Source organism: Foetidibacter luteolus, assembly GCF_009650435.1.
Lineage (GTDB): Bacteria > Bacteroidota > Bacteroidia > Chitinophagales > Chitinophagaceae > Foetidibacter > Foetidibacter luteolus.
This window is the reverse complement of sequence record NZ_VVIP01000090.1, coordinates 1-56,882: the sequence shown is the minus strand read 5'-3', so window position 1 is coordinate 56,882 and position 56,882 is coordinate 1. Positions and strand designations below refer to the sequence as shown.

The following is a 56,882-nucleotide window of genomic DNA, read 5'->3' as shown; positions in this document are numbered from 1 at the left end:
TGATGATGGCTGGAAAGCCCTGGTGCTTTTTCCAAAAATGCCCCATGCATGGAGGCTGGGGCTGATGGCCCATATTCAGGGCAATCAGTGCATGGTTACAATGAATGGCTACTTTGGTGACCATGCACCTGTTGACGATGCTGGTTTTTTGGCTTTTGCCCGGTCATTGCCGAAACCTGACATTTATAATTACATAAAAGACAAAGTACCGCTTGGCAAAACCAAAGTATATAAAATACCTAAAGTTTACAGAAGATATTATGAAAAACTCCCCCGTTTTCCGGAAGGGCTTATTGTAACCGGTGATGCCAATTGCGTATTCAATCCCATCTTCGGCCAGGGCATTACGCTGGCTGCTTTTTACGCCAAAGCTTTACAGCAATCTTTAAATAAGCAATCATCAAAGCCAGGAAACAGCATCATTGGACTTTCTAAAAAGTTCCAGTACCAGGCATCCAGGCATTTAAACCTGCCCTGGTTTTTAACCACAGCCATAGATCTCAGCTATGCGCAAACTAAAGGCAGCAGGCCACCGGCTATGCCGGTTATCTCCTGGTTTTTGCGGTACGCCATTGAGGTGACTTCTAAAGACAAAAAACTCTATCAAACATTCATCAATGTTATGCACATGCAGGCAGGCCTATCTGCATTGCTGGCTCCATCTTTTCTGTTGCCGGTGTTTTGGTACATAATTAAAAGCGCTTTTGTGCCTATTAACAAAAGGGCCCACACGGCGGGGTTTCCGCAACCTGTTTAACCTTTTGTTACCGGCCGCAGGTGTTGCGACGAGATGGTCATAATCCTTTTATTGCTCTGCTCTTTCAGCAACATTCTACCGCTGCGTTATATTTGAGTTCCATAAAAGTATAAACAGGTTGGCCATGAAGAAAAAAACAGCGTCTGTTAAAGTCGCCACCACTATAGGGTCAGTTACGGCAGAATACATTCTTCCGGAGAAAGCCAAATGCCTTTTAACGCTGGCCCATGGCGCCGGTGCCGGTATGAACCATGCTTTTTTAGTAACCCTTGCCGGTGCCTTAGCCAATGCGGGTATTGCTACGGTGCGGTTTAACTTTCCGTTTATGGAAAACAAAAAGGGAAGGCCAGATACCCCTGCTGTTGCACACCAAACCATTCAGGCGGTCACTGCCCATGCTAAAAAAACTTCGCCGGCGCTGCCGCTGTTTGTATCAGGTAAATCATTCGGTGGCAGAATGAGTTCGCAGTTGCTGGCGGCTCATCCACCGGCTGCTGTAAAAGGCATTATTTTTTATGGTTTTCCGCTGCACCCGGCCGGTAAACCTTCCGTGGAAAGGGCTGAACACTTAAAAGAAATTTTAGTGCCCATGCTGTTTTTGCAAGGCACCAAGGATACACTGGCAACATGGGAGTTGATAGAAGAAGTTTGCGCCGCCTTGCCCGCTGCTCAACTGGAAAAAATTGACGGAGCCGACCATTCTTTCAAAGCGGGTAAACGGGATGTTATTTCAGAGCTTGCCAGCATAACCAATGATTGGATAGATAAGATATTACAGCATTAGCGCATAGGCCATTCAATTATCACCAGAAGCTTTGGCCAGTTGTTTTATGTCAGTTATTTCCAGTATTTGTTTAGGATAGCCTCTAATAACCGCGTTAATCATGGCCCGCCCTACCTCTTGCATGGTTAGCACACTGCCCGGTGCAAAAACACGAATAACCTTTGCGATAAATTTGTAGACACTTTTCCAATTTTGCTGGCCCGCGAAAGGCAGCATTATACCCGGCCTGAAATTGTACTCCGCTTTAAATGGCAGTTTGGCCAGTTGGTTTTCAGTTTTCCCTTTTACCCTTGCCCACATTACCCTGCCTTTTTCCGTGCTGTCTGTATGGCTGCCTGATACATACGTAAACACCATATTGTTGTTTGCGGCCAGCAACGCTTTTGCAAATGCCATGGTGGTATCGTAGGTAATGCGGGTGTATTTGTCTTCCTTCATGCCTACTGAGCTTATGCCGGCGCAGAAAAAGCAGGCATCGTAGCCGGTAACATGTTCTGAAAACTTTTCTATGTCAAAAAAATCCGGAACAATCAGCTCTTTCAGTTTTGTATGCTGCCGTTCATAATGCCTGCGGTTAATCATTAGTACTTCGCCAACATTTTTGTTTTCGAGGCATTCAAACAGTACACCTTCACCCACCATGCCCGTAGCGCCGGTAATGATAACTTTCAGATTAGCCATCTTTAATCATGTTTACCCGGTGAAGATCGGCAGAAAATGGTATTTCAGACATACACATCGTACATCCCACATCAAACATATCGCAAGTACTTTGTACTTCACTTTTCGTACTTGCTTTTGGGGGTGTCCCCAAGCTGCGCAAGGGGCCGGGCTTTCCGCTCATACTCCGGCACAGGGCCCTGCTGCAAAGGCCTCACCGGGGTATCCGCTTCAATCCCTCACCCGATGGTGCAGCACGCTGCTTTTTATGTGGAGTGGTCTGTATGCCAAATAATAACCCACATATATACCGGTATTATCATCTTGTCGCCCCCAGGTTCTCCCTTATTTTTGCCTCATGTATTCAAGGCAGCAGGCTACGCAGTTAAAGCAGGAATTCTGGACGGCGTTCGGGCAGTATATGGCGCCTATACTTTCGGCTGATGGGGAACGGGTAAACTGGATGAATTACAAAACCAGTGAAAAAGATATTTACTTCAGGATGAATGCTGATAATAAGAAAGCTTCTATCGCCATCACGCTTACCCATAAAGATACCGGTTTGCAGGCCTTGTACTTTGAGCAGTTTGAACAGTTAAAACACCTGTTGCACAACGCCCTGGACGAAGAGTGGACATGGCTGTTGCATACACATGATGAACATGGAAAAATAATCAGCACCATTTACAAGCAGGCAGAAGGGGTAAATATTTTTAACCAGGCAGACTGGCCGGAAATTATCACGTTTTTTAAACCACGGATAATTGCATTGGATGCGTTTTGGGCTACCGCCAGGTATGCATTCGAAGCGCTAAGATAACAGGCCGGAGGCGGCAATTACATTTTCTAACCTGCGGGAAAAGCTGCGTAGCGGAACTGAACGCACAAGAGTGCGACGCAACGATGTTCAATAATAATTCCGTCGCCGGGCCACAAAAAAATTCTGGATTTGAACGCGGGAGAGACAAAAGTGATGTGCTTATTATAATATTACTTTAACACAGATAGTAAAAACGCTGAAGTAATTTTACGCTCAGAAAAATATCACTCAAAAATATTTTCTCATAAGCAGTTAGTTTTGGTTGCGGCCCCTGTTTTTACAGGGGCCAGCTTTTTTTGGTATCGTTTACTGGTTAGCTTAGCAGTTTGTTGTGGAAGCGGCTTCGATGTGTGTACTGTCTAAGTCAATACAGGAGACCTTTCCGCTGCATACAACTATAACTTTTTTTTAAAATTTTTTAAAGTTGCACCTGCCACCAGTTAAATGAGCACTAATCTGCTAATGATTTATAATAGCCGGCAAAACTTGCGGCAAATTCCTCCAGTTTAGTTTTTCCCTGTTGCAACGGTTTGTTACGCCAATAATCTTCCTGCGCCCTGCCTTCGCGTAAAGCCCGGCCCATTGCTGTGTAATTTTCTGCCATCGTAGGCTTTAGCCCAGCCTGCAGCATGCCATGTTCTGCCTGCTCGTCTGTAAACGTAACCCAGGCAAGGTTGTCTTTACCAATGGCTTTGCCAAGTACAGCGGCAATCTCCTGCGGGTGCCTTTCATCGCTTGAAATGTATTCAATGGTGTGCCCGGTAAAATCTGGGTTCAGCAATATGCTTGTTACTTTTTCCGCAATATCCTGGTCGTGTACCAGCACCAGTTTTTCATCGGTACTGCCAAAGTTGGAACCTGCAATGCCGGCGTGCTTTATTAAACCGGCCATGGTAAACAGGTTATAATAAAAATAAGATGGGCGCAGCAACTTAAGGTTAAGGTTATCCAGCTTTTCCAGTTCGCCTTCCAGGTATCCCAATGCGTCAATAGGGCCGGCCCCTTTGCGTAAATGGGCGCCAATGCTGCTCAGCAGTACAACATGGGTTATCTTGCTGTTCTTTATGGCCGCTACATAATTATCTGCCACAATTTTTTGATAAGCCGGGAAATCATCTGCCTGGAAATTTGGGGGGATCATCAGGTAAACAATATCCGCATCCTGAAAAACTGTGGTTACAAAATCCCTGTCGGCTACAGAGCCAATGGCCGCTGCAGCGCCTGCTTTCTCTATTTCTGGTTTGCGGCTTTCGCTGCTTGAAACTACGGTAACCTGTTTTCCGTTCTTAACCAGCGCTTCCGTTACGGGTTTGCTAATGTGGCCTAAACCACCTGTAATAACATATTTCATTTTCTTGTTCATTTTTATGAGAAACAAAGTTAGCTTTGTACTTACTTTTATACAAGTACTTACCAAAAAGTATGTATATGGCTAAGATAAAAGAAAGTTCCACACAGCAAAGCAATAAACGCCAGGCCACACTGGAGTGCCCTGTATCGTATGTAATCAACAAAATTGGCGGCCGGTGGAAACCATTAATAATCTATCACCTGCTGGCTGGCCCCAGGAGGTACAACGAGTTGAAAAAAGCTATTCCGCCGATAACGGAAAAAATGCTGATACAGCATTTAAAAGAGCTGGAAACAGATAAGCTAATAACCCGTGAGGCAAAGCAGGTGGTTCCGCCGGTGGTTGTGTACAGCCTTACAGTTTCTGGTAAAGCGTTGATGCCTGTAATACAGGCCATGGGTAAATGGGCGGCTTTGGAAAGTAATGCCACACCGGTAGATACTTATGGACTTTTTTCTTAAGGTAGAGAGTGTTAAGTCTTACACTTGCTGCATAAGGCTGCGAAGTCCGGAGACTTTGCAAGCGGACTGCGATATTCCTGGGTGGCAGGCGACATATTTTTATGGGATCATCGTTGCGTCGTCCCGAAACTTCGGGATTCATCGTACGGTTCATTGGGCGTCTTTTCAGACCCCTAACTAAAAGTTCCACTGAGCTACAATTTGTACAGGGCAAACAAGTGAAATTTCTACTCGTTACTGTTCCATATATCATGCGTGGTTTTCCATTCGCCACCTGGCTGCTTTTTAAGAATATTCAGGTATTTGGCGGTGGATACAACAGGTGCGCCACCCTTTTTAGGTATAAGTGTTACTTTGGCATAACCTCTTCCATAAGCCAGGTTGCCGGATACATTCACTTCATCATAATGACTTTCCAGTTGGGTAGTTTACTCATCAAAAATTAACTGGTAGTAAGCTTTTACCGCTTCCCTGCCTTGGGCAGCAGGTTTACCCGGCGCCATCAATAACGCGTCATCGGTAAAGTGTATGGCTATGCCTTCGGCATCGCCATCATTAAAGGCTTTTGCCCTTGCCGCGCTTACTGCTGTAATGGATTGCGTATCTTTTTCGTTCGAAACATCATGCTTATTTGTGCAGCCCCAAAGCAGCAGCAACACGGGTAAGACTTTCCATTGTGTTTTTCTATGGCTTGTTTTAAAAATCACGATGAATGTTTTAGTAAAACAAGTTACAGAAACCTAACGCATTATGCATGTGTTTGCGTAAAGGCAGCTTGCCGCAAATAACTTTAACGGCCATAGTAAATAAATAAGTGTACCTTACCCACTTTACCGGCAAGATGCACACATTAAATACTGTTATCAAGTTTATTGAGCTCTATGGTATGTCCATTCCTGATTTTGAACTAAAGGCGCATCTTGTAAAGGGAACAATCAATAAACACAAGTATGAACAAAAAGAACTTTCCGGCCGGGATGTAAGTAAGATTATATCCAGGTTTGGCGGAGAGCTTGTTGATACCGGATTTTATATTACGTCGTTAAAGTTTTGGCAGGAAGGCAATAAAAGGTATTCCATTTGTGAAAGTGATTTGACCTATCTTTTTTTCGGTGGCCGCGACCAGTAATGTTTTTTAGAACCATTTAATCATCATTATCATGCAACACAGGTTACGATACCAGAGACAAAATATGGATGAACAACATGGATATGAATGGCTGGGTGATGCTGGTAATACTTTAGCACCAACGCTGCATGAACCAGACAGGCGTAGGTTTCACCGTCAAAATGGCGACCAGGTGCTTAATATGATCAACTACCTTATGGAAGTTACAGACCGCAGTTCTGTAAATTATGGAACTTATGCGGAAAAGCTTATTGGCGATCAACTGCCGCTTGGTATTACCAGCGAATTGTCTGTTTTCCGCTGGTTGCTTGCCCATGCTACTATGGCCAACTAAGTTGCTGTTGCTTTCCTTTATTACGCTTATTACTTTTTTTCTATCATGGCCGTTTAAGTGCAGTGTCTTTACATACTGCTGATGGGGCCTTCATTTCTTAAAAAATATATGGCACAAACAATACTCGACATTGCAGGCTTAGACCGTTTTCTTACCAATGTTACCAAAGGGCTAAAGGCAACAACGCTCGGCGATACTTTAAATGAAAGAGGACCATTTACACTATTTGCCCCGGTTAACCTGGCTTTTGAAAGCATAGGTAAAGACAGTTACGACAGCCTGTTAAAACCTGGCAATGCCCGTAAATTACTGGATATACTCTCATTTCATATTCTTGAAAGCAAAAAGTTGCTAAAGGACTTTAGAAATGGAGAAAAGTTGCGCACTATTAACGGGAAAACCCTTACGGTAGCAATTAAAGACGGCCAGGTATTTATCAATGGGTCAAAAGTGCTGTCGCGTGACAGGCAGGCATCTAACGGAGTTATTCACTCCCTTAATTCTGTAAACCTGCCGGAAGGCGAGTAGTATTTGCAAATAACACTCTCTATACATTCAACCATAGGATAATGACCGGTACCTACGATACATTTATCATACACTATTTATGCAAACCTGTAGAAGTTAGCGTCTATTACATTTCCGGCGCCGCAGGGTTTACCATATCGGTTAAAGGTGCCCCGGGTTTTTCCATTCAGCGAAAGCTAATGCCCGGTGGCCGTAAAACCTGGGTAGGGCCGGCGAATATTAACAGCGAAACTGTACTGAACATAGGTGCTCTTATTGATAAGCATTTGAAAACAATGTCGAAACCGGTTAGAAAATAATATAAGCGGGTTTGTTTTTAGTAACGAAACCTGGCGGTTGCAAAGCGTGGCTGATAGATTGAGGAAGTGAAAGATGTTGGTGTTTATAGTGCCCCTGTGATGGTGAGAAAAGCTGCATAGCGAATCAGGCAGTAGAAGAGTGCGATCCCGAATCGTTCCTCTCGGGACATACGCAAGTAAAGCCTTATGACAGGTACTTTTGCCGGGCTCCAAAAAAATTGGTTTCCATTATGCCGGCTGAAATAATATACGATGCAGGCTATTGTATTTGCTTATGGTTGTTGCGATGAGGGCCGAATATACTTTTTGATGAATTGTTGTTTCGCATCCCGGCAGGATGTAACGGCACCCAACCATTTAAGCGCTTTGATGTAATACCAGGCTAAGTCTATTTGCCACGGCAAAAAACCTGACCTTGCGCTTGATGGATACAGGTGATGGTTATTGTGCCACTCCCCGGCTACAATGCCCGGCCACCATTGGTTAACAGACATGTCAGCATTATTGAAATCGGTACCCTCAACCTGTTTATTCTTGCCTTTACCATGCCCCTCATAATTAAATGTTCTTACACCCATGCCCCATACAAAGGCGCCTGCAAATACCGCCAAGGCAAGGTACAGGCCACCTGCAAAATAAAAAACAGCCAGCCAGAAAGCCCAGTTGGCAAGAGTGCCCGCAATTACAGTAAACGGCTTTGAAACTGTGCCCCACTTTTTATAGGCGGCATAGCTATTGGCTGTAATGCCTGTATGGCGCAACATTTTAGCTGTGCGTTCATAATCTGCCCCACTAAGATTTTTTGAGATCTGCTGATGGTTTACATCAGCCAGGAAACAATATAAAAATCCGCCCCTTGCGTTGTATGGGTCGCCCGGCTTATCAGACAAGGCATGGTGTACATGGTGAGATATTACATACACTTCTTCAGGTATAAGCTTAAGTACAAGGTTGGCTGTAATAAAGCGCCAGAATTTGTTCTTGAAAGTATATGAGTGATGTGTACAGTAACGGTGGTACCAGATAGTGCCGTGGGTGCCCATCATTATCATGCCGTAAACAAAAGCAATGAGTATATACATAATGCTGAAATGTTGTACCTGCATTGTTATAAACATTACAAGGAAAGGGGCCAGCAACAGCATGCAAAACCAGGAAAAAAAAGACAGCCAGTTTTTGCGGTTGGCAAAAACATTCAGCTTTTTTCTGAACTCGGCAAACAACTGGCTGGCAGAGGGTTTGGATAAACTGCCGTTAAGGTTCTTCCATCCATAAGATGGCACATCAAGAACCGTTTCAATAAATGACATGACGATATTCCTTGAGATTTATAGCAACTTGAAAAAGAAACGGGCCTGCAGCTACAGGCCCGTTGTTATTTACCATTTTCTTGCTCTGGCTGCAGGTGAAAAAGAGCGGTCTCCGCTGCTTTCTTTATCCCTTGCTACCGTAACAGAAAGATATCTTCCTTCAATTTCTTTGTTGTTAAGTTGCGTTATTGCAACCCCGGCTTCTTCACTGGATGGCATTTCAATAAAACCAAAGCCCCGTGGCTTGCCGGTAAATTTATCTGTTATCAGTTTAACAGATTCAACATTGCCAAACTGGCTAAACAAATCTTTAAGATCTGATTCTGAGGTGTGAAAACTCACATTGGAAACATAAATGTTCATACAAATAATTGTCTGATTAAAAAAAATGAGCGGAGCAAAAAGGATGAGAAGAATAGTTGTTACTGTTGCGAGTAAGAATAATAATTCTGATGCAGAAGGCTCTTTTTCAAATGTTAAGGTGCTAAATATATGTCCTAATTGCGAGATGCGCCTGTTAAAGTTTTCCCCTAAGCCATCCTGAACAGCTTTATCCCAATTAAAAAGTATAGCGGGCTTCCGCTTTTCAATACTTGTTTAATCTGTTCTCCCGTCAAAACTTCCTGCGCGGGTTATAGAAATGATAAGTCAGAGACGCATTAATTAATGCCTGTAACCATTAATTTTACCCGATGTTAAGCATAGAATTAAAGCAATTGCGCTTTCATGCCAACCATGGCCTTTATAAAGAAGAAAGGGTATTGGGCGCTGAATTTGAAGTAGATGTTACCGTACACCATTACCCCGCATCTGTGCCAGTGTTGCACCTTGGCGATACCATTGACTATACGGTTGTTTACGAAATAGTAAAACGCCACATGGGCCGGCCAACAGAATTGCTGGAAACCTTGGCTACGCACATAGCGCAGGAAATATTTTCAAAATTTTCACATGTGGAAGAAGTGAGCGTTAGCGTACGCAAACTCAATCCTCCTATTATTGCATTTCGTGGCGGGCTTGGTGTACGCTATGTTTTAACCAAAGAGAATTATATTGCCTTATCAAAACCGTGATTATTCTATGAAGAGGTTGCTGTTAACCCACATAATGGTAGTGTTTGCTGTTTGCGCTTTTGCACAGGATGTGAATGTGCTGCTGAAAGAAGCGGAAAACCTGGAGAAGCAATTAAAAGAATCTGCCGCGCTTGACAAATACAAACAGGCCGCACTTGTTGACCCTACCAATATTAAAGCACTTGTTAAGTGCGCCGAACTGAATGCCGCTATTGGTATGCGGCAAACCGATAAGAACAGCCGTAACCTGTATTACCTTAACTGCAGTGATTATGCACAAAAAGCGCTTGCGGCAGACAGCAACAGCGCCGATGCCAACTATGCCATGGCTATGGCCTGCGGTAAAATGACGGAAGTGGAAACCGATAAAAGAAAAATGGTGGATTTTGTACGCCGCATAAAACAATACTCCGATAAGGCGCTGCAGCTAAACCCCAACCATGCAAAGGCCAACTACACTGCCGGAAAATGGCACCTGGAAGTGCTGGACCTTTCCTGGTTTAAAAAAGCCGCCATCAAAACCATGTACGGCGGGCTTGCCAAACCTGATATTGATACAGCCATTGCCTACATGGAAAAATGCCGCAGCCTGGATATGTACTTCGCGGCCAACTATCTTGACCTTGCCAAAGCTTACAAAATAAAAAACCGGCCCACGCCTATGTTTGAAGTTTTAAACAAGCTGGTTAAACTGCCCACACGTACAGAAAATGATGTGGCCATAAAAGAAGAAGGTAAGAAAATGCTGGCTGAAGAGCAGTAATAAGGCTTACTTTACAGCCGTTGCTTTAACAATTCCATCTCCTGTTTTATTTTAACAATGGTTGCTTTTAACTCATCAATCATTACCTGCTGTTCCTGTATGGCTTTAAGGGCAATAACAGATAATGCCTGGTAGTTAAGGCTAAGCAAAGAATCATTATTCCGGTAACAGCCCGCTTTAACCAGTTCAGGAAAAACGCTTGCTACCTGCTGTGCTATAAAACCGATGGAGGCGGAAGTGTCGGGGTTGTTTTTGAAATGATAGCGGTACGGCTTCAATAACATTACGTTCGATAATACTTCGGGATACGGCTGCAGGTTTTCTTTTAACCTGATGTCTGAGACTCCGTGATAGCTGCCATCCCCGGAAGCAAACATACCCATGTATAAGTTGTTGCGGTATAACTCCAGGCTATGGCCTTTCTGTATGTAATCGGGTATCAAAAAACTCCAGTTATACACACCGCTTGGCGATTCCAGTGTTAGTGTAGCCATCTCTGTACCATTTATTTTTCGCCCTCTTACCTGCAAAGATGCATCGCTGAAATTAGCGCTGCCAGGGTTCTTCGCAATTCCAACATTACCGGAAATTGTATTCATTATAATGCCCCAGCCGGCAACACTGCCATATAAACCTATGGCGTTATCTTGCTGTGGTACACCAACAAATGCTATCGCATTAGTATTGGTACGATCATTAAACCAAAGGCCGGCCGCGGCGCCGCTCTTGGTTTCGCTGCGCAGCCTTATCCTCCCTGCTACATCAAGTTTAAAGCTGGGGGAAGCGGTTCCAATCCCAACATTTCCGTTGGATTGCAACGTTAGCTGTGCGGCACCGCCGGCTGTATAAAAATGCAGTGGGTGGTTGGATAATGTGCCCAGCCAGCCCCCATAACCAGAACCCTGAAAATCGCCGATCCAACTGCCAACTATACCATCGCCATCTGTATGCACAAAGCCATATTGTTTCAATCCTGTTCTTATGGTTAGTTTGTATGGCGGTGTACTTGTTCCAATGCCAACATTACCACTGTAACGGTTGTAACTGTTAAAGCCATTGCTTTGCCACTGGTCGCTCAACTGTACCCATGCGTCTTTAAAAACATAGAACCCCGGATTATTATTTGTTTGATAAACCAATAATCCTGTAGCCGGGTCTTTGATGGCGTTTCTCTGTGCCAGCGTCATGCGTGGCGGTAAAAAACCTTTGGTGGTGCTTGCAACATCCAGCAAGGCGCTTGCATGTGGCGGGCTGTTGTCGTTGTTAAGGCCAATGCTTTGCGGCAACGCTTGCCGGCAGCAAAGCAAACAAAGTATGGCAGTTAATGCTATTGGTTTAATCATACATGTTTTATGAATGCCTTGCGGCATGAATATTTTTATGGGCCCGGCAGCAGGATTACTATGAGGCGTCCCTTGCGTCGCACTCTTGTACTGCTGTAATTCTATTCAGCAACTGAAGCAATAACCTGGCCCGGGGCTACAATAAGAGTGGTTCTGTACTTTACTGGACAATTTGCACCGGCACCCTGTAATATTTTCGGTATTGTGCAATATCCAAACCTGCTGATAACTTTGAAGCATTGGCGAAGTAAGGAAATTCATGGCCCGTCATGCCCGGACAACGAGCTAACTTTTCCGCAATGATCATTCAATAGATATGTTTGTTGCTTGCCGTGCCACAAGCGTCCACGAGCTACCCTTTTGCCTCCAGATATTTGTAAAGCGCCTTTTAACGGTTTTGCCTACATTAGGAGCAAGCCCAACTGGTATTACTGTCTCCTGCCCCATTACAATGCCCACATCTCCGTAAAACATTATTTTTTCTATTTTCTTCTCATAGTAAGAGTAATGTATAAACCCATTTCTGAGAGCATACATTCCTCCTGCCTTATCCACTACATTGTTGGTTGGTGAGTTTACTACTAAATCTGTGTCCCACAATTTTTCCATTGTGGCCGTGTCTTGCCACAATATTGCTTCTTTTTCCTGTTGCTCCAGTCCGATAATTTCTGCTTCTTTCGGGGGTTGAGCGGCCAATGTGAGTGCAGTGCCCGCTAAGACACCTGCGAGGATTAAGTTCTTAAAGAATTTCATACTGCTGCTTTTTTAGTAATAGGAAAGAGTAATCAGATAATCAAAATATAAAGGCTCTTCAAACGTGGCTGCTAACTTTCTGGTATTTGCGAAGGAAGTGGGAAGATGAATTGTTCAGCCCTTTCGTTATGTGGCCTTGCTTTGAACCTTGATACACCTATGTTTTCAACCCGTATTTCTGAAGCAAAGGCGGGTATTGATCAAAGAAAATTTCCACTCCGAATTTTTGGTTCAGGTCATTAATTATTTTTTCTCCTTCGGAAGAGTTAATACCCAGCCCTTTGCTTTTGAGGTTGTTGCCAGTGCGGGCAAACTCTTCAAAATAGCTGATGAAGTCCTGGTTTAGGTACATGTCAATAAACCGCACAGGCACGTCTTCTGAATTCCAAAATGTGTGAACAATACCGTGGGGGCGTAAGTGATAGTCACCGGCACGCACCTCTGTAACTGTATCGCCAACCATTACCTGTGCAGTCCCTTCAATAACATACATAATTTCATCAAGCTCTTTATGCAAATGAGGGGGAGGACCCGCGAATTTAGGTTGCACTGTAACTTCCTGGCAACAAAATTGTCCATTTGTAAATTCACTCCTGATTTTTGGGGCGCCTGCAACAATTCCGTCAGCCGCCGGAGAAATAGTCCCTGCCGGAACATGACGCGATTGCAGTGGTTTACCGGAAACAACCCCTGAATTCTTTGCGCTTTTACAACTGTTTAATAAAACGCTTCCTCCCATTGTAAATAACAGCATTTGCCTGAGCGCTAATCTTCTGCCGGAACTTTTCATACTTGGTGAAGTTTTAAAATTAGTAAGTAGCATAATGGTAGGCATTGCTAAAGCAACACCCCTGAATATGCGTAGCATTCATGTTAAATAAGTAAGAGACCTGATTTTTTATGCGTGGCATATTCGTTAAGTAAAATTTTGATTAAAAAGCTGCATCCGCAATCCCCTCTTTGGGTGAAATAGGGAGGTTGATAAAAACTGAATGTTACAGGAGGCGCAGGATGCTGCGGGACAATGTCATTAAGTTAAGCTCTGAATGTCAGGTTGAGCTTGTCGAAACCGGGTTATGCAAGTTGCTTTTTCACGAATCCGCCTTCGACAAGCTCAGGCTGACAACCTTGACTTAATGACATTGTGCTGCTCGATGCGGCGTTTGTTGTTGCATAAAGCGGTACAGTACAAGAGTGCGACGCAAGGGACGCTCTATAGTAGTCCTGCTGCCGGGCCCATAAAAAATTTGTAAGCACAACGAAGTTGTGGTTGGTTGACTGTATGGCTTTCTTTTAAGGTGCCGCACTTACAGTATCCTTTCGCTTAGTACTTTGGCAATGGCTTCTTTGCCGCAGTTTACATGCAGTTTGGTATAGATGTTCTTGAGGTGGGAGCGTACGGTTTCAAAAGAAATGAATAATTTATCGGCGATTATTTTTGTGCTGTGGCCTTTTACCAGCAGTTGCAGTACTTCTGTTTCCCTTGCGGATAAATCATATTGCCGGGCCTGCTTTTTGGGGCTGAACGATTCCAGTACCCGGCGTGCAATGCTGGGGCTCATGGGCGCCCCGCCCGCTATCACTTCTTCAATGGCATCGAACAGCCGTGCCGGTGGGGTTTTCTTTAGCAGGTAACCATTGGCGCCGGCGCAAAGGCAGGCAAAAAGTTTTTCATCGTCTTCAAATACGGTGTACATAACAACGGCTGTTTGTGGCATGGCTTCTTTTATTTGTTTAACACCGTCTATGCCATTGCTAAGCGGCATATCAATATCCATTAAAACCACATCTGGCTTGTATACCCTTGCAATAGTTGCTGCCTCCCGGCAATTATTGTATTCGCCGGCCACTTCAAAGGCATTGTTGCTTTTTAGCAGGTAAACAAGCGATTCGCGAAGGCGGTCGTTGTCTTCAAATATGATGATGCGTACTGCCACAACACGAATTTAACTGATAAAGAGGGGAGTGGCCTATCACCTTTTTGAGTGATTTATTTGCCGGCCGGCAGCCGGATGGTTATTGCTGTTCCGCTGCCCGGGGCTGTATTGATGGTTATTGCACCATTCCATTTTGCTGTACGGTGTTGCATGTTTTTTAAGCCATTGCGGTGTGTTTCTGTTACCGTAAAGCCTTTACCGTTATCTGTTACCTGTAAAATGATAAACCCGTCTTTTTTCAGTAAAGCTATTTTTACAGAACTGGCAGCCGCATGTTTATAAATGTTGTTTAGCGCTTCCTTAAAAGACAGGTAGATATCCCGGCGCATTTCCATATTCAATTTAATAGCTGAAAGTGTTTCGTCAAACTGCAGTTCGTATTGTACCTGGCCGGCATCAAAGAGTTCGCCGGCATACCGGCGCATTCTTTTAACCAGTTCTTCAAAAGAGTCGTTGTGCATGTTAACGCTCCAGATAATATCATCCAGCGCCTGGCCGCTGTAGTTTACTTCTTCCGCTATACGGCCCAGGAATTTTTGTGCCTCCGCCGGCTGTTGCAGGTTTTGATTGCTAAGTTCAGAAAGTATGCTGATGTTGGTAAGCGTTGAGCCGATTTCATCGTGCAGGTCTGTTGCAATGCGGTTTCTGATAGATTGAAGTTTTAAAGCCTGCGAAAGGCGGTAACGATAAAAACTGTATACAGCAACAAGCACAGCCAGCGACACAGCGAGGAAAAACCACCAGGTTTTCCAGAAAGGCGGACGTACGTTAAAACTGTACGTGGCCGGCTTGCCCCAGTTGCCATCCCAACCCATAGACCTTACCTGGAACTGGTAGTCTCCGTTTTGCAGGTTGCCATAAGATATGGCGTGCCCTGTGGATGGACCGCTCCACGAAGTATCACTGCTGCCCAAAAGGCGATAGCTGTATAGTATTTGCTTTTCGTTAATGAAAGATGGAACCGCATATTCAAACTGGATGGCGCTGTGCTGGTACCCCAACGAAAGGTTGCTGTGCAGTTGTGTAAAGGATAGCTTATTTTTTGCACCGCCCGGGATAATAGCGGTAATTACCGTTGCATAACCTGCAACTGTATCAAGATGAAAATCCTTAACACGTATTAGCCCTTTTGAAGTGGCGCACCAGATGATATCATCCTGTAACGGCACAATGCCATAAATAACGGGGGAGAAATTGTTTATCCTTCCAAAATTGTATACACGGTATTTGCCCTTGTGGGGAATGATCTTATCCAGCCCCTGGTTGGTACCTACCCATATATTACCGTAGCTATCCTGCGCCATGCATTTTACCCAGTCTGAAGAAAGGCCATCTTTTTTGCTGAGCCATACAGTGTTCGCTTTGGCGGTATCGTACCCTTTGATGATGGCGAGCCCTTCATTCCGCAAGCCAACCCAAAAATTGCCATCGCGGTCTTCAAATGAACTGCGTATGCTTTTATCCGGCAACAGGTAAGAAACATCTTCCGTCATGTTTTTTTCTCCCTTTGTGGTAATACGGTACAGGCCATTGCTCCATGTGCCCGCCCATAGGGCCCCTTTATTGTCAAAATCAAGGGTGGTAATACGTGAGCCAACCAATGTGTCAGATATGGCGCTGTTGGCCCTGGCAAACAAAACACCATCATAAGCGCCATAATACATATCTCCATACCTGTTTTTAGCGGCACAGGCAAAAAGTGAAGAGGAGATATTGCTGGCAGCTATGTTGCCGGCAATACCCATGTTAGTAAAGAGCGGCGCAGCTTTTGCCGGTTGGTAATTAACCGGGGTGCCTTTGCCCGGAAAATATGCGCCATTACCGGTAATTACTTTGCCCTGCCAGGGGCTTACCTGCCATGTGGCAGTGTTTACTTTTTTCATGGAAGAACCTGTATAAACAAACAGTTCTTCTTCTGATTGTTTCCATAACTGCTGCCATCCATACATGCCGGTTTCCTGGCCTACTTCCAATATCTGTACATTGTTGACAGTAACAATTTTGCAAAGCCCTTCCCGTGTACCCACCCATATATTCTTTTCCCTGTCCTGCAGCAGGCAGTGAATAATGTTGGATGGCAACCCATCCTGCCTGGTAAACACTTGCTGTTGTTTGCCGGCCTGTATTTTTACCAGCCCGTTATTGGTGCCTATCCAGTAGTTTGCCTTATCATCCTGCAGCATACATTTAACGGCAGTATGGGTAAAAATTCCCGTGGTGAATATGGGAGGTGGCTTGCTTGTGGTAAAGGTATCTCCCTGCTGTTTTTTAAGTATCAGCAAGCCATTGCCGCTTCTTCCAACCCAGGTGGTGTTTTGAGGGTCTGTGTACAGCATGGTAAACCAATAATCAACCGGGGTTATTTTGCCTATTGGCTTTAAGGAATGCGTATTCAAAATGGTAACAGGCGCCCCCATTGCTGTAACTGCGAGGAAAGAATCGGAAAGCCTGCTTATTTCTGTGCTGATGAATTTTTCGCCATTTTTTTTCCAGGTATTGTTTTCGAAAACACAAAGACCTTCATAATCGGTTACAGCCAAAATTTTGTTAGCTCCTGCGCTGATTATTTTATTGATTACAACATTGCTGATGCGTTTGCTGCCGGCTATTTCACTGTGTTCAACAACATCGGTAACACCATTGTTTTCTGCAATCAAAAACCGGTTAGGCGCTATTTCGATTATATCGTTGATATAGTTAAATGCAAGACCGTTCATGGTAGAATAGTTGGTGAATTTATAACCATCGTATTTGCTTAAACCTTCACTGGTGCCAAACCACATGAAGCCTGCAGAATCCTGCATGATGCAGTTGATATGGTTGGCGGCAAGGCCATCCTGTATGCTGTAGTTTTGGAAGATTATTTTTTGCGCATGCAGGCACATTGTGCAGATGGACAACGCCAGCATGTTGGTTATAATCGTTGTTATCTTCAATACCAGAATTTATTTGCCGGGTAGAGCTGTTTTAATAGTTAGCGCTATGCTTTGCATGATGAACTACAAACTAAGTAAAAAAACTAAATTTTGCAACGGCTGCCAGGCAACCTCAATTGTTGGTGATGCCGCGGGATGCTGAACAAGTTGCTGCATAAAGATTAGAACGTACAAGAGTGCGACGCAACGAAGCCTCATAATAGTTCCTGCTGCCGGGCCCATAAAATGCTTTCTGTGGCCTGCTATGCAGGCACAGGAACCTACTGCCGCTGCAAAACAATAACTGCACCTGGCTGACAGGTTAGTGTGATAAAGCCATCTTCAGCAGTGTTTGCTGTTACCTTATTTTGTTGTGTAACCGTATATTGTTGAAATGGCAGTTTTAGCTTTGTTGTACCAGCCTTCTCCGCAATAATTTTTACCTCTTTTATTTGCCCGTTTGTTTTTTTAGCGCTTACCAGTAAAGCACCTTCTGCACGCAACTGGTTGAAGGAAACGTCTTTCCATTCTACCGGTATGGCCGGCATTATTTCAATAAAGCCTGCATAGCTCTGCAACAACATTTCCTGCAGGCCCGCGGCAAAAGCAAAATTCCCTTCCAGTGTAAAAGGGCGGTATTGAAAGGAAGAATAGCCAGACTTTGTCTGGTCTCCATTCAGGTGGAAACTGTTGGGTGAACAAAACGCTTTGGCGAATACCTGCAACGCGGTTAAAGCGCCCCGGCCATCTTTTGCACGTGCCTTAAGGTTGGCCAGCCACGCATACGAATAACCGCACCATGCCGACGGGCCTATGCTGTCCAGCAGGCGGATGGTATTGCTGATGATGGCTTGTGCCTGGGGCCCATCCTCCCACTTGATAAGGCCCAGCGGATGTATGGCCATAGCATGTGAAAAGTGCCGGTGCGATTGGTTGTAAGGAAGGGTAGGGGCAAACATTAACTGCTGTTGCGGGGTAACAGCAAAATCTGCAAACTGGCTTTCTGTCTTTTTCCAGTGTGCCGCCTCTTTGTTAAGCCCCAGTTCAATGGCCAGTTCTGCCGCGGCGTTGAAAACAAATTTCATCAGGGCAAGGTCGTAGTTGGTATTTTGAGTAAACCAGGCCTGCAGTGAGTTGTTGTTTATTTCGGGGCTTGAGCTAATGGGCAGTTGCCTGTAGCCATCAGCATTAAGCCTGGTGATGTTTTCTATAAAGCTGGCGGTTTCTTTAATCCACGGGTATGCCCGTTGTTGCAGGAAGCCGCGGTTCATACTATAGCGCCACTGAAGGTAAAAATGTTGTGCCAGCCAGCACGAGACTGTTGGTGATAAGGAGTATTGTATCCATCCGCCCATCTCTGTTCCATCAAGGGTAGTTACGCCTGGCACAGCCAGGCCGTTAACGCCAAAATATAGTTTTGTATAGCGCTTGTAATTGGCTTTGTTGCCATCAAGATGGTCTAGGTAAGCCATGCCTTCATCCAGGTGGTTGGCGCTGTACGATGGCCAGTAGCTAAGCTGGGTGTTAAGGTCGTGGTGATAGTCTCCCTTCCATGGCGGTATGCGGCCATTGTCGGCAGTCCACACAGCCTGCAGCGATATGGGTGGCGCCCCTTTGCGGGATGCCGAGCCAAACTTGTATTGCTCCAGGTACCATTGCTTTTCTATCGTGTCGTTGGGCACATGAATGGCGGATTTAGACCAGAAATTCTTCCACCAACTGCTATGCGATGTGTATGCATTGTTATAGCCCGTTACCAGGCTTTTTTGGGTAACTGCTGAGGCTGTTGCGGAAGCCTTGCCTGCAACATGGGAAGATATGCTCCATGTACCTTCAATTGTATGGCCGTTGTTTTTCCAGCGTACACTAATTTCATAGCTAAAGCCACTCCAGCCCTGTTGCCTGTATGTAATGCTGTTGGTCTGTTTAGTTAGAGTTCCATTGCTGTAGCCGAGGCGGCTAAGGTCGTCGCCGCCAACAGGGTCGCCGCTAACTGTAACAGCACCCTGGTATTTTGGTGGTACCAGTTGGGGAAGAAAGTTGCCCGTTACATTTTCAAACCTGAACCAGCCCGCCGGCCGGGTAGCATGCACAAAACTGGTAAGCAGTATCCCGCTGCTCCATTTAACGCGGCATAAAGCTGTTGCCAGGTGCAGTTCGGCAAATTGTACCTGCCCCGGGTTTTGCAGGTTAAATTCAAGCGCACTGCCCGGTATTTTGGTGGGGGCAGGCTCCCTGTCGTAAGGTGCGTCAAGATACTCCTGCACAGGCTTGTATTCTTTTTTGGCCACCTGTTGCTGCACCCATTGATAGCTGAATTCTTTGCGGTGCAGGCCCTTCATGGGGCGTTGGTCCCAAAGGTCTGAGCGGTCTAATGAGAAACGCACCCGGCCATCCTTTTGCCAAATTAAAACACCCAGTGTGGCGTTGCCAAGCGGGATGGCTTCATCCCAAGATGAGGCCAGCGAATCAAAGCGAAGATTGTGTTCAGGCTGCTGCGCCTGCGCATGTAATGCGAGCAACGTAAGCAATACATGCAGTAATTGTTTTTTCATACGTTATCAGCGTAAAATTATGCTTGCGCATAATTGGATTATTATGGGCCCGGCGGCAGTAACGCTTATTGAGCATCGTTGCGTCGCACTCTTGTACTGGTACCGCTTTACGCAGCAAACAAAATAGCAGCCCCTTAAACCTGCCGGGCATTTCGTCATATACTCCTGCACCAGCCTTACTTTTTTCCAGGTTGCGTAATGTACTCAATAAACCGGCACGTTAGTTAAAATGTGGGGCAATACCATTGCTTTGTTTTATCGTTGCGTAGCGACGCAACTACCGGCAAAAGCGCTGTGGTATTTTTTTGTTATTGTGCCATGAAAAATTATTTTTGTCATCCTGCGGGATGTAGCGCAGCCCGGTAGCGCGTTTCGTTCGGGACGAAGAGGCCGCTGGTTCGAATCCAGTCATCCCGACTTTTTGACTGTTCAATTCGTATCATTCCCTGTAAATTTTATTGATTTACAGGGATTTTTCTTTTAAGCCTAATCAGTTTTTTGTAAAAAATGTCAATTCTCCGGTGAGTGATTCGGTGAGACGATTTAGGCATAGCCTTTGTTACTCACCTATGTCTCTCAATTTGTTGATATTCAATGAGGTACAGCAATTTATTTGCATGTTTTTGACAGGATTCGAAAGTGGATTCGAAGCAGCGGACACCAGAAAAGAGAAGGACGATAACAATTTCAAATCATTTTAAAAAAACTTATGCAAGCAGTACAAACATTTGCTATCAATTTCATTATCCGAAGGCACAAATCCAATAAAGCAAAGGCGGATATATATGCACGCATTACTGTTGACGGTCAAAGGAAAGAAATATCCACTAAAGAGCAGATTGATATTAAAGATTGGGATACAGCCAGAGAATGTGTTAAGGGTAAAACAATGGAAGTTAAGAAGATTAATGAGCATATTGACAGTATAAGATTTCGTATTAGGCAGAAATACCGCATTCTTGACGATGAAGGGTCGCTTATAACAGCGGAGACAGTGCGCGGGGCATATCTGAAAGTACAGGCTGAATTAAAGGGTCACAAGCTGATAGAGTTGCTTGATTATTATAAAAAAATATGGGAACCAAAGCTAAAAAAAGGGGGCTTTAAAAACTACAAAACCACCATTGAGTACATTAAACTATTCGCCGCCTTTCGCTTTCCTTCAGCGGACACACATTTATCTCAACTTGACAATCAATTCGCAACTGAACTTGAACACTATATCAGAACAACACCCATTAAAGAACATGATCCCTGTAATGGCAACGGCGTTGGCAAACACATCCAGCGTTTCAAACGGATACTTAATTGGGCGGTCGAACTAAAATGGATAAAAAATAATCCCTGTGGAGAATATAGCTGTCCGTTGAAAAAATCCAAAAGAAAAAAGCTTTCAATTCAGGAGCTTGTAGTATTGGAACAAAAGCAATTAGTCAGTCCTATGTTATGCTACGTTAAAGACCTTTTCTTGTATAGTTGTTACACAGGGCTGGCATTCGTGGACGCAATGGCCTTGTGCCATTCACATTTTGAAACAGAAACAGATGGAACTATTTGGTGTAAAATATATCGAACTAAATCTGATGAATTGTCTGCAGTACCATTAATGAAATCTGCTGCAAATATTATTGAAAAATACTCAGAAGAAGGGGAAGGATGGGCCAATAAACCTATATTTAAATCCATTACCAACCAATGCGTAAATGAGAAGCTTAAAATAATCCAGGAAATTTGCGGTATTCAAACCCCTTTAACGTTTCATGTAGCCAGGCATACTTTTGCAAAAACTGTAGCGTTAAAAAACGGCGTGCCATTGGAAACAGTTCAAATGATGATGGGCCATACCAAAATAAGTACAACACAAATTTATGCGGACGTGGATGAAGAAAAGATCATGAATGACATGCGTGGTATAGAAGATAAAATGCTGGCAAAGCGTAATTATTTGTCAAAGAAATCTACTTACGATACGACTGTCGGATAATGAGACCAAATATTTAATAAATTAAAAGCTGCTAAACTTATACAATAGCCTATTTGATAAACAAATAAATCGGCAAACAAAAAGGATAAAACTGTTAAGAACTTTCGCAAAAACATTATTAACTGCCATAGTATCCTGGCAATTTCTTCCGTGGTAGCTGTGCGAAGGCATGCGTGCATCATCCATAAGAATAGTACTGCTGCACGCTAAATTTGACTGGAGAATGTTATCATTAAAAATAAACTTATCTGTTCTCCTTGCAAAAAGTGGGGGCTTTGTTGTTACGATAAAATGATTATTGAGGATGCGGATATTGCTATGCACAAAATTGTCGGTAATGTCAGAGTGGCTTTCAGGCGCCATAGCAATGGTACAGTTGTTCTCACCCAAGGTTCTAGCCGCAGTTGATAAACCTGTTATTGGTGATAAGCACATCTTTTGCAGGGTCTGATTCATACCAAAAAGATGCATCATCGGCGATAATATTGCCTGCATGCCCAGCCTGCTGAAAGCATTATACTTAAAAGCTAAGAAACCTGGTTGTAGAAGATGCCAAAATGCTAATTGATGCAACCGTATGGCATAATCAGTTTGAAGCCGATATTGCCATGGATGAAAAGCATATTGCACTATAAATTACAAGAGCTGCGTTAATGAATATAAGCTGATAAAACTTAGCAATAATTACTTAATCTAACCGGCTTTCAAAATCTCGCCATTTAAAATGTAAAACCTTCATTCACTAATTTTCTTATATCTTCCTTACTATAATACACAGTACCTCCAATTTTTTTGGAGCGGATTTTTTTACTGATCCTTAAGGCATTTAGTTTGTTGATTGAGCAGCCTAGTAGCTTTCTGACATGTGCTGTTTTAAGTCCATATAATGACTCGTCAGTTACATGCTGTGATTTTTGTATCAGGTTCCTTATTTCTGTAATAAGTTCTACACGAAAGGCTGCTAAATCTTCTTTTGTAAGTATTTCCGCTCCCATTACCTCTATTTTAGAATCTTTAAAACCACTGGCGTAGCTCCCAGTCATCAAATCACAAATGTGGAAATATGGTCAAAACCTCCTGCAGGCGGCTATATTGAGACCTGCTTAGTCTAAATCATCAGTCAGATTAAAGAAGATAATACTCCCGCGCAATGGGTGGAAGGAGGGATAATAGGAAATATACCCAAACATGTTCAATTCATCCATCACCTTATGATAAGTAACCTTGGATCTTATCTTTGCCAGCAACATCACCTGTTTCCTGGTAATGGCGAACGGAACTCTGTAATAATTCCTGTGCCATAAATGAAGCAGTGCCGTATAGACGCAGATGTGCATGGCGCCTGCACGGTTATCCTGCTGCAGTCTTGCTAACTGATATAGTGGCCCGAGCTGCATATCACTGCTCCATTCCTTTATCCATTTGTCTGGGCCGGGTGTTTTCCTTTTTTTCAAAAAACTCTTTTACCACATCAGGCTTTGTTTCTTTTGCGGCATCTTTTTCTTTATCAAAGGTTTCCGTCTGCTGTTTTCCCGGGATAATACCTTTTAATGGTTCCGGTTCCTGCTTACTAACTAGTACAGACCGGTCTTTAGGACTTACATCAAGCAACACTCTTTGTTCCTGCCCATCTGTTACCAATGTAACATCTGTCAGGTTTCCTTTCTTTAATCCATTGATTAGATAGTTTGCAGACCTTTCATTTTCCAATTCTTTGATCGGTAATTTGCCGAGTTCTTTTTCCAGGTCAAATCCATAGCGCTCTCCATACTGTTTTTGCCCGAAGTTGCCGTATTTGTCTTTCGTCGATAGGTCCAGCTCCACCCATGCATTGTATTTCTGCCCATCCTTCTTGGTTAAGTCTTTGTTGACCGCACGACCCTCCAATAAATTATAGGCTTCCTTGTGGGTGATATTGTTGGTCTTATTGATGTAAAAAGTATTTTCCCTGATCGTGTCATTGTCAGGACCTTTCAGTGCCATATCATATTTATTGAAAAAATACCGCTCCGATTCCGCACCTTTCCTAAAATGCAAAGTGGCTTCTGAAACGGCCCTGCCGGAACCATAACTGCTGTACAATTTTAATTCGAATTCCGGGGCTCCTTTTTCCATTTCGCGTTTAAGTCCTGCGTCGAGGGTTTTGCCGAACCCGGTTTTTTCAAGTTGATTACTCAGGTATTCAAAATTTTTCTGTTCCATAACACTGCTTTTATCCTGTTCACAAATAATTTTTTCTAATTGACCCGATATTTTGGTAATGAGTTAATGGCTGCATGCCGTTCTGCCAGATGACTGTTCACAAGTAAACTATAGCGCTTAAAACCGGTCCGGGAAGCTTTTCAGTTCCGGCCTTGATGCTGATTGTGAGCCAGGATAACTGACATAACGGTTTCTCTCTTGGAATTGCTCTTCCAGGTCAGCGCGTACAACTTTTAAGATCTTATTTCTCTACATCTATATTTCAACTGAGTAAAACGCCGACGGTCTTGACGTAACTGCTCCGTTTATTACTGCTCAACATTTACAGGCTCACCTTTGAGGTGCACAAGGCTGCCAAGAACAGGATGAAAAGACTGGACATATTCGATATAACCAAAGGCGGCAAGTTCCTTCATGCAGCGGTTATAGATTGACGGCTGCGTTATCTTCACCAGTTCTGTTACCTCTTTGCGGGTAACAGAAATTGGGTTGATAAACTTATTGAGGTTCCATAGCTGGAACAAGGCCATATAAATGGTAATATGTTCACTGGTTATACGGCCGTCTTTCACCACAGAAACAAAGAACTTCGTCAGTTGCGCATTGTACAGCATCCTACAGTTTTTTAACTTTAAGCAATTGCCTGTTTGACAGCGACAGTTCAAGTAACCTGCCTCCATGTTGTTCCCTCACGTGGATGATAAGTCGTTTGGAAGAAGGGATGGTAAATGGCCTTAAAGCAAGGATAAACGGTTGGCTGGTTAATCCTTTTACCTGTGATAACGTATCATTAAACAGCGGTATCAGTTCTGTTTCCTGTAATGCCGTCCGCTTTGCCTTTTGCCTGTCCCGCAGGAATAGCCGCAGGGAAGAGGGGGTATAATCAATAAGCGACATGTTATGCAGTTCAAGAAGAAACCACATAACCTTGTTTTTAAGATACATACCTTTTAACTGAAACCGGATTCTTTGATTAACCGTGCTTTTATTTAAAAAGCCCTTGAGTGAACTGAGGCTGTCGGCAATCCAGTGGTAGCTCTGCTCATCCAGCAGTTGTCCGCTGATGTCAGCTTTTGGTGCCGGTGTAAAAGAAATCGTCAGGGGCTCAGGCTTTTGCGCATAATCAAGCATTATGGAATAAAATTTTCCGTCACAGGTAATGATGCTCAGATTAGTTGGCTCAAAATCTTTAACGGCAGCTTTTACTTGCAAGATATTTTCGACTCCCTTAGCCTTTTGTATTAATACATCCTTGCTGCCGCGGTCAACGCTTTTAATACCGCAGGGAAAAATAAGGCTGGTTGTTTTGTTTAAGCCGATAGACAGATGATATGGATGTATAAAGCCTGGGGAAAATTCCTGTGCAGATAATACCGGCGCAACGATAACAAACCAACAAGTCAGTAATACAATCACACTTTTCATACTCACGAGTTTTATCAGATAAATCTTTATTTTTTACCACTTTCCTTAAGCAGCACCCGGTAACCTGCCGGTACAGTGATCTTCACCTGCCTGAACTTTTTGCCAAACAGATTTTTAGCGGTTTCAATACCTGCACTGGCCGCCTGCGCACCAAGGGATGGATCCAGTGAGCCGATACTGACACCCTGGGCAGCCTGGGCCGCAGACTGCTTTGCTACATCCCTGGTTATTGCTCCTGGTACATAGATGCCCGCATTGCCGTCGAGGTCGTACAACTCCAATAATACAGGGAGGATATTGTTTTTGAGTTGCACCGAAGAAACTTTTACCTGCAGCCGCTCTCCTGAAAGTGTAACCCTGCCGTATACAAAAGATTCTTTGGGCACATTGATACCGCCAGCAGTGATTGCTGATAGCAGTCTCAGTTTGATCATGGCGCCGCTGACGAGTGTTTGTGTCTCTGCGGCCTCCGCTTCAACGGGACTCGATATTGTCGTGGCCAGATGAATTTCTTCTTCTAACGAGTAAAACCCATTTTCTGTCATACCGGAAGTGTCACGTACAGTTAGCGTGAGTGTATCTTGCTGGATAGCGGGCGATGTGTCATTAGCCGGAGCGGGATTTTGTATTGCCATAAGTTTTTCCAACAGGTTGTTTAACTGCACGACTTCCGGGTCTGCTGCCGTATCTTTTTGATTCATAAGCTGCATCATGTTTTCCAGGCGGTCAATATCTGCGCTGCGCATGCCTGCCATCTCCTCAATACCGGCTTTCCCGGTTTCTGACGGTGATGGATGGGACGGTGGTGGCTGACTTAATACCTTGTTCAACTCTTCCAGTTTTCGCAAGACTTTGGCTTCACTGTCATCCGGCAAAACAGCGGACGGCTCTTCCTTATGATCATACTCAGTCTGCCTGTACATATGCCTGCCCCGCTTGTCAATGGCCGCAGTATCAGCGATGCTGCCGAAAAAAGGCAGGAACCTGTTTTCGTTTTTTCTACGCTCCATCATTTTTGCAGAGTCACGGTCAGCCTGGGCATAAACTCCCATTTTATCTATGACAGATTGCTTAAGGGTCGGGCCGGGCAGATTTTTATTGAAACCCTTATTGTCAGCCTGGCTTTCATCAGCCGCATTTACTCTCCCGCCGCCGAGTGCCCAGAAGATCATGGTCAGAAAGGGCATCACTAAAAGTGGTAATACCACCATGAGTTTTCGTTGCTTTGAAAACTTCGCACTGTGTTCCTGTTGCTTCATATCCTTGATTTTTAAAGTAATTATTTTCGATAATATTTTTTTTCGATCCTTTCAAGTGAATCCATTAGCCCTGGCCTGGCCTGCATAAGGCTGTCATAAAAGCCTGTGCCCTCCGGCAACTGTTTTATCCTTTCAAGAAATTGCCTGGGCTGCAGGCACAGCGGCATCTTTTCCGGAGTGCTTTGCAATGACTTAGGTTTTTTGATGCGGCCTATTTTGAAAGCTTGTGGTGGACTATGCCAGGCACTGTAAATCACATAACCGCATGCTGAGCCAAAACCAAGGCAGAAAAGTAAGAATATCGTTATAAAGCTCTTCCTGCTTATCTTGCTGCTTTGCTTCTGTAACCAATCTGCACATTTTCTTTGCCGTAACCGGATTGATTCTCCAATTTTCATCCATACCTTCTTCATCGGCTATCTGTTTTTAAGTCCTTATTCTCCACAGTGATCCATTTTTCGATCAGGAACCCGTGCGGGTTGTTGTCACTTCGCGAGGTATTACGCAGGTAGCCTTCGGTGACGAGGCTTCGGGTAGTAGTATTGGTGGAGCGAACAATAGAAAGCACCCCGTAACACCTGAAGGAATATGGATGCCTGTCCATGGTGAGGCTGATGCTGTCAACTTTTAAATGCTGGCTGATATTCCCGGAAATGATGCCTGAGTAGTAGCCGCTCTCCCGGAGGTCCTGGTATTGTTTTTTGGCACTGCCGTCAGCCAGGTAGAGCGCTTTTGCGATATTGGTTTCAATAACTTTATTGTCCGGTTCGAGAGAAAAGAAAAGATGATGAAAAGTGCTGATATGATCCCTTGCCTCAACGGTTACATTGTCTTTTCTTTCCCCGGCAAGGGCTTCCAGTGCTTTGCCATCCGCAAGTACATAAACTTTATTTTCCGCCATGACAGCCAGCTGATAGCTCCTGAAAAAGACATATCCACACAGCAACAAACAGCCGATTGTGATCACGACCATCACCCTGCGTACTGATCGGTAAGCTTCCTCTATGCTTTTCATTTTTGTAAACATGTTTCTATTTGTTTTATGAAATTTTTCCTCCCGATAAATCTCCGCTTATTTTATTTTGCAGGAATTTAGAAGCCACTGCATAGCCACGGCCGAGTTGAGCACCCGCTCCGCTTCCCGATCCGCCTTGCTGGTAGCCATCGCGGATATTGCCTGGGGAGTTCCAGATATTCCTTGCTCCCTGGGCAAACCTGTCTGGGGCCACTGCCGCCACGGGCGCCAACATGTCAAGTCCTCCAACTCCCATTTTTCCAGCTATGCCCGCCGCGGTCATACCACCAGATACAGCCCCGGCGGCGCCGCCCATTGCCATCCCGGTAACTTTACCTGTAAGCGCACTGCCGCCCCCGGCATGCATGATATAGTTGGCGATGGATGGTACAGTGAAATATCCAACTATACCGATGATCATAAAAACCAGGTAGCCTGTGTCGGTAGATGAAAAAAAGGTGTCACCCTGGTCAGTTAGCTGTTGAAGATCCACTACCAGCATATTCTCCTGTATTTTGCCGATGATGGCTCCGAAGAGATTGGCGACGGGCAACCATAAAAACATATTGATATATCTTGCTATCCAGTGGCGGAGTGTATGATGAAAACCATCAAAGATGGATAGGCCAAAAACAATGGGGCCAAGCACAGCAAGCACGATCAGGTTAAAGGTTCGCAGGGTATTGATACACAGGGCGGCCGCCTGGAAGAGCAGCTGCAACACTTCGCTCATCCATTGCTTGATGGAATTACGGAAACTGTAACTGGCTTTTGCCATGGCAAAGCGTATATCATTACCAATGCCGTCCAGCAGTCCTTCACCCGACTGTTCGTCGGGGTGGGTGTACTTGTACCACCTATCCCGGTCACCCTCACCTGAAGGGCCAATGTACATCTGGTATGCATGGGTTGATTTGATGGCTTCTTCCTTTTGTTTGAGTAACGCCGTGATAGCAGCGTCGGAATCACCTACCATTACTTCCGTTGCGGTAACAGTAGGCTGCAACACCCCGTTGAGCATGTTGATGAAGAGCGGAAAAATGAGAATGATAAAACCCAGTACAAAGGGCCGGAAAAGAGGATAGAAATCTACTGGCTCAGCGTAGGCCAGGTGCTTCCAGACACGGGAAGCGATATAAAACAGCGCGGCGAATCCTGCGATACCTCTTCCTACGCCGATGAGCTGGCTGCAAAGCGGCATCATGTCAGCATAAAGTTCATCTAACACCTGATGCAGGCTTTTTATACTGCCAGCCACACCTCCGACATCCTGCTGCGCCCATATGCAATTTGGAATAATTACTCCTGCTGCCATCACCAAGACAGCCCTTATACACATTTTCATACACCACATTTTCAGATTCTTACAACAATGCCAATTGTCCACCCGCTTTGAGCTTGTCAGCGAGTGAGTGATCTCATCGCCTCAACATCCAAACCTTCCTTTATTCTTTGAACCTGCAACACACTATTTTGATTGTTGAAGAAGCGAAGAAAAAACAATCTGTCTTTCATTTCTGCATGGAGCCGGTCAATGGCTGCAAGCCTATCTTCGTCACTCATGCGTAGCCGGTTAGCCGTAACCACTGTGGTTAAGTCCCCGATACCTTCGAGCGATGCATCCACCAGATGACTATAGACTTTCAAAAGATATTCAAGTTCATCCGGGTTAAAAGCGCCGGAAGCCTTAAACCTGTTGAAAGCCTTCTTATATTGTTTAACCAGGCTGATTTCACCGGAAACGATTTCGGAGACTTTATAATATTTTTTGACGGCCGGGCTGACAGCCAACAGCCCATCCAGAAAAAGTTTGTGCAGCTGGAAATTCCCCTGGCTGAGATCACGGATGGCAGTATATCCTTTTGTAACAATGTCATAGCCCTTTTTCATGTCGGCAAGTATCTGCTTAAATTGAGCAAGCTTCTCCACATTCAGGATGAGTTGCTGTATTTCCTGGTCTTGCGATTTGGCCGTTGTCATGCTAAAAAATGACAGCAGGATGATTATCACTATTCTCATGGTGTTCTGTTTTTGCGCCGGCGGCGTATTTCAAACAGTTTCTCAACTTCGGCAATTTCTGATAACTTCTTTTTTCTGGCTTCAGAGAGTCTAGCAAATCCTTTTTCAAAATGCCTCGCAGTAGCCGCCTGGCGCTGCATGATTGCGTACATTTGCCGCAACGATTCTAATTTTTCGTTTTCAGGCTGCCGGGAAGTGATCAGTTCCTTTAATTTTTCCAGGCATTGATTGCCTTCCTTATTAATACCGTTTAACTTAGCTGCGATATATTCATTCTCCATGGCTGTATACAGGCCTTCTGCTTTTGACTTTTTACTTACACGGACGAATATCTCCATGTTGGCTGTGACAGCATCCAGGATGCCTGTAATCAGCGTACCTTTTTGACTAGCCCTATTCCGTATATCCATACCAGGATTTGATTTGCATTGTTGATAATGACAGTTTTTTCCTTTCGACGATGACCCTGCAGATATCTGCGGTAAAACGTTGGGCGAACAGGTATCTTTCCAACACATTGCTGTATAATTCATCTACCCGCCGGAACCTTTCATCGTCTTTCAGCTCAAGTCCGCCATCTGTGAGCAGAATGGATAAGCTGTTGAGATTTTCACTACATCCTTCCAGAAGACTGTTCCATACATCACTAACGTATTGCTGTTCGTGGTTCTGCATATACCCGCTGCTGCGTACTTGTTTCACAGCGTTGCGGCTGGTGGAAACGATATAGTAATGCATGGCTAATATGTCCGTAATCCTGGTGTAATGCCTGATACCCGGGCTTACATATTTTAAACGCGAAAAGAATATTGCATGCAATCCAAATTCACCGGCTTTGATCGTATTGATCAGGCCCAGCCCCTGCTTTGCGATATGGTATGTTTTTGTTAAGTAACCGGTATACACTTTTAACGCAGCGATTTGTTCCAGTAAATATTTTTTTTGTGTTTTCCGCTGCGAAAAAAATTCGGAGAAAGTCTGGGCCTTAAGGCGGTGATGGAAAAATAAAAGGAACATCATTGTGGGGATTATTATCAATTTCATAATCTTTATTTATTTGTATATAATTTCCATCAGGTACGAGTCTGGCTGCCACTGTTTTATAAATTGGTCAGGGGCTAAGGCCGTACATCTTCCTTATCATCATTATTTCTTCCTCATCTCCGGACCGCTGGAGGCTCAGTAATGCGTTTTGTGTATTGAATGCAGTGAGATCATCGTAATTCTCCTGTACCTCAGCGGCGACACGGTCAATGATCGTGATCCGTGCAGCATCGGTCATCTGTGTGGTAAAAGAATTCACGATGAGCAACAACTGATCTGCGTTTTGCAAAGTCTGGTCAATGATTCCTTTGTAGACTTTGGCCATGTAGTCTATTTCACCGTAAGTAAAATGATTGTCCTGCTTGAACATATCCCAAAAGCGTTGATAGGCTTTGATCAGTGCTGCCTGCTTGGAAGCAATTTCGCGGACTCTATGATAATGAGTGATGATGGATTTTACCTGCCATAGTTCATCATAAAAAGCTTGGTACATATCCCGCTGCTTTTGTACCCAACCGCCGATTTCTTTTAAGTGCAATTGGGACATGTTATTCTCAATTATTTTTTGAGCATTTTGAAGCCAGATCTGCTGGTTTTGCAGACGCTGAATCTTCAGGTCAATTGCTTTGACAATACGGGTTCCCAGACCTGCTACAGAACCAACGCCCGGTATATTTTGGGCATCCGCTTTGCAGAGTGTAGCGCAATATGCGGCCACTACTACAATAAGTTTTTTCATATAAAGCTTTTATGTGGCTCGTTAATGATCTGCTTTGAAGTATTTAGAGCTGCCCACCAGAAGGCATCTTTCCTGTCTGTTAAAGTAGATCACCTTACCCCTCCTTGTTTCATGAAGCAACCCTGTTTCCGGATCAAGCACTGCCACCCATGTATCTGTCGTATGACGGAGCGGCAATAATATGCCGTCACGCCGCTGTCGGAAACCGGCATTCTTGATAAGCCGGAAGGTATTTTCCTGATCTTCCATTCGGGACACTATCAGTGTATCGCTGCCAATAGCGAATTCGTGACTGATCGCCCGTATATAGTTGCCGGGTATAAATTCTTTGAGCTGCTCCTTGCCTGATTGCCGGCAGGCGCCAATAACCAACCCGCTAATAAATAATAACTGTAAGATCTTTTTCATAAACTTTCTTTTTTAGCCTCTTTTACTAATTCAGTTATTCCTTTTTCCATACTTCCGTATTTAGCAGCGAACGCTGCTACCTTGACCCGTTCTTTGCCTTCTGTGGTATAGGCATAATACTCCTCTGGGCAGAGTTCATTTTTATACACTTTCATCACCTGTCCTCCGATATCAATGTAGATCTCCCGGTTATCCTTATTAACAGAAAGAAGTATCGTTTTGCCTTTGTCGCTCATGCCCAGGGCTTCCTGCAGCCGGTCGAACTTGTTCATGAACTTGCGCATATCCATCAGTATCTTAATATCCGCATTGTTAATGATTGCATCTTTAATAATGGGCGAGGAGATAAGATCATCGAGTTCCTGCGTGATAACAATAGGGACACCGTTAAATTTTCTGATGGTTTTAAAGGCATATTTTAGGAATTCTGCCATACCGCTTTTGGCAATGGCTTTCCAGGCTTCATCAATAGTCAGCACTTTTCTGACTCCATGTAGTTTGCGCATTTTTGATATAAACAATTCCATTATGATGAGCGTCACCACAGGGAACAGGATGCTATGGTCTTTGATGCTGTCCAACTCAAAGACGATAAAGGGTTGGTTTAATAAATTGAGATGCTCCCTGGCATTTAACAGGTAGTCGAACTCGCCTCCTTTATAGTAAGGCCGCAGCACATAGAGAAAGTTGCTGATATCAAAATCCCTGTCCTTCACATGATGACTTTTGAGTACCTCGACATAGCGGGTATCCAGGTATTCGTAGAATGTGTCAAAACAGGGGAAGATGCTTTTGTCTTCTTCAAGGAACTGATAATATCCTTTTAGTGCATTCGACAGGGCTACGTATTCACTGCGGTTAAAATTTTCATTCTCCTGTTTCCAGAGGGCGACAAGCAGCGCTTTGAGACTTTCTTTTTTTTCGGTATCCATGGTATCGCCTTCCGCTAAAAAGAATGGATTAAACTTTATGGGATTATTTTCTTCGTATGTGAAATAATAACCGCCCACCAGCTCGCAAAGACCCTTGTAGCTGCCTCCAATATCCACTGTCACGCAATGCGCACCCTGGTCATAGACAGATCGCAGGATATGGTTAATGGTTATGGATTTGCCGCCGCCTGAAGTGCCGCAAACAAGCACACCCATATTGGAAGCATAGCCTTCTCTTCTCGGCGCATCAAACAGGTCCACATATACCGGGCAACCTGTCAGCCGGTCACTGAAACGCACGCCCTGGCCGGGTGGGGAGGATCTGTAATTGGTTTCCCAGCTCAGGAAACAGGAGGCTTGTTCGATAAATGTGTCCACAGTGTCATTCATCGGAAAATCTGCCTCGTTACCGGGCATACATGCCCAGAATATTTGTGCGGCACCCGCTGTCTCCAGCCTTGCCACCGCTTCCATGCCAGCCAGCGCGGCTGTTACCATATTCCTTTGCTCCTTTTGCTGTTCGGCGTTCCAGGCAATGGTCATAATATTACAATGCATCGCGGCAGGTATCCTGCTTTCGCTGACTGATTCGTTCAGGTATTGGTTGACCGCATCATGGGCTATGGCATTTTCCCGGCTGTAGGCAGCAAGAGACCTCAGCCGCAGGGCTTTTTTTTCCAGTTTCTGCCGAACGGTAAAGTTGTCTTTGATAAAAATTAACTGGTTGTAAATATGGTCACACGGTAGCAATAGTCCACAAGGGGCTGCAAAGCTGATAGAGAAATCCGTTTTGTCAGTGCTGTATTTGTCATAAGTCATCCTGGGCCCGCAAAATGGTGGCAGTACCGGTGCATCGGACAGCGTAAAGAACTGGCAGCTTTGCAGGCCGACACTGATACCATTACTAAGCTGAACGTCTTTTATTAATGGGTTGTCAGGGCTTTCCAGAAGATAACAGTACCGTTCCAGTAAACCTGCCTGCTTGTCGGAACTGCGTAGCCCGTCATCCGGCATGCGTTTCAGTGTAATACCAGCTTCTTTCATGAGCCGCACAAACTGGCTGGCCTGGCTCTCCCACAACTGTAACTCGTCCTTGCTGGTTGTTTGTTCAGGTACCAGGCGGGAATGGAGCAGGTTCGATAAAGCTGAGGTGGATGGCTTTCGACCTGTTGCCTGTTTAGTAAGGATGATATAACAGTCGTGTTGCAAATAAGAACGTCCTTTAAAGTAGGCGTTAGCCGCCTGTTCAAGAAAACTCGTGTCGATTGATGGTTGTTCAGCACCAAACTTTTTTTTGAAAAAAATATCCTGCTTATGGAATATCGTTCCCGGTGGCAGCGCTTTCAGCGCCCTCACAGTGCCCTGATGAATATGTTCAAAATCATCACCTGATAAAGTGAATATTTCCGGCAAGGTTAACTGGTAGACAAAGGAAATATCCCCCTGCCGGGACAGAATTGCATCGTGTTCCATACTTGCCACAGGTAAAATATCTTCGATCATCCTTTCCATACCTTTCTTGATTTTGATTTAATCAGGCGGGGAATTTTACTGGCAGCCATTTTTTTCATTAAGCCATGTTCCCCGTAAGTTTTGCTCATCTTCAATACACAATGACAGATCATCCCTCCTGTAATTAGCGCTATGGCAACACAAACAAATGCATTGACACCGCAGATATAAAGGAAGGCAAACAGTATCATCGTTCCCACCAGTCCTCCACCCAGGTACCAGATATATTGCGCCTGTAGGCCCTTGAAAACTATTGGCTGGCCTACCCCTTTATTGATTTGATAAATACTGTTTGCCATAAAGATTTTTTGTATGCGTGAAGACCAGATTACAATCCGAAGAAACTTTTAAGCACGGTCGCTACTACTACCAGGAATACACATGCCCCAAACCAGGCAGCAGCGGTTGAGCCTGTGTCAGGATGGCCGGCACTCCATTTCTGGTATACCTTTACCGCGCCCACCAATCCCAGAACTGCGCCAACTGCATACATAAGATCTGTTCCTGCATCAAAGTACCCTTTCACTTGGTCGGTGGCCTCCTGAATCCCTTCCTCACCGCCTGCGTATGATGACGTATTAACCAGCAACATGCAACTGGTAATAGCTGCTACCCAATAATACTTTTTGCAGCTATCCGGTAATAACCTCTTGAAGATTTTCTTTCCCTCTTTTTTCACATTGCACATAATCTGTTGTTTTTTTATTTGATGAAAACTCATTTGTCATGGTTATCATGCGTCATCCAGATCAAATGAACCGTCTGTTGCCCATCCCGCAGATTTCCAATCAGAGTGATGGCCGCACCATTTTCTTTTTCTCTGACCCGCACAAATATTCGAAGGCTATCTCCCGGACTGACCACCTGCTTATTATAGCAAGCCTTTAAACAACTGTAAGAACCCACGATTGAAGCCACTCTAAAAGTCCTTGAGCCATGGTTGCGTGCATACAGGATCGTATCACGGCCGTATAACTTTATCGTGTCCCTGCCGAATGAAATCCTGGCCTGCTGTTCTGCAGGCAACCGCTTCATTAGCCTTAGCATCAGCACAGCGTTTTGACCTTCCCTTCTGCAGGATATTAAGATTACTATTATGCTGCCTATAATGATATAAAACCCCCGCCGCATCACATTGCCGGGCATTGATACTGGCAAGTGCCGGACCCTATGTATTCCTGATCATAACCGCTACCGGTTGAAAACCAGAAAAATTTGGTTTCATAATAGTGGAAGATATACAGGGATCCTCCCTGGCAGCAGGAATAATCGTGGCTGCTGTCAAAGCTTTTACCAAACATTTTGGCGTTGCTCTCAAGCCCAAGTCCAAAGAGCAACAGTCCAGTCATCAACACTGCAAAGAGACTGGTGGCCAGTCTTTGACTCCTCCCCATTTTCGATACACACATAGCCTTGTATTTTTTGTTGATCAATACAATAAAAAGGGCCGCACTTTCCCTTGCCTCATGAATACTCAACCCCTCTTCTTGTGTGCGGCCCTTCAGCGTCACCAACCTGGCGGCCCAATACATCACACCATCTCCTCAGGTATTTCCGTATCCCGATGATTGAGCGGCTTTTCACAGGCCTGGCTTATCACTGCTTCACATAGCCCTATGTTCTCTCACATGTGTTCTTCTATTATCACAAATGATACACACATGTCCCTTCGGCACATGGCTTATGAAGCAATAGTTTGAATAAATGACTCTTAATTTTAATGGCTAGCATCCGAAGGCATTCTCACCATAACTGCGCTAATTCATCTGCTGAAAAATGAATATGACAATGTTTGCCGGTTTCCATTTGGATCAGGTTCAGGATGTCCTGCCTGAGCGGGGAATTCGCTAAAGAAGAATATTTTGACAACAGTTTTCGTAAGGCTGGCAGTAATTTATCTTTAGACGACTGATCTGTTGCTGATAGCGCAATTAGGGCATTCAATTCATTAACGAATTCATGTACAATAGTATTTATAGCACGCTCCTTCGCATCTTGCCTGTCAAGGCTTTCTGGTTGCTGGAATAGTGAAGCTTGTTGAACACCTGGCCTGTCGATTTCGGTCGTACCGCTTTTGATTGTCTTGAAGGGATTTTTGAACAGGCGGTCTTTGATGGATTGGTAGTAATATTTCGCGCCAACGACCAGGTACCAAATGCCTGTCAATACGGCGCAGCCAAGGAAGAAATCTCCCCATGAAACGGATATTTTCATAACACACATTTTCGTTTACACACATTAACAATAGCCATCAGCGGCCGTTATATATCCTCAGTCATACCAGGTGCGGATAAAGTCATTCAGGAGAATAATCTTTTTAATGGGAAACTTATGCCGCCAAGCTGGAAGAGTAAGAAATTATTTCCCTTGAATGACAACATAAAATTAGGGCTGGATGGCCTTTTGCTGCATGGTTGAAACACATCAAATTCAAAAATTTGCAAAAAACTTTTTCAGGCGACAGCCGCCCCTTTGATCTTGCTGAACCAAGAAGGTTCAATGTCCAGGTAGCTGGCGATGTCTTTCGCTCTCACCCTCAATACTAATTCCGGATGCGTGGCTAATAGTTTATTGTATCGCTCTGCGGAGCTACCCCGGCGTAGATTGGCAAGTATTTCGGCTCTCATATACAGGTTCAAGGCTATCACTCTGCCATGGCGCTCAAAACATGGAAAAAGATCATATATTTCATATAATTCCTGCTTGCTGATGGAGTGAACCACCAAATCTTCTAATGCCTGGATATAGTCATCGCTCTCAACCTGCTGGATAAAACTTTCCGGAGCAAACAAAAAATGATTTTCTGCCGCAAACCACTTGTTTATTTCTGAACCCTTTTCTTCGTAAAAGCATCTGGCCAATCCACGTTCAATAAAATATATACGGGACGATGACTGGCCTGCCTGTAACAGGTAGGACTTCTTTTTGAAGCGCTCAGGTTTAAGAATTCGCTTCAAATGGCCACGTAAGGCATCTGGTAGCAGATGGATGTCATCCAACAGCTTAAATAATTGTATCATAACTTAAATTTTTAGTTATGATTATCTAATATCATGCAGAACAACAGATAAAATTAGGGGAGTAGTATCTGGTTATGTTGAGAGAAGAAATTTTTGTAAAAAGTAACTTTGAATGAATATGTAATAATCGTTTTTTGAAACGATAATGAGCTATATGGAACGCAATAATTTTGTATGCATAAAGCCTACAGCTTGCATTGCTATTCAAATAGTGAATCGTTCCAAAAATCTTTCATTGTGATCCCAATTTCACGGCAAAATTTGTTTATTGTATATACAGTCGCACCTCTGCCTTTTTCCCACCTGTGTAAACTTTGGCGATCTTTCTCAGAATCTTTGGCGAATTCAGACATTTTTTTGCCCGTGCTTATTCTTAAATCCTTCATCCGCTGAGCTATTTTACGTTTTAAATCTATATCTATATCGTCCAACCTGCCCATTATGCAAGGATGAAGAAATTCTTAAAAAAAGATGTCATCCACTTGGCATACAAAAGCTTTTGTTTTATCTTTAGGACTGAAAAAGTATTTTTGCGATTCTTCAATAATTGTTGGGGTGTCGTATTCATGAGTCTCGTTGCAGAAACCTGGGAAATTTCGCAAACACGGGACAATGAGTAGATGCCCAACCCCATCATATTGTATGGGGCTGGGCTCATTCGTTGTTTTTTGTGTTTGGCTACCTTAAGGTAGTGGGCTCCCAGGTCCCATGCAGCAAAGGGCGCGAGTGGGCCCATCCCTAAAAGCCGCTTCTCCTTTGGGACTCATATAACAATTTAGATGTTGTTTATGAGCACGAATTACCTAAACAAAGAACTCCATCTGTTGCGAACCCAGTTTGCAAAAAAGCCACGCAATCCCATCTGATTCGTCTCTCTAAGATGTTTCATCCCACTAGCCTAAGCTATTCAACATTAACTCCATCCGTTTATGCAGCAAGAAAAACAGTTATATCAATCCCTATTAGATAAAGGCATCCGCAAAGATGAATTAGACACTGTTTTGCATCAACTTTTATTACTTAAAATACGTGAAGAGCGTTCTTTTAAGACCGCTTCTACAGTCTGTAAAAATCAAAAAACACAAAACAGGAAGCCATCCTTTTTTCAAAGACTTAAAGTATCAGTCGGAACTGTCGTTTCAGGTAAAGCCCTTTCCATGCTCAGATCCAGGTTCGCATCTAAACCAAAAAACCCGGTATAGCTGAGTCTCCAATATAATCCAAAGGCAGATAAAAATTAATCTACGACACTAAAACTTGCATCTTCCATGAAACTCATTTATTGGATGGTGGCCTTGCTATGCCTTTTATTGGCCATAGCGCGGCCATCTTACGCGCAATCCCCTTCTCTAAGATCGTTATGGCCTGGGGATAAGGTTCCTGAAATAAGATTTAATAACCTCATACACTATCAAAACCCTTCCGCATCGCTGAAGGATTTTAATGATAAGCTTGTTATCATTGATTTTTGGGCCACCACCTGCGGCGCCTGCATCAAAGCGCTGCCGCGGCTGGACAGCCTGCAACAACTGTATAAGGAGCGGTTGCAGATTATACTTGTAACCAGTGAGGAAAAGCCAAGAATCGTCAACTTTCTTATGCATAACAAGACAGGCAAGCGTATATGCTTGCCAATCGTTATCGGGGACAGCGTTTTAAGACAATACTTCCCACACCAGTCTATCTCGCATGAAGTATGGATAGGACCGGACCGGCTTGTTAAGGCCATTACGGGCGCGGAATATGTCACCGCAGGTAATATAGAAAAGCTGCTTAATCATGAGGATGTGGATTGGCCGGTCAAACGCGATTTTCAAACTTTTGATTACAACAGGCCCTTGTTATCCTTTAACAGCAAGCAGACGGCGGAATCACCTGTTTTACATTACTCCGCATTGCTACCTTATATAGATGGCGTAAAGACAACCAGGTCGGTCTGCGTTGATTCATCCGTACGAACTGTTTGCTACAATTTTTTCAATATGAGCCTGCTTCAATTGTGCAGCGGTATAGCAGGAGGACAAACTGGAGGCAACATTGAACAGCGGCGGCTCATTTTGCAAGTGGCCGACCGCAACCGCTATATACCCTCTACTTATTTCGCACGCTGGAGAAAAGACAACACTTACTGCTATTCTATTATGCTGCCGATGGACATTTCTCCGGACAGTATTGAAAACATAATCAGGGAAGATCTGAGTTATCGCCTCAAGGTATTGTTTGGCATTACAGCCCGCCAGGAAAAACGTCCTCAAAAAATACTGCGGCTGATCCGAAGGGGAGAAGGCGGGGTTCCGTTTTTAACCAAGGGAGCAGCCGCCTCAACAACGTTTGATGAACCTGATAACCCGGTCAGGCAGCTGATCAACCAGCCTTTTTCAGATCTGTGCTGGAGCCTGAATACTTTTTTCCCTTACTTCCCGGAAGTTTATGATGAAACAGGCATCCCGTCACAAATCCCGGTTGATATTACGCTTCACACCGGGGAAAAACCTGGTCTCCCTCAACTGCGCCATGCGTTGCAACAATATGGTCTCGACCTTGTAGAAGAACAGCGATTGCTTGACATGTGTGTCATCACAGAATCTACTTATTCAAACAACTTACTGCCATGAGAGCTTTTATGCTATTCCTTATTGCTTTGATGTTCGTTTTAACCTGCCCTGGACAGTCGCCGGGCAGTAACCTTATTGCCGGTAAGGTTACCGGCGCTGCCAAACAACCACTCGAAGGGGCTGTCGTCCACCTGGTCAACAGTAATACCAATACGACGGTAAACAGCCGTGGTGATTTTGCCATCGCCTTACTGGTAAAAACCGATACCATTGTAATCAGTTTCATAGGTTACCAACTTTTGCGGCTGCCTGTTGACAACACCATGTCCAGTCCGCTTTTAATTCAACTGAATAGGTCAGAAGTAGTGCTGGATAGTGTCAGTGTTATGAGTACCGGGTATCAAAAAATTCCAAAGGAAAGAGCCACCGGTTCCTTTGAGATAGTGTCTTCCGCTCAGCTCAACCGAAGTGTAGGGCCCGATGTCCTGAGCCGTCTGGAAGGGGTTTCGGGTATCTTTTTCGATCGCCGTAATATTCCGTCCGGCCAAACTACCATTGGCGCGGGAGATATCAACATCAGGGGTATCAGCACTCTCACCGGTACCATGAAATCACCGCTGGTTGTCGTCGATAACTTTCCTTATGACGGAGATATCAACAACATCAACCCGAATGATATTGAGTCGGTGACTGTGTTGAAAGATGCCGCCGCTGCTTCTATCTGGGGCGCTCGTGCCGGTAATGGCGTCATTGTTATTAATACCCGGCAAGGCAAACTTAACCAGCCTTTTCGGCTGTCGTTGAACACCAATTGGAGTTTTGTCAGCAAACCTGACCTTTTTGCCTATCCGCAGATGAGCTCGGCTGAATATATTGAAGTGGAAAAATACCTTTTCGACCAGGGGTTTTATGACGCTGATCTGCAAAACAGCTATTCCTGGCCGGCCCTGAGTCCGGTAGTGGAACTGCTGCAAAAAAAACGAACCGGTAACTTGTCCGAAGGGGAGACCGCCCACCAACTTGCCCAACTGGCTGGATATGACTACCGGCATGACTTTAACCGCTACATTCATCAATCCCCGCTGAACAGTCAATACTCACTAAGCCTGACAGGGGGCAGCCCTAAGATAAGGACGATGCTATCAGCGGGCTTTGATAACGGACAAGGTATATTGAGGGGCGATGGCAGCAGACGTATCACTTTACGGTCACATAACAGCTTTTATCCCGTTAAAAATCTGGAGGTTCAGGCTGCTATGGCTTACAGCCAGAGCTTCAGCCACAGGAACAGTATTGCTGATATTGGCAGCAGTGAATGGGACTACCGCTCCGGGCGGAAGCTGCACCCCTATGCAAGGTTTGCCGATGAGCATGGCAACAGACTGGCGCTGCCACATGTTTACCGGGAGGGTTATGTTGATACTGCGGGCAGCAACCGGCTGCTGGACTGGGCTTACCGCCCCCTTGAAGAATTGGAGACTGCTGACAATACCAGCCGCTTACATGATATGGTGTTCAATACCACCATTGACTACAAGGCAACCGATTACCTGAACCTGCAGGTCAATTACCAATACGAGCACGCCACCGGGCATAACAGGCAGTACCGTGGGCCGAAAAGCTGGTACACGCGGGACCTGATTAATCAATATACGCAACTGGATGAAGTTTCAGAGCGATATGTGGTCCCTAACAGTGGCATCCTGGATGAATCTTACCAGGAACTTCGATCTCATCAGGCCAGGGGGCAGATGAATGTCAATATGAACAGGGGAGGTATTCATCAACTCTCCGCGATTGTGGGCGGAGAAATAAGAGAGAGAAGGCAAAGCAATTTTTTTCAGCGGGTGTATGGCTATAACCCGGAAAACCTGTCTGTATCCCGCATGGACTACCTTACCTTTTATCCCACCTTTAATGGTCAGGCGGGCGGGTTTGCGAGAGTGCCAGGCGGCCAGACCTACCAACAGGTAACTGACAGGTTTGTATCGCTGTACGCCAATGCCGCATATACCTACCAGGGCAGGTACACGGTTTCGGCAAGTGGCAGGAGGGATGCGGCTAACCTGTTCGGTGTTGATATTAATAACAAATGGAAGCCGCTCTGGTCGGCGGGCCTGGCATGGGAACTGTCGAAAGAAAAATTTTATAATAACGCGATGCTCCCTTTTTTAAAATTGAGGGCATCTTACGGTTATCAGGGCAACGTGAATAATTCCATATCGCCTTATACCATCATATTCCTTGCAGGGGCTGACGGATCTATTATCAATGAACCTTATGGTTATATCAGCACTCCCGCCGATCCCAGTCTTAGTTGGGAAACTGTCAGGCAGGTAAATGTCGGAATTGATTTCAGGGGGGCAGGGGACAGGATATCCGGCAGCATAGAAACCTACTCTAAAAAAACGGATAACCTCATTTATGGCGCCGTGCAGGATCCCACTACCGGTATCGAAAGCGTCTATCGCAACAGCGCCAGGCTTTCCGCAAGAGGAGTGGATGTATCCTTGAACAGCATCAACACTAAGGGAAACTTTCTGTGGACAACCCGGTTCTTATTCCAGTATATCCGCAACAAAGTGGAAGACTACCTATTGAGCGATCAGGGTAGGTCTGTGCGCGGGTTAGTAAGTAATGGGGGCATGTCCATACTTCCGGTAAAGGGGCGTGACCCCTACGCGGTCTATAGCTACCCGTTCGCCGGCCTGGACCCGGAAAACGGCGATCCACAGGGATATTTGAACAAGATCATCAGTAAAGATTATTTCGGTATTGGCCTGCAGGCTATAGATACCGCAGAAATCGTTTTCCATGGTTCCGGGTTGCCCCGTACTTATGGTTCCCTGATTAACAACTTCAGTTACAAAGGAATTACCATAAGCTTTTCCCTCTCCTACAGGTTAGGGTATTTTTTTAAGAAAAATACTCTTTCGTACAGCAGCCTGTTCAACCAGGGTGTTACCCATCCGGATTACAGCAGCCGCTGGAAGCAATCCGGCGATGAACTGCGTACAACGGTACCCTCCATGACCTATCCGTTATGGGATAGTTACCGGGATGACTTTTATGCCGGCGCTTCTGTTAATGTACTCAAGGGTGACCATGTTAGATTGCAGGACATCCGTATCAGCTACGATATCGACAGACCTTTGCGGGCAAAAATAAGACATGCGCAGGTATATCTATACGCCAGCAACCTCGGCATCCTCTGGCGGGCTAACAAAGAAGGGCTTGACCCTGATTTTCCGGCAGGGTACAGATGGTACCCGCCATTAAAAAATATTTCACTGGGAATAAAAATTGATTTTTAAACTAAACATTACATCATGTTTTATAAACTGCTGCCGGGCATGACAATCCTCGCGTTGTTGTTATGCTGCTCCTGCAAGAAATATCTTGCGGCTAAATCTGATCAACGCCTCTCAACGCCGTCGAGCTTGCAGGACCTGAGGACACTGCTGGATAACTACGGTGACCTGAATGTGGCCATGTCTGCAAGTAATGCCGCCGCCGATGAATATTTCATGTTGGACGCTGACTGGTCAGGGTACAACGAATTGGGAAAGAACTCCTATATCTGGCACCCGGCGACCCAGAATAACAGCGATTGGGTAATCGCTTACCGTGCCGTTTTTATTGCCAATACGGTACTTGATCAGCTGCAGACAATTCCCGCCAGTGACAACAGGGATCTGTGGAATGAGCTGAAGGGTGCCGCGCTTTTTTTCAGGGCACATCACTTTTTTCAACTGGCCCAGATTTTTGCTATGCCTTACCAGAAAGGTTCTGCCTTAAACGGGCCGGGTATACCCCTGAGGCTAAGCTCAGATTTTAACCAGCCAACGCAGCGGGCCGACTTGGACCAAACCTATGAGCGGATACAGACGGATTTGAGGGAAGCGCTTTTATTACTTCCCTCCACCCCCATTCATGCGACGCGGCCAGGCAAAGGGGCCGCCTATGGCATGTTATCAAGGGTGGCGCTGATTACGGGGGACTATGAGCTTGCAGGCAGATATGCGGATTCCGGCCTTAATCTCAGCAGCGATTTAATGGATTATAATACCCTGGACGCTGGCGTATCCGCTCCTGTCCCTAGGTTTAATGAAGAAGTCATCTTTTATACCAATACAAGCGCCCCAGTCAATGCCACTTCCAGGGCTAAGACCGATTCAAACCTGTACAAATCCTATCAAGACGATGACCTGCGAAAGGTGGTATTTTTTGCTGACAATGGGGATGGCACCTACAGGTTTAAAGGCTCTTATAACAACAGCCGGACTAGTCTTTTCAATGGAATCGCTACCGATGAGTTGTACCTGACACGAGCTGAATGTTATGCGAGGCGGGATAACGGAGTTGCGGCCATCGAGCAGCTTAATAAGTTGCTTATTAAACGATGGAAGCGCGGGCGCTTTGTGCCGCTGACGGCCTCCGGTTCGGCGGAAGCTCTAGCGCTAGTCTTACGGGAAAGAAAAAAAGAGCTTGTGTACAGGGGTACACGTTGGTGGGATATCAGGAGGTTCTCTCTTGAACCAGCGGAAGCAATGACCCTCATTCGTTTGATTGAAGGGCAGGAATACGTCCTTCCTCCCGGAGACCGAAGGTATGCTTTCCTGATTCCGGAAGACGTTGTCAACTTGACTGGCATTGAGCAGAATGCCAGATAAAGCAAAAAATGAGAGGACCGCAACGCTGATGAGTTGCGGTCCCTGAATTGCAAATTATTATTTTTTGATCTTAGTTCCTTTTAACGAGATTAGAACTGGGGCTTTGGTCATCAAGCGTACCATCGCTATCGGTATCCAACTGTGAAAACCGGATGGCGAAATCGGCGTTGTTGACAACATTATCGCCGTTGAGATCATGAACTGTGATATAACAGATGGTAGCTGCGCCTTCACAATCGTCGGGCGCGGTTGTTAACACGGAATAGCTACCCGGATTGGACTGTGTTCCCGAGTTGTACTCGTAGTACCTGGGTGTAGCTTGTGGAACTTTTTTGTCAAAGGAACTGGCAGTAAAAAACAGGACCATGGCAAGGGCTACGGTGCCCGCTGATATCAGATAAGTTCTTTTCATTTGATTTTTTTTAGCGTATGAAAAAATGGCTGCTGATCCTCTCCCTGCAGGTTTTCATCCTTTTCGACTATGATTCCCTTTTGATCGGGAAGGCAGGTGGATATGACGGGCCAGGCCATGCCAGGGATATACCATCCTGCGGGAGCTGTCGGTAATAATCATCTTTATGGTAATGTCCGGGCGGGAAGCCACAAGCGGCGCCTGCTGTGGGGTACCCGTGGCATACTTCCCGGAAAAGTCTGCGAAACGGTGCCCGCCATATCAAAAAATATAGGTTATGTGGTAACAATAGACCATGTCTGCAATTTATTATCCTGTTTGCATTGCCTTCGGTACATAAGCGGCGTAAGCTTGTAATAGGACTTGAAAGCAGCACACAAATTAACGGCTGAACTGTAGCCTGCAAGCACAGCTATTTCTTTGACGGCTTTATCTGTGTAGCCCAGCAGGTTGGACGCTGTTTCCATCCGCCGCTCAAGCTGAAACCGCCCGATAGTCTTACCAAACATGCCTTTAAATCCACGCTGTAACTTTTGGCGGTTAAGACCGCTTTTCCTGCAAAGGGTGGCAAGGGGTACGTGAACTGGAAATTGTCCTGTCATGAATTCCTTCGCGGCCATCAATTGCTCCACAATGTATTCGTTATTGTCATTTTCTTTTGTTCTTAGTGAACACCCTTCTTGTAGATACGTGCAGGAGGGGCACACAACCGGCCGCATAATGTTCGTGTAAGAAGGTTGATCAATCGATTTTTCGGCGCAGGATATTGGCATCATACCTTTTGGATTTTCAACTGGCTACAATACTATTAAAGATTCTTTTGTTTTTCAACTAACTGTATTCAAAACCATTACTACGATTTAAATACCCTGTAACATATGGGTTTATACCACTAAAAACGATGGTGCAAAACTGCCGGAAACGTTGGCTGATATGGAAGCCACACAGAATAGTTTGCACTCAACAAAATTTATTTCCTATGAGTACAAGCAACAATCATGTGATCGGCCTTGAACAGGCTATGACTTTAACACGCCGGTTTCAAAAGAACAGGGCGGCAAGCTTGCCGGTAAGTGAAACATTTGACGCAAGGCAGGTAAACACCTTGCTTTCGGCGGAGCAATGTGCTGCTTTACGTGTATATTTGGGGGAACAGGAAAGCGGTGATATCTGCATGGTGCTAATTGCGGTAAATAGTGCCGGAGAAGATATCCTGCCGGTGGTTGAGCCGGAAGGAGAAGCTTCAACAGATCAGCCGCCGGTTATCCTGGAAGATGGGCTGAGATGCCCACCTAACTGCCCTACATTTTCACCCCTGGTGGATAGTTAAATCCAACAGCTTATGCGGCAGTTCACAATCGAAGTCATTATAACCTATTCCATCCTGCTACCTCTCTCTGCCGTTTTTATCCGTCGAAGGTATCTCCCAAAAACGTTCTACCCATTCATTGTTGTTTTAATACTGGGTGCACTCAATGAAACCTTAAGTGTCTGGATGATCTATCAGGATGGAACTAACGCTGTAAATTCTAACGTCTATGTGCTGCTGGAGTACCTTTTGTTACTCCGGCAGTTTCTCTTATGGAAGTGCATCGGAAAAAAAATTTATATACTCTTGTTTGTTAGCGGTTTGTTGGTATGGAACGTTGATGTACTCTTGTTGCACAACCTTCACCGTCACGGAGCTCTTTTTCGTTGCTTTGCCTCCCTCATCATTACGCTGCTGAGCGCCAGGCAAATTAATGAACTGACATTTTTGGATCCCGGCCCCCTTTTTAGTTCGCCCGGTTTCCTGATATGCCTGGCGTTTGGTTTTTACTTTGGTCTGAAAAGCATCTGGGAAGTTTTTTCTATCATTGAAGTAAATTTACAGCCACAATTCTACAGCCTGGTTTATCTTATTCTTTCAGTTGCCAACGGTATCTCCAACCTTTTATATTCAATGGCCATATTATGCATCAAACGCAGACGGGTATTTACCTCATCTTAATTTTCCAGGGAGTGGTGTTTTTCCTTGTATTCGGCCTTTACCTCTTCAGTATTGTCCGTTATAACCGCAGGCAAATGAGGGCAATGGAAATAACCCTAAGCCTGGTGGAGGAAGAAAGGGCGAGAATTGCAGGAGATATACACGACGAAATCGGTTCCCTGCTGGGATTAATGAAAAGAAGACTTGAAAAGGGGGCGCCTGCTGATAAATCATTTGAGGCATGGATCAAGGAGCAAATCAGGTTGATTGATGAGATAGTCGCAAGCGGGAGGACATTAGCTTATGAACTTTATCCACCGGCTCTCGAACGAGGGGGACTTGGTCCGGCTCTTGGGGATTTGATAGGTATGGTGGGCGATTCTGTACCTGCTGATTTGCAGCTTAATTATCAAATTGATGAGGTGATATTAAGCAATGAGACAAAGATTAACATCTATCGAATTGTGCAGGAGCTCATAAACAATGCTGTCAAGCATGCTGAGGCCACAGAAATTACTGTTGATTTAAGTATGAAAGCGGACAGGATATCACTTTCTGTAAAGGATAATGGAACAGGACTGGATAATAAGACATTTACCTTCTCTCATCCAGGCAGAGGTTTGCCTGGTATCCGGGCAAGAGTCAAATCGTTAAAAGGAACAATGCATTACAGTTCCGGCAAAAAACCTGGCACCCACTTTCAGATATTGATTCCGTTGAGCTAAAAACTACTCCTCATCCAATAGGAAAATACCTTTACGTATTGCGTATACCACAAGATCAGTAAGTTTATGAGTGTCCATTTTCGCGAATATTTGTCTGCGGTGCCAGTTCACTGTATGGGGACTCAGGAAAAGAGTTTTGCCGATCTCTTCACTGGTCTGGCCCTGGCAGATAAGCCTGATAACTTCAATTTCCCTGTCAGAAAAATTTGGTTCTGTTTTCTTTTTGATTGTTTTTTTGCGGCTTCGGTTAATAAGCTGAATAACGCGGGGATGAGATATGGAGCAGTAATACGATTTGTTTACATATACAGTTTTTATCGCTTGGATTATCTCCGTGGTGGTCGCATTTTTAGCTACATATCCCTTAGCGCCAGCAGCAATCGTGCCTGTGATATAGCTCTCCAAATCGTAATTGGACAACGCGATGCACTTAACATGAGGGACTGCAACTCTGATTTGTTCGATAGCCCACACGCCGTCATAGTCCGGCATGTTCATGTCAGTAATAGCAACATCCGGTTGGTATTGGGTGACATAATGCACAAAAAGTTTTGCGTGGGTCGCCGCGGCAACGACTTCGATTGTCGGATCCTGTTCCAATGATAATTTTAAGCCATCAAGATATACCTGCTGATTGTCTGCAATAATAACTTTGATTTTTGGAGTTGTTTGAATCATGCCCGAATGTTTAGTCTTCAAAAATGGCTGGCATGCAAAAGTTCAACAAGCAAACTTGGAAAGGGGAATGTAGATGTTGTAGAAGGATAATCCGATATTAGGTACGTTTATAAAGATACTGCAAACTTTTATAATTTTTTGTCTTGTTGCGCGGCAAAAAGTCTCTTCGCCGTAATAGAGACTTTAAACAATCCAAACAAACGTTGGCTGCATTTTGTCGAATCACATTTGCCGATGAAAATATTGAAAGAAAAGGACAACCTGAAGTTATAGCATTTCTTACGATGGCGAAGCCTACTCAAATACGGAAAGAAACTGTAGTATGACACATAAATTTTGTAACCTTCATCCAAAAGTTTTATGGTAAATTATAAGTTTAAACTGACACAGCTTGAGGGGATTGAATTAATCAAGGGTGGGATAGTTTTCAAGAAATTCCAAATAACGTATTGTTCCCCTCACGAGAAATTACTCGACTGGAGGTGGATTTTGGTTTAGACTATTTTGTAGACAGTTTTTGATATTATCCTGACCAACTTTCATATTCGAAAGTTCTTCCCTATCTTGTTTAAATATAAGGTGAGTTTAAAGTCGGTCCTGGGCTTGTATGTATCCGGCTGATGCCGTGTTTGCATCAAAGTCCACATGATAAACCGCCGGATTATTTTCGGAAATAAAATAACGGGTAATTTCTTCGCCTTTGTTGTCGGAATAACAGCGATGAATATCGCCATCCAAAACGGAAACTACTTGTACGGCAATTTTACGAGCTTCTCAAAAATACTCATCTTTCCCCGTTCTCATACTTTTACTTTGCTGGCAATAAGGTCAATTTGCTGTCTGTTTCAAGTTGCTGAATCTCGATACACATGCTTTCAACCCTTCCATTGTCGAAAAATTAACGATAGTCTGCGACTGTCATTTATCATTTGGCAAAACTGCTTTAATTGGCGGATTGTTGTGAAATTCTATAAGATTTTTTTACACTTAATCAAGTGAAATGGATAGTTCTCCGTTACTAACGTAACTTCAAAAAGGCCAGTATTCCCAAATTCTTCCTGTATGGTTTCCCGGTCGTAAAAGAAAATCTTAACACCACCAAACATTTCAAATCGATCTTTGCTTATTAGTGTTCCTTGTCCATAAGTTTGGGCATCTTTTGTTATTGCTGTGAAAACCATAAATCCGTTTTCACTCAATTGGTCAAAACAGTCTTGAATAAGCTTCTTTCTTTCATCTCTGTTCAATAAATACACTAATCCATAACAGAATATTCCGTCATACAAAATGTTGTCAAAAGGCATTTTAGTTACAGAACCGTGGTAAATTTTCAACCCGTTTCCAAAATGTTTTTTAGCCAAATCAATGGCAGTCTTTGAAATTTCAATCCCTGTTACGTTTATTCCGCTGTCTATAAAAATTTGTGCATTTCTTCCATAGCCAATCCCCGGAATTAGAATATTTTTAATTTTATGCTCAACAAAAAAATCTTTTATCAAAACTGTAGCTTTTGCAGGTTCTAAACCCCACATTTCTTTCTTGTCCTTAAATGATTCTTCCCAAAATTCTGCCATTGCCTTTATTTTAGATACAAACTTTGTCACGTAATATTTTGCAAACATGCCCTAAATTCTTTAAACTTGTCAACATACGTTTCACATTTCTTTTCGCAAGATTAGAACCGGAAGTGCAGCTCCCCTGTACGACTTCATCAGAGCACGTCATACAGGAATATATTTCAACAGCCTTGTCACTCAAGGTCCACCTCGTAAGTTTTATAAGGGAAAAACTGAGTAAACGGCAGGTGCTTTCCGCAGCCGGACTAAGTCAGTGGCCCGACGGCACCCCGGTGCGGGTTGTGGGCCTGGTATTGGTCAGGCAAAGGCCCGGTACCGCAAGTGGTATTTGCTTTATTACCATTGAAGATGAAACCGGTACAGCCAACCTTGTCGCTTTTCAAAATCTATTCAACAAGTACCGCAAAGAAATACTCCGTTCCACCCTGCTGATGGTCGAAGGCACCCTGCAGCGGGAAGGCGAGGTAACCCATGTGATTATACAACGTTGTTACGACATGTCCAGCCTCTTGCTGGAACCTGGTTCTCCTGAAGACAAGACCCCGCCGCTACTCACTTTATCAAGGGCCGATGAGAAAGAAGGGGATATACTTTCCCCCCAACAGAAAAAGAAGGCGCTTTCCAAACTGGTACAGGGAGAATTATTCCCGTCCAGGGATTTCAAGTGACGTTGGATTGTGTTATCGGAGGCAGTATCAGGAACTATACTCACATAGATTTGCGCAACTCCCTTAGTAGAAACAAGGAAAACATAACACACTGATAAACACAATTATCGATACCCCAAATTTTGGATATCTTGCATTTGGGTGTTGCGTATATTATTTGTTGTGCGTCATACTAAAGACACCGTTTTAATGAAAATGAAATTTGGTAATCAAAACATTTTTATTCCTTGCTGGACATTTTTGCTGGCTGTTACAATCTGTTGCAACAGTCAAAGTCAATCAAATCAGGAAAATCAGGTAGTACAGACTAAGACTGACAGCAAATTGTTGAAATTCAAAACAGGCGTTCGTTCAATTTTAGAGGATAGAAAAGGAAATATTTGGTTTGGTAGCCACCAAGAAGGAGTTTGTTTACTCCATAATGGAGAGTTCCAATATTTTACAACGGAAAACGGACTAAGTGACAATCAGGTGAGGAATTTCTATGAAGATAAAAAAGGAATAATTTGGTTTGAATGTGGAAAAGGATTAAGTATTTATGATGGACAAAAAATATCTATTTATAAAGAAAGAAATTACGACTCAACAAAACAATGGAAATTATCTGATAGTGACCTTTGGTTTAAAGGGGATGAAACTGCGGGCTACAACAAACTTGAAGGAAATCCAGGTGTGTATCAATATGACAAAAAAATACTTTCATATAGAACATTGCCTGTTAAAACAAAATTAGGGCAAGAGAATCATTATTCAATTTCGACAAATTTTGTAAGAAGTAAAAATGGAGCGGTTTGGTTTGGAACTTATGGTGCATTGATTGGGTATAATGGTTCAGATTTTAAAATAATAAACGATGGTTCTTTGGGACTAAACGACGAAACAGGACATCTCCATATCCGCAGTATTATGGAAGATAGCAAAGGGAATCTTTGGATTGGTAATAATGGAATTGGGGTTCTTAAATATGAGGGAAAAAAGGTAGTCAATTTCACAGACCAACAAAAACTGAAAAAGGAGGACACCAAAGGCAATTCTCTTGAGAGAGTATTTTCCATTGGAGAGGATGCTTCAGGGAATATTTGGTTTGGGACTGCAGAATCTGGTGTATGGAGATATGATGGTAATTCTGTGAAAAATTTTACCAAAAAAGATGGTCTCGATGGTGACCTTATTTGGATTATTTACAGAAGCAAAACAGGAGAATTGTGGTTTGGCGGTGATCCCAATGGTGTGTATAGTTTCAATGGCAAGTCTTTTGACAGAAAATATTAACTAGAAGTACGAACGCACAACAGGTGGTTTGGCAATATGGCGGGCGACAAATAAATGCTCAACTTTTATTTGCTATTTGGCTTCAGTTCCAGCCGACGGAATACTAATGAGCAGCAGAATTAACAATGAACTTTTGTAACTTTATTCAGCAGCGGTTACGGGCTGGCGATTTTCAAATGCCGCCACATCGCCAAGCCGTGTCCGTTGGTGGCAATTTTGGTGGCACCTCATAATCATTGTTATAACTTTTATAGCCTTTAGACGTTTCTTAATAAAATTAAAATGATAAAGACTTTTTTGATTTTAAGTTTGCTAATTACTATTGTGACAGAAAACTTGCGTGCCCAAAAAGAATATAAAGACAGTCTGGATTTTAAGTTGACTCAAGCATTCAGCAAAACAAAAATTCCTGGGTTTACAGCTATCATTATTAATAAAAATGGCATAGTTTATGAAAAAAGTTTAGGTTATGCAAACAGTAATGCACACGTGCCCTATACGACCCAAACTATTGAAAACGTTGGTTCAGTTAGCAAAACCTTTATTGCTGTTGCTTTAATGAAGGCTATTGATTTAGGATATTTTACTTTATCAACAAACATAAATGATATACTGCCTTTTAAAGTCACAAACCCTTACTTCCCAAATTATCCAATCACTATCAAACAGCTCACAACGCATACTTCTAGCATTGTTGACAATGATAGTATTTATAATAAATCTTATAAATTTATAATTACTGATTGCACAAACAAAGATGCACTTTCTGCTATGGGTGAAAGAGGTTATTCTGGTGGACTGAGTGACACAACCCTTGAAACATTTTTGCATAGCTATTTAAAAGCTAACGGCAAATTGTATAGCAGTAAAAACTTTTATAATAGTAAGCCGGGTGAAAGGTCAAGTTATAGCAATATAGCTTCTGCGCTTGCTGCATATTTAATCCAGCTAAAAGCAGGAATGTCGTTTGCGGCTTTCTCTGAAAAATATATTTTACATCCTTTGCACATGAACAGTTCAGGCTGGTTTTTAAGTGACATTGATATGCAAAGGCACGCAGTACCTTACGTCGCAGCCGACTTTCCATTACCTTTTTATTCGCTGACTACTTATCCGGACGGCGGCTTAATAACATCTGCTGATGATTTAAGTAAATATGAATTAGAAATGATTAATTCATTAAACGGTCATTCAATGCTTTTAGATAACAATTCCGTTGAAGTGATGTTTTCTCCAGTTTTTTCTTCAGACAGTCTCCCGGAAAACTTTAATGCTTCAAAGCGAACCAAAGGTATTTTCTGGAACTTGTACACCGATGGCTTCATTGGTCACGACGGTGATGACCCAGGCGTAAGTACAAATATTCTATTTAATAAAAATTGTGGTATTATTTTTATGACAAACATCTACATGGACGACAGAAGTGACTTTGTAAATCCACTAAAAGAATACGCCACCAAAATCGCGCAAGAATAAAACTGCCGCCAGCAACTAAGGCTTCGTCGGGTGTGAAACCCCAAAGAAGAAGCCGATGTTGCACGGAACATTCGGCAGCCGGGCGAATAATTATGGGTGGAAAAAAGAATGCCGTTGACCACCTTCGTCATTATCAAAACCTTTTAACGCCTTTGTTGATAGACAAATTTCACAAATTAGTTATTACACTTTTTCATTGAACTGTTAAGTTACATTGTCAGGCAATTGGCTAAGAATTTAATGCATCACGGTTTTGCTATTGACAACTTAAAGCAATTTTGGACAGACAGCCAAGCCCTTATTTTAATGGGAGCGGTAGTTTATATTATTGCGACTATTTTCAAAAAGGGCGTAGACATTCAAAACGAAAATGATCTAACTGTATAAGGTATGGCAATCATTGTAAATTTAGACGTAATGATGGCAAGGAGGAAGATGTCACTAAATGAACTGTCCGAAAAAGTTGGGCTGACCTTATCGAACCTTTCTATTTTAAAGACAGGAAAAGCGAAGGCAATTAGATTTAGCACATTGGAGACGATTTGTAATGTATTAGATTGCCAGCCAGGTGATATTTTAGAATATTCAGATGACAACAAAAAAACGACCAGCTAACATTTGCATTGCTGCAAGTGAAGCTGGAAGTTGAAACTTCTGCGGAGTCGCTTCGTTAACAAAAGAATGTGACCAAACAGGTATTTAATGCAAAATTATCCTAGCTCAATAAAATGATCCAGTAAAGCATTTTTTGTCTGGACTGTATCAAGTATTTCCTCTTGCTTTTTAAGCAGCTGCTTTTTTACATTCTCTAAGGCAATGAAATTCAAGCCGACATTTTTTTTGTTTATTGATTAACCCGTTTATATGTTGCAAACGTATTTTTATTCGTAGTAAAGGTTTTGCCATGTGACTGGTTTAAGGATGTGATGAATTCATCCAAAAATAACAGTCCTTCTCAAGGCAGAAGTTACCCCGACGGCAGTTTTATCACCGTATCAGACATATTAAACAACGGTGAAACATAACTGTAGGCTTAAGAAAGTACAGCATGTCTTGCCAGCAGTTCCAGCTTTCGATTGGTGTCCACCAGCTTTTTTGTCAGCAATTTATTCTGCTTGCGTAATGTGTATACTTCAAAACTCTTTTGGATAAAAATTCTCATCGTCTCTTCATCCCAGGGCTTGGTCAGGTATTTATACACCTGCCCGGTATTGATGGCGTCTATGACGGCGGCTATATCTGAATAGCCGGTAAGCAATATCCGGATTGGGTCCGGGAACCGCTTAATAACTGTTGCAAAGAATTCGATGCCTGTCATTACCGGCATTCTTTGATCACTAATAATTACCTGCATCTCATTTGACTGAAGGATCTGCAGACCCTCTTCGGCCGATTGAGCAATATGTATATCAAAGTCCCGACGGAAGCCAGCCTGGAAGGCTACCAGGTTATTTACCTCGTCGTCCACATACAATACTTTAATGGGGGATGTTACCATATCAAGAAATTTTTATTGGTTGATGCAGTGGCTTAATCAGGATTAGGATTATCTAATGGCAGGCAGCGGTTGCGGTAATATCTTTTCCGCTATTAACGATGGGCGAAGTGATTTTGCCGGAACTTCACAGGAATTGGCCACTTAAATGTGAGTTGAGAAATAAACTTATTGTAAAGCTAATATTATGCTGTTGATAATAATTCATTGACAACTTTAAATCTGGTTAAAAAAAGTGACAGACAGTTCATATTGCCTGCAACAGCGCCGACTGTACAGCTCCTTATTGTCATGTGCTCAAATCCGTAGCCAGGTCATAATTTTTTGCATTGCTGATTTATCATTAGAAAAGCCTAATTTGTAGGATGTTTACTCCATCCTATATGAAAGCTTCCTTCCCGGTTGAATGATGACCTGTGCTGTGCAGTTAACCTATTTTAAGCATACTAAATGGAACTTTACCCACTTGACTTCAAAAGAATATTTGAAGCTTCTCCTGGTTTATACCTGATTTTACGACCCGATCTGCAAATTGTGGCAGTTACGGATTCCTATCTAAAAAATACGCTTACAAAGCGAGAGTTAATCACCGGACGATATTTGTTTGAAGTATTTCCCGATAATCCCGAAGATCCTCATGCTGACGGCGTAAAGAATCTCCGTGCATCACTTGAGCGTGTCCTGGAGTATGGCCTGCCTGACGCAATGGCAATCCAAAAATATGATGTACCTGATCCTTCAGGAAACGGTTTTGTTGAAAAATACTGGCGTCCTTTAAACAGTCCCGTTTTTGATGATCAAGGTAAGGTTATGTATATTATGCACCAGGTTGAAGACGTTACCGACCTGTACCAGTCAGAAAGAAATCTTCAATATATTGATGACAGGTATAACAGGATAATAGGTGAAATCAAAGACTATGCAGTTATATTAATGGACGCGGCCGGCAACATCAACAATTGGAACATAGGCGCTGAGCGGATTAAAGGCTATAAACCAAACGAAGTAATCGGCAAAAATTTTAAAGTATTTTATACCTCTAACGATATTCATCAAAATCAACCTGAAAAGTTATTACAAAGCGCAACAGTCAATGGAACGGCCGTCGATGAAGGGTGGCGCGTAAGGAAGGACGGTTCCCTTTTTTGGGCAAGTGTAACCATTACTGCTATCTATGACGAGAAGGGAAACGTAACCGGTTTTTCAAAGATTACCCGTGACCTTACCTCGAAAAGGAACGCGGAAAAAAAGCTGCAGGAAAGTAACGAAGAACTTGCAGCAACAAATGAAGAGCTAAGAAGTGCAGAGGAGGAATTGCTGGCTGCCCAGGACGATATGAGAGCAACGCAGGTAGCATTGCAGGAAATGGTCGAAAAGTTGACGGCAAATAATGCATCACTTGAAAAAACAAAAATCGAACTGATCAATAAGACTGGAGAACGGGAGCGGAGTAATAATTTTAAGAGCGAGTTTTTGTCGAATATGAGCCATGAACTCAGAACGCCGCTGAACAGCATGCTGATTCTTTCGAAGGTTTTAAGTAACAATAAATCGGGCAATCTGACTGACAAGCAGATGGAGCAGGTCGCCATGATACATTCGGCGGGAAACGACCTGCGTGTTCTTATTGATGATATTCTTGATCTTAGCAAAATAGAAGCAGGGAAAATGGATATTGTTATGAGCAGTGTGGAGTTAACAGACCTGATGAGAAATATCGGGCACTTATTTACGCCGGTAGCAACCCAAAAGGAAATTTTCTTCAATATATATGCAGACCATAACGTACCTCTTCAAATCGTAACCGATCAGCAGAAGTTGGAACAGATTCTCAAAAACCTGTTATCCAATGCCTTTAAGTTTACGGAAAAAAATGGAACCGTAAGCCTCGAAATAAGCCAGGCATCTGCTACCAGTTTGCCGAAAGTTGACTATGTACCAGTCCGGGACATTGCGGCGATTAGTTTCACGGTAATAGATACCGGTATAGGCATACCCTTACACAAACAATCCGAAATTTTTGATTCCTTTAAACAGTTGGATGGAAGTAT

62 protein-coding genes, 1 tRNA gene and 1 pseudogene (1 of these 64 running past the window's edge) are annotated in these 56,882 nt (G+C 43.8%); 26 read left to right on the top strand and 38 right to left on the bottom strand.

Going from position 1 to position 56,882, the window contains the following annotated elements; translation table 11 throughout:
• Both F0364_RS26900 and F0364_RS26895 read left to right on the top strand, forming a co-directional pair.
• On the top strand, positions 1-757 hold the 3' portion of the coding sequence (locus tag F0364_RS26900) for an NAD(P)/FAD-dependent oxidoreductase (RefSeq protein ID WP_153800916.1). The gene continues 653 nt to the left of window position 1, outside the view; 757 of the gene's 1,410 nt are visible here — the last part of the coding sequence; its start codon lies beyond the left edge, outside the window; it ends in the stop codon at positions 755-757.
• Between the two features lie 124 nt (positions 758-881).
• Positions 882-1,541: an alpha/beta hydrolase family protein gene (locus F0364_RS26895; RefSeq protein ID WP_153800915.1), complete on the top strand. Its 660-nt coding sequence runs from the start codon at positions 882-884 to the stop codon at positions 1,539-1,541.
• Positions 1,542-1,553: 12 nt separating this feature from the next.
• Here F0364_RS26895 and F0364_RS26890 read toward each other — a convergent pair whose 3' ends face one another.
• On the bottom strand, positions 1,554-2,222 hold the full coding sequence (locus F0364_RS26890; RefSeq protein WP_153800914.1) for an NAD-dependent epimerase/dehydratase family protein: 669 nt from the start codon (positions 2,220-2,222) through the stop codon (positions 1,554-1,556).
• Positions 2,223-2,559: 337 nt separating this feature from the next.
• On the opposite strand from F0364_RS26890, the gene F0364_RS26885 reads away from it, so the two are divergent.
• Positions 2,560-3,021 carry a DUF4268 domain-containing protein gene (locus F0364_RS26885; RefSeq protein ID WP_153800913.1) on the top strand — a complete coding sequence of 154 codons (462 nt, stop codon included), beginning with the start codon at positions 2,560-2,562 and terminating at the stop codon, positions 3,019-3,021.
• 451 nt (positions 3,022-3,472) lie between these two features.
• On the opposite strand, the gene F0364_RS26880 is transcribed toward F0364_RS26885, so the two are convergent.
• Positions 3,473-4,372, bottom strand: a complete 900-nt coding sequence (locus tag F0364_RS26880) for an NAD(P)H-binding protein (protein WP_153800912.1) — start codon at positions 4,370-4,372, stop codon at positions 3,473-3,475.
• Between the two features lie 77 nt (positions 4,373-4,449).
• On the opposite strand from F0364_RS26880, the gene F0364_RS26875 reads away from it, so the two are divergent.
• Positions 4,450-4,833: a winged helix-turn-helix transcriptional regulator gene (locus tag F0364_RS26875; RefSeq protein ID WP_153800911.1), complete on the top strand. Its 384-nt coding sequence runs from the start codon at positions 4,450-4,452 to the stop codon at positions 4,831-4,833.
• A gap of 227 nt (positions 4,834-5,060) precedes the next feature.
• Here F0364_RS26875 and F0364_RS26870 read toward each other — a convergent pair whose 3' ends face one another.
• Both F0364_RS26870 and F0364_RS26865 read right to left on the bottom strand, forming a co-directional pair.
• Positions 5,061-5,252 carry a YybH family protein gene (locus F0364_RS26870; protein WP_370752738.1) on the bottom strand — a complete coding sequence of 64 codons (192 nt, stop codon included), beginning with the start codon at positions 5,250-5,252 and terminating at the stop codon, positions 5,061-5,063.
• A gap of 9 nt (positions 5,253-5,261) precedes the next feature.
• Positions 5,262-5,540: a YybH family protein gene (locus F0364_RS26865; RefSeq protein ID WP_207632902.1), complete on the bottom strand. Its 279-nt coding sequence runs from the start codon at positions 5,538-5,540 to the stop codon at positions 5,262-5,264.
• A 134-nt stretch (positions 5,541-5,674) separates the two neighbouring features.
• Between F0364_RS26865 and F0364_RS26860 the strand changes: the two genes are divergently transcribed.
• From F0364_RS26860 to F0364_RS26845, 4 genes are all read left to right on the top strand, one after another.
• A complete protein-coding gene (locus F0364_RS26860; protein WP_153800908.1) occupies positions 5,675-5,962 on the top strand; it encodes a hypothetical protein in 288 nt (95 codons plus the stop codon).
• A gap of 31 nt (positions 5,963-5,993) precedes the next feature.
• Positions 5,994-6,296: a hypothetical protein gene (locus F0364_RS26855; RefSeq protein WP_153800907.1), complete on the top strand. Its 303-nt coding sequence runs from the start codon at positions 5,994-5,996 to the stop codon at positions 6,294-6,296.
• Positions 6,297-6,404: 108 nt separating this feature from the next.
• Positions 6,405-6,824 (top strand): fasciclin domain-containing protein, encoded by a 420-nt coding sequence (locus F0364_RS26850; RefSeq protein WP_207632901.1) that lies wholly within the window; start codon positions 6,405-6,407, stop codon positions 6,822-6,824.
• Between the two features lie 41 nt (positions 6,825-6,865).
• A complete protein-coding gene (locus F0364_RS26845) occupies positions 6,866-7,123 on the top strand; it encodes a hypothetical protein (protein ID WP_153800905.1) in 258 nt (85 codons plus the stop codon).
• A gap of 272 nt (positions 7,124-7,395) precedes the next feature.
• Here F0364_RS26845 and F0364_RS26840 read toward each other — a convergent pair whose 3' ends face one another.
• Together F0364_RS26840 and rbp are read right to left on the bottom strand one after the other, a co-directional pair.
• A complete protein-coding gene (locus F0364_RS26840; protein WP_153800904.1) occupies positions 7,396-8,433 on the bottom strand; it encodes a fatty acid desaturase in 1,038 nt (345 codons plus the stop codon).
• Positions 8,434-8,502: 69 nt separating this feature from the next.
• Positions 8,503-8,796, bottom strand: coding sequence for an RNA-binding regulator (gene rbp / locus F0364_RS26835; RefSeq protein WP_153800903.1), 294 nt, complete (start codon positions 8,794-8,796; stop codon positions 8,503-8,505).
• A 329-nt stretch (positions 8,797-9,125) separates the two neighbouring features.
• On the opposite strand from rbp, the gene folB reads away from it, so the two are divergent.
• Both folB and F0364_RS26825 read left to right on the top strand, forming a co-directional pair.
• The gene (gene folB / locus F0364_RS26830; RefSeq protein ID WP_153800902.1) at positions 9,126-9,506 is read left to right on the top strand and encodes a dihydroneopterin aldolase; all 381 of its coding nucleotides are present in this window, start codon (positions 9,126-9,128) and stop codon (positions 9,504-9,506) included.
• 7 nt (positions 9,507-9,513) lie between these two features.
• A complete protein-coding gene (locus F0364_RS26825; RefSeq protein ID WP_153800901.1) occupies positions 9,514-10,269 on the top strand; it encodes a tetratricopeptide repeat protein in 756 nt (251 codons plus the stop codon).
• An 11-nt stretch (positions 10,270-10,280) separates the two neighbouring features.
• Here F0364_RS26825 and F0364_RS26820 read toward each other — a convergent pair whose 3' ends face one another.
• From F0364_RS26820 to F0364_RS26795, 6 genes are all read right to left on the bottom strand, one after another.
• Positions 10,281-11,612: a tail fiber domain-containing protein gene (locus tag F0364_RS26820; protein WP_153800900.1), complete on the bottom strand. Its 1,332-nt coding sequence runs from the start codon at positions 11,610-11,612 to the stop codon at positions 10,281-10,283.
• Between the two features lie 303 nt (positions 11,613-11,915).
• Positions 11,916-12,365 carry a nuclear transport factor 2 family protein gene (locus F0364_RS26815; protein WP_153800899.1) on the bottom strand — a complete coding sequence of 150 codons (450 nt, stop codon included), beginning with the start codon at positions 12,363-12,365 and terminating at the stop codon, positions 11,916-11,918.
• Positions 12,366-12,522: 157 nt separating this feature from the next.
• A complete protein-coding gene (locus tag F0364_RS26810) occupies positions 12,523-13,155 on the bottom strand; it encodes a cupin domain-containing protein (protein ID WP_207632900.1) in 633 nt (210 codons plus the stop codon).
• Between the two features lie 517 nt (positions 13,156-13,672).
• On the bottom strand, positions 13,673-14,302 hold the full coding sequence (locus F0364_RS26805) for a response regulator (RefSeq protein WP_153800897.1): 630 nt from the start codon (positions 14,300-14,302) through the stop codon (positions 13,673-13,675).
• A gap of 53 nt (positions 14,303-14,355) precedes the next feature.
• Positions 14,356-17,238: a ligand-binding sensor domain-containing protein gene (locus F0364_RS26800; protein WP_153800896.1), complete on the bottom strand. Its 2,883-nt coding sequence runs from the start codon at positions 17,236-17,238 to the stop codon at positions 14,356-14,358.
• 260 nt (positions 17,239-17,498) lie between these two features.
• On the bottom strand, positions 17,499-19,772 hold the full coding sequence (locus F0364_RS26795) for a glycosyl hydrolase family 95 catalytic domain-containing protein (protein ID WP_153800895.1): 2,274 nt from the start codon (positions 19,770-19,772) through the stop codon (positions 17,499-17,501).
• Positions 19,773-20,115: 343 nt separating this feature from the next.
• Here F0364_RS26795 and F0364_RS26790 point away from each other — a divergent pair.
• Together F0364_RS26790 and F0364_RS26785 are read left to right on the top strand one after the other, a co-directional pair.
• Positions 20,116-20,189, top strand: a tRNA-Pro gene (locus F0364_RS26790).
• Between the two features lie 292 nt (positions 20,190-20,481).
• Positions 20,482-21,756, top strand: a complete 1,275-nt coding sequence (locus tag F0364_RS26785; protein WP_153800894.1) for a site-specific integrase — start codon at positions 20,482-20,484, stop codon at positions 21,754-21,756.
• Between the two features lie 21 nt (positions 21,757-21,777).
• Here the strand turns inward: F0364_RS26785 and F0364_RS26780 are convergent, their stop codons facing one another.
• The 21 genes from F0364_RS26780 to F0364_RS26680 form a co-directional block, all read right to left on the bottom strand.
• On the bottom strand, positions 21,778-22,386 hold the full coding sequence (locus F0364_RS26780) for a hypothetical protein (protein WP_207632899.1): 609 nt from the start codon (positions 22,384-22,386) through the stop codon (positions 21,778-21,780).
• A gap of 89 nt (positions 22,387-22,475) precedes the next feature.
• Positions 22,476-22,751 (bottom strand): helix-turn-helix domain-containing protein, encoded by a 276-nt coding sequence (locus F0364_RS26775; protein ID WP_153800892.1) that lies wholly within the window; start codon positions 22,749-22,751, stop codon positions 22,476-22,478.
• A gap of 108 nt (positions 22,752-22,859) precedes the next feature.
• Positions 22,860-23,210: a hypothetical protein gene (locus tag F0364_RS26770; protein WP_153800891.1), complete on the bottom strand. Its 351-nt coding sequence runs from the start codon at positions 23,208-23,210 to the stop codon at positions 22,860-22,862.
• Positions 23,155-23,958, bottom strand: a complete 804-nt coding sequence (locus F0364_RS26765; protein ID WP_153800890.1) for a hypothetical protein — start codon at positions 23,956-23,958, stop codon at positions 23,155-23,157. Before F0364_RS26765 ends, F0364_RS26770 begins: the two co-directional genes overlap by 56 nt.
• Before the next feature lie 308 nt (positions 23,959-24,266).
• Positions 24,267-24,572, bottom strand: coding sequence for a hypothetical protein (locus F0364_RS26760; protein WP_153800889.1), 306 nt, complete (start codon positions 24,570-24,572; stop codon positions 24,267-24,269).
• A gap of 1 nt (position 24,573) precedes the next feature.
• Positions 24,574-25,398, bottom strand: a complete 825-nt coding sequence (gene traN / locus F0364_RS26755; RefSeq protein ID WP_262885421.1) for a conjugative transposon protein TraN — start codon at positions 25,396-25,398, stop codon at positions 24,574-24,576.
• 11 nt (positions 25,399-25,409) lie between these two features.
• Positions 25,410-26,642 (bottom strand): conjugative transposon protein TraM, encoded by a 1,233-nt coding sequence (gene traM, locus F0364_RS26750; RefSeq protein ID WP_153800887.1) that lies wholly within the window; start codon positions 26,640-26,642, stop codon positions 25,410-25,412.
• 409 nt (positions 26,643-27,051) lie between these two features.
• Complete coding sequence (traK, locus tag F0364_RS26745) at positions 27,052-27,669, bottom strand: conjugative transposon protein TraK (RefSeq protein ID WP_153800886.1); 618 nt, start codon at positions 27,667-27,669, stop codon at positions 27,052-27,054.
• 13 nt (positions 27,670-27,682) lie between these two features.
• Entirely contained in the window at positions 27,683-29,011 is a 1,329-nt protein-coding gene (gene traJ / locus F0364_RS26740) for a conjugative transposon protein TraJ (protein ID WP_235921314.1), read from the bottom strand.
• Positions 29,012-29,058: 47 nt separating this feature from the next.
• Complete coding sequence (locus F0364_RS26735; protein ID WP_153800885.1) at positions 29,059-29,676, bottom strand: TerB family tellurite resistance protein; 618 nt, start codon at positions 29,674-29,676, stop codon at positions 29,059-29,061.
• Entirely contained in the window at positions 29,673-30,086 is a 414-nt protein-coding gene (locus F0364_RS26730; protein ID WP_153800884.1) for a hypothetical protein, read from the bottom strand. The genes F0364_RS26735 and F0364_RS26730 overlap by 4 nt, the downstream gene beginning before the upstream one ends.
• Positions 30,070-30,720 (bottom strand): hypothetical protein, encoded by a 651-nt coding sequence (locus F0364_RS26725; protein ID WP_153800883.1) that lies wholly within the window; start codon positions 30,718-30,720, stop codon positions 30,070-30,072. The genes F0364_RS26730 and F0364_RS26725 overlap by 17 nt, the downstream gene beginning before the upstream one ends.
• A gap of 67 nt (positions 30,721-30,787) precedes the next feature.
• Entirely contained in the window at positions 30,788-31,459 is a 672-nt protein-coding gene (locus F0364_RS26720) for a conjugal transfer protein TraI (RefSeq protein WP_153800882.1), read from the bottom strand.
• A gap of 21 nt (positions 31,460-31,480) precedes the next feature.
• Positions 31,481-31,867, bottom strand: a complete 387-nt coding sequence (locus tag F0364_RS26715; RefSeq protein WP_153800881.1) for a hypothetical protein — start codon at positions 31,865-31,867, stop codon at positions 31,481-31,483.
• Entirely contained in the window at positions 31,864-34,311 is a 2,448-nt protein-coding gene (locus F0364_RS26710) for a TraG family conjugative transposon ATPase (RefSeq protein WP_153800880.1), read from the bottom strand. Before F0364_RS26710 ends, F0364_RS26715 begins: the two co-directional genes overlap by 4 nt.
• Positions 34,299-34,610, bottom strand: coding sequence for a DUF4133 domain-containing protein (locus F0364_RS26705; RefSeq protein ID WP_153800879.1), 312 nt, complete (start codon positions 34,608-34,610; stop codon positions 34,299-34,301). The genes F0364_RS26710 and F0364_RS26705 overlap by 13 nt, the downstream gene beginning before the upstream one ends.
• 29 nt (positions 34,611-34,639) lie before the next feature.
• Complete coding sequence (locus F0364_RS29380; RefSeq protein WP_306452335.1) at positions 34,640-35,032, bottom strand: DUF4134 domain-containing protein; 393 nt, start codon at positions 35,030-35,032, stop codon at positions 34,640-34,642.
• Between the two features lie 409 nt (positions 35,033-35,441).
• Entirely contained in the window at positions 35,442-35,843 is a 402-nt protein-coding gene (locus tag F0364_RS26695) for a hypothetical protein (RefSeq protein ID WP_153800878.1), read from the bottom strand.
• A gap of 211 nt (positions 35,844-36,054) precedes the next feature.
• Positions 36,055-36,525, bottom strand: coding sequence for a hypothetical protein (locus F0364_RS26690; protein WP_153800877.1), 471 nt, complete (start codon positions 36,523-36,525; stop codon positions 36,055-36,057).
• A 239-nt stretch (positions 36,526-36,764) separates the two neighbouring features.
• Complete coding sequence (locus F0364_RS26685; protein ID WP_153800876.1) at positions 36,765-37,331, bottom strand: Crp/Fnr family transcriptional regulator; 567 nt, start codon at positions 37,329-37,331, stop codon at positions 36,765-36,767.
• A 200-nt stretch (positions 37,332-37,531) separates the two neighbouring features.
• Positions 37,532-37,762, bottom strand: coding sequence for a helix-turn-helix domain-containing protein (locus tag F0364_RS26680; RefSeq protein ID WP_207632898.1), 231 nt, complete (start codon positions 37,760-37,762; stop codon positions 37,532-37,534).
• Positions 37,763-38,260: 498 nt separating this feature from the next.
• Between F0364_RS26680 and F0364_RS26675 the strand changes: the two genes are divergently transcribed.
• The 5 genes and pseudogenes from F0364_RS26675 to F0364_RS26660 all read left to right on the top strand — a co-directional run bounded on the left by F0364_RS26675 (position 38,261) and on the right by F0364_RS26660 (position 44,559).
• The gene (locus tag F0364_RS26675; RefSeq protein WP_153800874.1) at positions 38,261-38,533 is read left to right on the top strand and encodes a hypothetical protein; all 273 of its coding nucleotides are present in this window, start codon (positions 38,261-38,263) and stop codon (positions 38,531-38,533) included.
• Between the two features lie 66 nt (positions 38,534-38,599).
• Positions 38,600-38,929, top strand: a pseudogene (locus F0364_RS29495) (TlpA family protein disulfide reductase); the annotation flags it as partial.
• Complete coding sequence (locus tag F0364_RS26670; protein ID WP_235921313.1) at positions 38,930-39,946, top strand: hypothetical protein; 1,017 nt, start codon at positions 38,930-38,932, stop codon at positions 39,944-39,946. It begins immediately after the preceding pseudogene.
• Positions 39,943-43,200, top strand: coding sequence for a SusC/RagA family TonB-linked outer membrane protein (locus tag F0364_RS26665; protein ID WP_153800872.1), 3,258 nt, complete (start codon positions 39,943-39,945; stop codon positions 43,198-43,200). Before F0364_RS26670 ends, F0364_RS26665 begins: the two co-directional genes overlap by 4 nt.
• Positions 43,201-43,215: 15 nt before the next feature.
• Entirely contained in the window at positions 43,216-44,559 is a 1,344-nt protein-coding gene (locus F0364_RS26660; RefSeq protein ID WP_153800871.1) for a RagB/SusD family nutrient uptake outer membrane protein, read from the top strand.
• Between the two features lie 70 nt (positions 44,560-44,629).
• On the opposite strand, the gene F0364_RS26655 is transcribed toward F0364_RS26660, so the two are convergent.
• Positions 44,630-44,971, bottom strand: a complete 342-nt coding sequence (locus tag F0364_RS26655; RefSeq protein ID WP_153800870.1) for a hypothetical protein — start codon at positions 44,969-44,971, stop codon at positions 44,630-44,632.
• Positions 44,972-45,246: 275 nt separating this feature from the next.
• On the bottom strand, positions 45,247-45,747 hold the full coding sequence (locus tag F0364_RS26650) for a helix-turn-helix domain-containing protein (protein ID WP_153800869.1): 501 nt from the start codon (positions 45,745-45,747) through the stop codon (positions 45,247-45,249).
• 203 nt (positions 45,748-45,950) lie between these two features.
• On the opposite strand from F0364_RS26650, the gene F0364_RS26645 reads away from it, so the two are divergent.
• The 3 genes from F0364_RS26645 to F0364_RS26635 all read left to right on the top strand — a co-directional run bounded on the left by F0364_RS26645 (position 45,951) and on the right by F0364_RS26635 (position 47,665).
• Positions 45,951-46,301, top strand: a complete 351-nt coding sequence (locus F0364_RS26645) for a hypothetical protein (protein ID WP_153800868.1) — start codon at positions 45,951-45,953, stop codon at positions 46,299-46,301.
• A 12-nt stretch (positions 46,302-46,313) separates the two neighbouring features.
• A complete protein-coding gene (locus F0364_RS26640) occupies positions 46,314-46,961 on the top strand; it encodes a hypothetical protein (RefSeq protein WP_153800867.1) in 648 nt (215 codons plus the stop codon).
• 83 nt (positions 46,962-47,044) lie between these two features.
• Positions 47,045-47,665 (top strand): sensor histidine kinase, encoded by a 621-nt coding sequence (locus tag F0364_RS26635; protein WP_207632897.1) that lies wholly within the window; start codon positions 47,045-47,047, stop codon positions 47,663-47,665.
• 3 nt (positions 47,666-47,668) lie between these two features.
• Here the strand turns inward: F0364_RS26635 and F0364_RS26630 are convergent, their stop codons facing one another.
• The gene (locus F0364_RS26630; RefSeq protein ID WP_153800865.1) at positions 47,669-48,343 is read right to left on the bottom strand and encodes a response regulator transcription factor; all 675 of its coding nucleotides are present in this window, start codon (positions 48,341-48,343) and stop codon (positions 47,669-47,671) included.
• 968 nt (positions 48,344-49,311) lie between these two features.
• Positions 49,312-49,917, bottom strand: coding sequence for a class I SAM-dependent methyltransferase (locus F0364_RS26625; protein ID WP_153800925.1), 606 nt, complete (start codon positions 49,915-49,917; stop codon positions 49,312-49,314).
• Positions 49,918-50,090: 173 nt separating this feature from the next.
• Between F0364_RS26625 and F0364_RS26620 the strand changes: the two genes are divergently transcribed.
• The 5 genes from F0364_RS26620 to F0364_RS26600 all read left to right on the top strand — a co-directional run bounded on the left by F0364_RS26620 (position 50,091) and on the right by F0364_RS26600 (position 53,951).
• A complete protein-coding gene (locus F0364_RS26620; RefSeq protein ID WP_235921312.1) occupies positions 50,091-50,588 on the top strand; it encodes an OB-fold nucleic acid binding domain-containing protein in 498 nt (165 codons plus the stop codon).
• A 189-nt stretch (positions 50,589-50,777) separates the two neighbouring features.
• Positions 50,778-51,860, top strand: a complete 1,083-nt coding sequence (locus tag F0364_RS26615) for a ligand-binding sensor domain-containing protein (RefSeq protein ID WP_153800863.1) — start codon at positions 50,778-50,780, stop codon at positions 51,858-51,860.
• A 282-nt stretch (positions 51,861-52,142) separates the two neighbouring features.
• Complete coding sequence (locus F0364_RS26610) at positions 52,143-53,336, top strand: serine hydrolase domain-containing protein (RefSeq protein WP_153800862.1); 1,194 nt, start codon at positions 52,143-52,145, stop codon at positions 53,334-53,336.
• Positions 53,337-53,561: 225 nt separating this feature from the next.
• A complete protein-coding gene (locus F0364_RS26605; protein WP_207632896.1) occupies positions 53,562-53,723 on the top strand; it encodes a DUF2975 domain-containing protein in 162 nt (53 codons plus the stop codon).
• A gap of 3 nt (positions 53,724-53,726) precedes the next feature.
• Positions 53,727-53,951, top strand: a complete 225-nt coding sequence (locus F0364_RS26600; RefSeq protein ID WP_153800861.1) for a helix-turn-helix domain-containing protein — start codon at positions 53,727-53,729, stop codon at positions 53,949-53,951.
• Positions 53,952-54,369: 418 nt separating this feature from the next.
• Here the strand turns inward: F0364_RS26600 and F0364_RS26595 are convergent, their stop codons facing one another.
• Positions 54,370-54,834, bottom strand: coding sequence for a response regulator (locus F0364_RS26595; RefSeq protein ID WP_153797853.1), 465 nt, complete (start codon positions 54,832-54,834; stop codon positions 54,370-54,372).
• Positions 54,835-55,281: 447 nt separating this feature from the next.
• On the opposite strand from F0364_RS26595, the gene F0364_RS26590 reads away from it, so the two are divergent.
• Positions 55,282-56,882, top strand: a 1,601-nt coding sequence (locus F0364_RS26590; RefSeq protein ID WP_153797854.1) for a PAS domain-containing sensor histidine kinase, incomplete at its 3' end; no start/stop codon positions are given.

What these genes read in the sequence shown, in the direction of transcription:
- F0364_RS26630 (WP_153800865.1), bottom strand. Translation starts at nt 48,343, where the DNA reads ATGATTCAAACAACTCCAAAAATCAAAGTTATTATTGCAGACAATCAG.
- F0364_RS26810 (WP_207632900.1), bottom strand. Translation starts at nt 13,155, where the DNA reads ATGAAAAGTTCCGGCAGAAGATTAGCGCTCAGGCAAATGCTGTTATTT.
- F0364_RS26845 (WP_153800905.1), top strand. Translation starts at nt 6,866, where the DNA reads ATGACCGGTACCTACGATACATTTATCATACACTATTTATGCAAACCT.
- F0364_RS26825 (WP_153800901.1), top strand. Translation starts at nt 9,514, where the DNA reads ATGAAGAGGTTGCTGTTAACCCACATAATGGTAGTGTTTGCTGTTTGC.
- F0364_RS26650 (WP_153800869.1), bottom strand. Translation starts at nt 45,747, where the DNA reads ATGATGCCAATATCCTGCGCCGAAAAATCGATTGATCAACCTTCTTAC.
- F0364_RS26600 (WP_153800861.1), top strand. Translation starts at nt 53,727, where the DNA reads ATGGCAATCATTGTAAATTTAGACGTAATGATGGCAAGGAGGAAGATG.
- F0364_RS26725 (WP_153800883.1), bottom strand. Translation starts at nt 30,720, where the DNA reads ATGAAATTGATAATAATCCCCACAATGATGTTCCTTTTATTTTTCCAT.
- F0364_RS26795 (WP_153800895.1), bottom strand. Translation starts at nt 19,772, where the DNA reads ATGAAAAAACAATTACTGCATGTATTGCTTACGTTGCTCGCATTACAT.
- F0364_RS26840 (WP_153800904.1), bottom strand. Translation starts at nt 8,433, where the DNA reads ATGTCATTTATTGAAACGGTTCTTGATGTGCCATCTTATGGATGGAAG.
- F0364_RS26715 (WP_153800881.1), bottom strand. Translation starts at nt 31,867, where the DNA reads ATGAAAAAGATCTTACAGTTATTATTTATTAGCGGGTTGGTTATTGGC.
- F0364_RS26615 (WP_153800863.1), top strand. Translation starts at nt 50,778, where the DNA reads ATGAAAATGAAATTTGGTAATCAAAACATTTTTATTCCTTGCTGGACA.
- F0364_RS26645 (WP_153800868.1), top strand. Translation starts at nt 45,951, where the DNA reads ATGAGTACAAGCAACAATCATGTGATCGGCCTTGAACAGGCTATGACT.
- F0364_RS26720 (WP_153800882.1), bottom strand. Translation starts at nt 31,459, where the DNA reads ATGAAAAAACTTATTGTAGTAGTGGCCGCATATTGCGCTACACTCTGC.
- F0364_RS26710 (WP_153800880.1), bottom strand. Translation starts at nt 34,311, where the DNA reads ATGGAAAGGATGATCGAAGATATTTTACCTGTGGCAAGTATGGAACAC.
- F0364_RS26695 (WP_153800878.1), bottom strand. Translation starts at nt 35,843, where the DNA reads ATGTATTGGGCCGCCAGGTTGGTGACGCTGAAGGGCCGCACACAAGAA.
- F0364_RS26895 (WP_153800915.1), top strand. Translation starts at nt 882, where the DNA reads ATGAAGAAAAAAACAGCGTCTGTTAAAGTCGCCACCACTATAGGGTCA.
- F0364_RS26855 (WP_153800907.1), top strand. Translation starts at nt 5,994, where the DNA reads ATGCAACACAGGTTACGATACCAGAGACAAAATATGGATGAACAACAT.
- F0364_RS26730 (WP_153800884.1), bottom strand. Translation starts at nt 30,086, where the DNA reads ATGGATATACGGAATAGGGCTAGTCAAAAAGGTACGCTGATTACAGGC.
- F0364_RS26705 (WP_153800879.1), bottom strand. Translation starts at nt 34,610, where the DNA reads ATGGCAAACAGTATTTATCAAATCAATAAAGGGGTAGGCCAGCCAATA.
- F0364_RS26665 (WP_153800872.1), top strand. Translation starts at nt 39,943, where the DNA reads ATGAGAGCTTTTATGCTATTCCTTATTGCTTTGATGTTCGTTTTAACC.
- F0364_RS26875 (WP_153800911.1), top strand. Translation starts at nt 4,450, where the DNA reads ATGGCTAAGATAAAAGAAAGTTCCACACAGCAAAGCAATAAACGCCAG.
- F0364_RS26625 (WP_153800925.1), bottom strand. Translation starts at nt 49,917, where the DNA reads ATGGCAGAATTTTGGGAAGAATCATTTAAGGACAAGAAAGAAATGTGG.
- F0364_RS26595 (WP_153797853.1), bottom strand. Translation starts at nt 54,834, where the DNA reads ATGGTAACATCCCCCATTAAAGTATTGTATGTGGACGACGAGGTAAAT.
- F0364_RS26760 (WP_153800889.1), bottom strand. Translation starts at nt 24,572, where the DNA reads ATGCTGTACAATGCGCAACTGACGAAGTTCTTTGTTTCTGTGGTGAAA.
- F0364_RS26850 (WP_207632901.1), top strand. Translation starts at nt 6,405, where the DNA reads ATGGCACAAACAATACTCGACATTGCAGGCTTAGACCGTTTTCTTACC.
- F0364_RS26655 (WP_153800870.1), bottom strand. Translation starts at nt 44,971, where the DNA reads ATGAAAAGAACTTATCTGATATCAGCGGGCACCGTAGCCCTTGCCATG.
- F0364_RS26820 (WP_153800900.1), bottom strand. Translation starts at nt 11,612, where the DNA reads ATGATTAAACCAATAGCATTAACTGCCATACTTTGTTTGCTTTGCTGC.
- F0364_RS26690 (WP_153800877.1), bottom strand. Translation starts at nt 36,525, where the DNA reads ATGAAAATATCCGTTTCATGGGGAGATTTCTTCCTTGGCTGCGCCGTA.
- F0364_RS26660 (WP_153800871.1), top strand. Translation starts at nt 43,216, where the DNA reads ATGTTTTATAAACTGCTGCCGGGCATGACAATCCTCGCGTTGTTGTTA.
- traM (WP_153800887.1), bottom strand. Translation starts at nt 26,642, where the DNA reads ATGAAGCAACAGGAACACAGTGCGAAGTTTTCAAAGCAACGAAAACTC.
- F0364_RS26735 (WP_153800885.1), bottom strand. Translation starts at nt 29,676, where the DNA reads ATGAGAATAGTGATAATCATCCTGCTGTCATTTTTTAGCATGACAACG.
- F0364_RS26815 (WP_153800899.1), bottom strand. Translation starts at nt 12,365, where the DNA reads ATGAAATTCTTTAAGAACTTAATCCTCGCAGGTGTCTTAGCGGGCACT.
- F0364_RS26785 (WP_153800894.1), top strand. Translation starts at nt 20,482, where the DNA reads ATGCAAGCAGTACAAACATTTGCTATCAATTTCATTATCCGAAGGCAC.
- F0364_RS26880 (WP_153800912.1), bottom strand. Translation starts at nt 4,372, where the DNA reads ATGAAATATGTTATTACAGGTGGTTTAGGCCACATTAGCAAACCCGTA.
- F0364_RS26635 (WP_207632897.1), top strand. Translation starts at nt 47,045, where the DNA reads ATGGAAATAACCCTAAGCCTGGTGGAGGAAGAAAGGGCGAGAATTGCA.
- F0364_RS26685 (WP_153800876.1), bottom strand. Translation starts at nt 37,331, where the DNA reads ATGATACAATTATTTAAGCTGTTGGATGACATCCATCTGCTACCAGAT.
- rbp (WP_153800903.1), bottom strand. Translation starts at nt 8,796, where the DNA reads ATGAACATTTATGTTTCCAATGTGAGTTTTCACACCTCAGAATCAGAT.
- traK (WP_153800886.1), bottom strand. Translation starts at nt 27,669, where the DNA reads ATGTTTACAAAAATGAAAAGCATAGAGGAAGCTTACCGATCAGTACGC.
- F0364_RS26885 (WP_153800913.1), top strand. Translation starts at nt 2,560, where the DNA reads ATGTATTCAAGGCAGCAGGCTACGCAGTTAAAGCAGGAATTCTGGACG.
- F0364_RS26670 (WP_235921313.1), top strand. Translation starts at nt 38,930, where the DNA reads ATGCATAACAAGACAGGCAAGCGTATATGCTTGCCAATCGTTATCGGG.
- folB (WP_153800902.1), top strand. Translation starts at nt 9,126, where the DNA reads ATGTTAAGCATAGAATTAAAGCAATTGCGCTTTCATGCCAACCATGGC.
- traJ (WP_235921314.1), bottom strand. Translation starts at nt 29,011, where the DNA reads ATGTGGTGTATGAAAATGTGTATAAGGGCTGTCTTGGTGATGGCAGCA.
- F0364_RS26610 (WP_153800862.1), top strand. Translation starts at nt 52,143, where the DNA reads ATGATAAAGACTTTTTTGATTTTAAGTTTGCTAATTACTATTGTGACA.
- F0364_RS26860 (WP_153800908.1), top strand. Translation starts at nt 5,675, where the DNA reads ATGCACACATTAAATACTGTTATCAAGTTTATTGAGCTCTATGGTATG.
- F0364_RS26640 (WP_153800867.1), top strand. Translation starts at nt 46,314, where the DNA reads ATGCGGCAGTTCACAATCGAAGTCATTATAACCTATTCCATCCTGCTA.
- F0364_RS29380 (WP_306452335.1), bottom strand. Translation starts at nt 35,032, where the DNA reads ATGAGTTTTCATCAAATAAAAAAACAACAGATTATGTGCAATGTGAAA.
- F0364_RS26775 (WP_153800892.1), bottom strand. Translation starts at nt 22,751, where the DNA reads ATGGGAGCGGAAATACTTACAAAAGAAGATTTAGCAGCCTTTCGTGTA.
- F0364_RS26765 (WP_153800890.1), bottom strand. Translation starts at nt 23,958, where the DNA reads ATGGAACAGAAAAATTTTGAATACCTGAGTAATCAACTTGAAAAAACC.
- F0364_RS26890 (WP_153800914.1), bottom strand. Translation starts at nt 2,222, where the DNA reads ATGGCTAATCTGAAAGTTATCATTACCGGCGCTACGGGCATGGTGGGT.
- F0364_RS26675 (WP_153800874.1), top strand. Translation starts at nt 38,261, where the DNA reads ATGCAGCAAGAAAAACAGTTATATCAATCCCTATTAGATAAAGGCATC.